At 33.4% G+C, this 57,671-nt stretch carries 51 protein-coding genes, 1 pseudogene and 1 other annotated feature (2 of these 53 only partly in view); of the genes and pseudogenes, 8 read left to right on the top strand and 44 right to left on the bottom strand.

All coding sequences use genetic code 11. The annotated features are described in order from the left end of the window. A protein-coding gene (gene rsmG / locus OZJ21_RS02585) for a 16S rRNA (guanine(527)-N(7))-methyltransferase RsmG (protein ID WP_003705502.1) crosses the window boundary here: on the bottom strand, window positions 1–145 show its start. The gene continues 581 nt to the left of window position 1, outside the view; only the first 145 of its 726 coding nucleotides appear in the window; it begins with the start codon at window positions 143–145; the stop codon falls past the left edge of the window. A 162-nt stretch (window positions 146–307) separates the two neighbouring features. After that, window positions 308–1,216, bottom strand: a complete 909-nt coding sequence (locus OZJ21_RS02590) for an L-lactate dehydrogenase (protein WP_003701076.1) — start codon at window positions 1,214–1,216, stop codon at window positions 308–310. 113 nt (window positions 1,217–1,329) lie between these two features. Here OZJ21_RS02590 and OZJ21_RS02595 point away from each other — a divergent pair, with 113 nt between their 5' ends. Then, window positions 1,330–3,006, top strand: coding sequence for a glycerophosphodiester phosphodiesterase (locus OZJ21_RS02595; protein WP_268857400.1), 1,677 nt, complete (start codon window positions 1,330–1,332; stop codon window positions 3,004–3,006). A gap of 65 nt (window positions 3,007–3,071) precedes the next feature. Here the strand turns inward: OZJ21_RS02595 and OZJ21_RS02600 are convergent, their stop codons facing one another. Then, window positions 3,072–5,717: a cation-transporting P-type ATPase gene (locus OZJ21_RS02600; protein ID WP_201897071.1), complete on the bottom strand. Its 2,646-nt coding sequence runs from the start codon at window positions 5,715–5,717 to the stop codon at window positions 3,072–3,074. A 258-nt stretch (window positions 5,718–5,975) separates the two neighbouring features. Here OZJ21_RS02600 and OZJ21_RS02605 point away from each other — a divergent pair, with 258 nt between their 5' ends. Continuing rightward, window positions 5,976–6,512, top strand: a complete 537-nt coding sequence (locus tag OZJ21_RS02605; protein WP_201897090.1) for a TIGR00730 family Rossman fold protein — start codon at window positions 5,976–5,978, stop codon at window positions 6,510–6,512. Between the two features lie 56 nt (window positions 6,513–6,568). On the opposite strand, the gene OZJ21_RS02610 is transcribed toward OZJ21_RS02605, so the two are convergent. From OZJ21_RS02610 to OZJ21_RS02630, 5 genes are all read right to left on the bottom strand, one after another. Continuing rightward, on the bottom strand, window positions 6,569–7,138 hold the full coding sequence (locus tag OZJ21_RS02610; protein WP_201897072.1) for a DJ-1 family glyoxalase III: 570 nt from the start codon (window positions 7,136–7,138) through the stop codon (window positions 6,569–6,571). 1 nt (window position 7,139) lies between these two features. Further along, window positions 7,140–7,781, bottom strand: a complete 642-nt coding sequence (locus tag OZJ21_RS02615; RefSeq protein WP_069468912.1) for a glucosyltransferase-S — start codon at window positions 7,779–7,781, stop codon at window positions 7,140–7,142. A 133-nt stretch (window positions 7,782–7,914) separates the two neighbouring features. Continuing rightward, window positions 7,915–8,583 carry a class A sortase gene (locus OZJ21_RS02620; protein WP_080563874.1) on the bottom strand — a complete coding sequence of 223 codons (669 nt, stop codon included), beginning with the start codon at window positions 8,581–8,583 and terminating at the stop codon, window positions 7,915–7,917. Window positions 8,584–8,631: 48 nt separating this feature from the next. Further along, window positions 8,632–12,378, bottom strand: coding sequence for a helicase-exonuclease AddAB subunit AddA (gene addA / locus OZJ21_RS02625; RefSeq protein ID WP_268857401.1), 3,747 nt, complete (start codon window positions 12,376–12,378; stop codon window positions 8,632–8,634). 4 nt (window positions 12,379–12,382) lie between these two features. Further along, window positions 12,383–15,964 (bottom strand): PD-(D/E)XK nuclease family protein, encoded by a 3,582-nt coding sequence (locus tag OZJ21_RS02630; protein ID WP_268857402.1) that lies wholly within the window; start codon window positions 15,962–15,964, stop codon window positions 12,383–12,385. Window positions 15,965–16,071: 107 nt separating this feature from the next. Between OZJ21_RS02630 and OZJ21_RS02635 the strand changes: the two genes are divergently transcribed. Continuing rightward, window positions 16,072–16,440, top strand: a complete 369-nt coding sequence (locus tag OZJ21_RS02635) for a hypothetical protein (RefSeq protein WP_268857403.1) — start codon at window positions 16,072–16,074, stop codon at window positions 16,438–16,440. A 71-nt stretch (window positions 16,441–16,511) separates the two neighbouring features. On the opposite strand, the gene OZJ21_RS02640 is transcribed toward OZJ21_RS02635, so the two are convergent. The 23 genes and pseudogenes from OZJ21_RS02640 to OZJ21_RS02750 all read right to left on the bottom strand — a co-directional run bounded on the left by OZJ21_RS02640 (window position 16,512) and on the right by OZJ21_RS02750 (window position 36,626). Continuing rightward, window positions 16,512–17,474: a ribose-phosphate diphosphokinase gene (locus tag OZJ21_RS02640; protein ID WP_003705524.1), complete on the bottom strand. Its 963-nt coding sequence runs from the start codon at window positions 17,472–17,474 to the stop codon at window positions 16,512–16,514. Window positions 17,475–17,573: 99 nt separating this feature from the next. After that, complete coding sequence (locus OZJ21_RS02645; RefSeq protein WP_003704295.1) at window positions 17,574–18,821, bottom strand: glutamate-5-semialdehyde dehydrogenase; 1,248 nt, start codon at window positions 18,819–18,821, stop codon at window positions 17,574–17,576. 11 nt (window positions 18,822–18,832) lie between these two features. Then, the gene (gene proB, locus OZJ21_RS02650) at window positions 18,833–19,636 is read right to left on the bottom strand and encodes a glutamate 5-kinase (protein ID WP_003701050.1); all 804 of its coding nucleotides are present in this window, start codon (window positions 19,634–19,636) and stop codon (window positions 18,833–18,835) included. A 133-nt stretch (window positions 19,637–19,769) separates the two neighbouring features. Continuing rightward, entirely contained in the window at window positions 19,770–20,735 is a 966-nt protein-coding gene (manA, locus tag OZJ21_RS02655) for a mannose-6-phosphate isomerase, class I (RefSeq protein ID WP_134354549.1), read from the bottom strand. Window positions 20,736–20,989: 254 nt separating this feature from the next. Further along, the gene (locus OZJ21_RS02660) at window positions 20,990–21,307 is read right to left on the bottom strand and encodes a heavy metal-binding domain-containing protein (protein WP_003701046.1); all 318 of its coding nucleotides are present in this window, start codon (window positions 21,305–21,307) and stop codon (window positions 20,990–20,992) included. A gap of 2 nt (window positions 21,308–21,309) precedes the next feature. After that, window positions 21,310–22,104 (bottom strand): hypothetical protein, encoded by a 795-nt coding sequence (locus OZJ21_RS02665; protein WP_225355879.1) that lies wholly within the window; start codon window positions 22,102–22,104, stop codon window positions 21,310–21,312. Next, window positions 22,088–22,966, bottom strand: coding sequence for an ATP-binding cassette domain-containing protein (locus OZJ21_RS02670; protein ID WP_095842335.1), 879 nt, complete (start codon window positions 22,964–22,966; stop codon window positions 22,088–22,090). Before OZJ21_RS02670 ends, OZJ21_RS02665 begins: the two co-directional genes overlap by 17 nt. A 2-nt stretch (window positions 22,967–22,968) precedes the next feature. Next, window positions 22,969–23,337: a GntR family transcriptional regulator gene (locus tag OZJ21_RS02675; protein WP_003701043.1), complete on the bottom strand. Its 369-nt coding sequence runs from the start codon at window positions 23,335–23,337 to the stop codon at window positions 22,969–22,971. A gap of 136 nt (window positions 23,338–23,473) precedes the next feature. Further along, on the bottom strand, window positions 23,474–24,622 hold the full coding sequence (locus tag OZJ21_RS02680) for a mannitol-1-phosphate 5-dehydrogenase (RefSeq protein ID WP_047035987.1): 1,149 nt from the start codon (window positions 24,620–24,622) through the stop codon (window positions 23,474–23,476). Then, on the bottom strand, window positions 24,622–25,065 hold the full coding sequence (locus OZJ21_RS02685; protein WP_003701041.1) for a PTS sugar transporter subunit IIA: 444 nt from the start codon (window positions 25,063–25,065) through the stop codon (window positions 24,622–24,624). Before OZJ21_RS02685 ends, OZJ21_RS02680 begins: the two co-directional genes overlap by 1 nt. Window positions 25,066–25,079: 14 nt before the next feature. Next, window positions 25,080–26,870 (bottom strand): PTS mannitol transporter subunit IICBA, encoded by a 1,791-nt coding sequence (locus tag OZJ21_RS02690; RefSeq protein ID WP_268857404.1) that lies wholly within the window; start codon window positions 26,868–26,870, stop codon window positions 25,080–25,082. Window positions 26,871–27,132: 262 nt separating this feature from the next. Beyond that, window positions 27,133–27,858 carry a TerC family protein gene (locus tag OZJ21_RS02695; protein ID WP_014568795.1) on the bottom strand — a complete coding sequence of 242 codons (726 nt, stop codon included), beginning with the start codon at window positions 27,856–27,858 and terminating at the stop codon, window positions 27,133–27,135. A 102-nt stretch (window positions 27,859–27,960) separates the two neighbouring features. After that, window positions 27,961–28,371, bottom strand: coding sequence for a helix-turn-helix domain-containing protein (locus OZJ21_RS02700; RefSeq protein ID WP_191355817.1), 411 nt, complete (start codon window positions 28,369–28,371; stop codon window positions 27,961–27,963). 128 nt (window positions 28,372–28,499) lie between these two features. Beyond that, a complete protein-coding gene (locus OZJ21_RS02705) occupies window positions 28,500–29,318 on the bottom strand; it encodes a transporter substrate-binding domain-containing protein (RefSeq protein ID WP_003705534.1) in 819 nt (272 codons plus the stop codon). Between the two features lie 14 nt (window positions 29,319–29,332). After that, the gene (locus OZJ21_RS02710) at window positions 29,333–30,079 is read right to left on the bottom strand and encodes an amino acid ABC transporter ATP-binding protein (protein WP_081541086.1); all 747 of its coding nucleotides are present in this window, start codon (window positions 30,077–30,079) and stop codon (window positions 29,333–29,335) included. A gap of 22 nt (window positions 30,080–30,101) precedes the next feature. Then, window positions 30,102–30,797, bottom strand: coding sequence for an amino acid ABC transporter permease (locus OZJ21_RS02715; RefSeq protein WP_003701033.1), 696 nt, complete (start codon window positions 30,795–30,797; stop codon window positions 30,102–30,104). Between the two features lie 379 nt (window positions 30,798–31,176). Further along, window positions 31,177–34,437, bottom strand: a complete 3,261-nt coding sequence (locus OZJ21_RS02720) for a hypothetical protein (protein WP_268857405.1) — start codon at window positions 34,435–34,437, stop codon at window positions 31,177–31,179. A 146-nt stretch (window positions 34,438–34,583) separates the two neighbouring features. Continuing rightward, window positions 34,584–35,228 carry an IS3 family transposase gene (locus OZJ21_RS02725; RefSeq protein ID WP_268857406.1) on the bottom strand — a complete coding sequence of 215 codons (645 nt, stop codon included), beginning with the start codon at window positions 35,226–35,228 and terminating at the stop codon, window positions 34,584–34,586. After that, window positions 35,201–35,482 (bottom strand): transposase, encoded by a 282-nt coding sequence (locus OZJ21_RS02730; RefSeq protein WP_268857407.1) that lies wholly within the window; start codon window positions 35,480–35,482, stop codon window positions 35,201–35,203. Before OZJ21_RS02730 ends, OZJ21_RS02725 begins: the two co-directional genes overlap by 28 nt. A 2-nt stretch (window positions 35,483–35,484) precedes the next feature. After that, window positions 35,485–36,003 (bottom strand): transposase, encoded by a 519-nt coding sequence (locus tag OZJ21_RS02735; RefSeq protein WP_268857408.1) that lies wholly within the window; start codon window positions 36,001–36,003, stop codon window positions 35,485–35,487. A gap of 107 nt (window positions 36,004–36,110) precedes the next feature. Further along, window positions 36,111–36,437, bottom strand: a complete 327-nt coding sequence (locus OZJ21_RS02740; protein ID WP_268857409.1) for a hypothetical protein — start codon at window positions 36,435–36,437, stop codon at window positions 36,111–36,113. Continuing rightward, window positions 36,435–36,482, bottom strand: a pseudogene (locus tag OZJ21_RS02745) (hypothetical protein); the annotation flags it as partial. The gene OZJ21_RS02740 and the pseudogene OZJ21_RS02745, both read right to left, overlap by 3 nt. Continuing rightward, window positions 36,483–36,626, bottom strand: a complete 144-nt coding sequence (locus tag OZJ21_RS02750) for a hypothetical protein (RefSeq protein ID WP_268857410.1) — start codon at window positions 36,624–36,626, stop codon at window positions 36,483–36,485. Window positions 36,627–36,802: 176 nt separating this feature from the next. On the opposite strand from OZJ21_RS02750, the gene nox reads away from it, so the two are divergent. Beyond that, entirely contained in the window at window positions 36,803–38,146 is a 1,344-nt protein-coding gene (nox, locus tag OZJ21_RS02755; protein ID WP_003709413.1) for a H2O-forming NADH oxidase, read from the top strand. Window positions 38,147–38,346: 200 nt separating this feature from the next. Here nox and glmS read toward each other — a convergent pair whose 3' ends face one another. From glmS to dhaK, 7 genes are all read right to left on the bottom strand, one after another. After that, window positions 38,347–40,164, bottom strand: coding sequence for a glutamine--fructose-6-phosphate transaminase (isomerizing) (gene glmS / locus OZJ21_RS02760; RefSeq protein ID WP_268857411.1), 1,818 nt, complete (start codon window positions 40,162–40,164; stop codon window positions 38,347–38,349). 144 nt (window positions 40,165–40,308) lie between these two features. Beyond that, entirely contained in the window at window positions 40,309–42,393 is a 2,085-nt protein-coding gene (locus OZJ21_RS02765) for a BglG family transcription antiterminator (protein ID WP_081541088.1), read from the bottom strand. 85 nt (window positions 42,394–42,478) lie between these two features. Continuing rightward, entirely contained in the window at window positions 42,479–44,068 is a 1,590-nt protein-coding gene (locus tag OZJ21_RS02770) for a cation:proton antiporter (RefSeq protein ID WP_164480217.1), read from the bottom strand. 288 nt (window positions 44,069–44,356) lie between these two features. Further along, the gene (locus OZJ21_RS02775; RefSeq protein WP_004564035.1) at window positions 44,357–45,064 is read right to left on the bottom strand and encodes an MIP/aquaporin family protein; all 708 of its coding nucleotides are present in this window, start codon (window positions 45,062–45,064) and stop codon (window positions 44,357–44,359) included. 11 nt (window positions 45,065–45,075) lie between these two features. After that, window positions 45,076–45,444: a dihydroxyacetone kinase phosphoryl donor subunit DhaM gene (dhaM, locus tag OZJ21_RS02780; RefSeq protein ID WP_003704317.1), complete on the bottom strand. Its 369-nt coding sequence runs from the start codon at window positions 45,442–45,444 to the stop codon at window positions 45,076–45,078. After that, window positions 45,444–46,028, bottom strand: coding sequence for a dihydroxyacetone kinase subunit DhaL (gene dhaL / locus OZJ21_RS02785; RefSeq protein WP_191355815.1), 585 nt, complete (start codon window positions 46,026–46,028; stop codon window positions 45,444–45,446). Before dhaL ends, dhaM begins: the two co-directional genes overlap by 1 nt. Before the next feature lie 28 nt (window positions 46,029–46,056). Beyond that, on the bottom strand, window positions 46,057–47,052 hold the full coding sequence (gene dhaK / locus OZJ21_RS02790) for a dihydroxyacetone kinase subunit DhaK (protein WP_099459600.1): 996 nt from the start codon (window positions 47,050–47,052) through the stop codon (window positions 46,057–46,059). A 144-nt stretch (window positions 47,053–47,196) separates the two neighbouring features. Between dhaK and dhaQ the strand changes: the two genes are divergently transcribed. Further along, a complete protein-coding gene (gene dhaQ, locus OZJ21_RS02795; protein WP_268857412.1) occupies window positions 47,197–48,153 on the top strand; it encodes a DhaKLM operon coactivator DhaQ in 957 nt (318 codons plus the stop codon). Here the strand turns inward: dhaQ and dhaS are convergent, their stop codons facing one another. Further along, window positions 48,154–48,678 (bottom strand): dihydroxyacetone kinase transcriptional activator DhaS, encoded by a 525-nt coding sequence (gene dhaS / locus OZJ21_RS02800; RefSeq protein ID WP_003704309.1) that lies wholly within the window; start codon window positions 48,676–48,678, stop codon window positions 48,154–48,156. A 145-nt stretch (window positions 48,679–48,823) separates the two neighbouring features. After that, the gene (gene brnQ, locus OZJ21_RS02805) at window positions 48,824–50,206 is read right to left on the bottom strand and encodes a branched-chain amino acid transport system II carrier protein (protein ID WP_003701015.1); all 1,383 of its coding nucleotides are present in this window, start codon (window positions 50,204–50,206) and stop codon (window positions 48,824–48,826) included. A gap of 127 nt (window positions 50,207–50,333) precedes the next feature. After that, window positions 50,334–50,583, bottom strand: a binding site (T-box leader). Between the two features lie 161 nt (window positions 50,584–50,744). Here brnQ and OZJ21_RS02810 point away from each other — a divergent pair. Next, entirely contained in the window at window positions 50,745–51,011 is a 267-nt protein-coding gene (locus tag OZJ21_RS02810; RefSeq protein ID WP_003701014.1) for a hypothetical protein, read from the top strand. A gap of 54 nt (window positions 51,012–51,065) precedes the next feature. Here OZJ21_RS02810 and OZJ21_RS02815 read toward each other — a convergent pair whose 3' ends face one another. Beyond that, on the bottom strand, window positions 51,066–51,896 hold the full coding sequence (locus OZJ21_RS02815; protein WP_003709392.1) for a DNA/RNA non-specific endonuclease: 831 nt from the start codon (window positions 51,894–51,896) through the stop codon (window positions 51,066–51,068). A 368-nt stretch (window positions 51,897–52,264) separates the two neighbouring features. Here OZJ21_RS02815 and OZJ21_RS02820 point away from each other — a divergent pair, with 368 nt between their 5' ends. Next, window positions 52,265–52,867 carry a nitroreductase family protein gene (locus OZJ21_RS02820; RefSeq protein ID WP_268857413.1) on the top strand — a complete coding sequence of 201 codons (603 nt, stop codon included), beginning with the start codon at window positions 52,265–52,267 and terminating at the stop codon, window positions 52,865–52,867. 53 nt (window positions 52,868–52,920) lie between these two features. Here the strand turns inward: OZJ21_RS02820 and OZJ21_RS02825 are convergent, their stop codons facing one another. Further along, the gene (locus OZJ21_RS02825) at window positions 52,921–54,852 is read right to left on the bottom strand and encodes a heavy metal translocating P-type ATPase (protein ID WP_268857414.1); all 1,932 of its coding nucleotides are present in this window, start codon (window positions 54,850–54,852) and stop codon (window positions 52,921–52,923) included. Window positions 54,853–55,001: 149 nt separating this feature from the next. Here OZJ21_RS02825 and OZJ21_RS02830 point away from each other — a divergent pair, with 149 nt between their 5' ends. Then, window positions 55,002–55,316 carry an ArsR/SmtB family transcription factor gene (locus tag OZJ21_RS02830; protein ID WP_003704272.1) on the top strand — a complete coding sequence of 105 codons (315 nt, stop codon included), beginning with the start codon at window positions 55,002–55,004 and terminating at the stop codon, window positions 55,314–55,316. Window positions 55,317–55,363: 47 nt separating this feature from the next. Here the strand turns inward: OZJ21_RS02830 and OZJ21_RS02835 are convergent, their stop codons facing one another. Both OZJ21_RS02835 and OZJ21_RS02840 read right to left on the bottom strand, forming a co-directional pair. After that, window positions 55,364–57,058 (bottom strand): oleate hydratase, encoded by a 1,695-nt coding sequence (locus tag OZJ21_RS02835; RefSeq protein ID WP_003701008.1) that lies wholly within the window; start codon window positions 57,056–57,058, stop codon window positions 55,364–55,366. Between the two features lie 164 nt (window positions 57,059–57,222). Continuing rightward, a protein-coding gene (locus tag OZJ21_RS02840) for a deoxynucleoside kinase (protein WP_003701006.1) crosses the window boundary here: on the bottom strand, window positions 57,223–57,671 show its 3' portion. The gene runs 289 nt beyond the window's last position; 449 of the gene's 738 nt are visible here — the last part of the coding sequence; its start codon lies beyond the right edge, outside the window; it ends in the stop codon at window positions 57,223–57,225.

A 57,671-nucleotide genomic window follows, 5' to 3' on the forward strand; every position in this document is an offset into this window, starting at 1 on the left:
CATTTTTTTCAGTGATTGCTGTTAAATTTAAATTTTTGTTGGTTTCAACTAAAAATTCATAATACAGCTCAAACTGTTGCATTTGTTCATCTGTTAGATTCAATCCTTGTTCTGCTAAACTTTGACGGAATTCTTCTGGTGTCATTAAATTACTCCTTGTAAAATTTTGTGAAACACAGCATCGCTGACATGTTTCACATATCAAGTTAAGTTTAATTTATTTGTTCTAAAATTACAACCGTTATCGCAAATGCTTGCAAAAAAATAGTAGAAAACTATCTTCACGATAATTCTCTACCATTCTTTCTTATTTTAAGCTATCTAAATGTTCTTTAATATAGTTAGCAGATTGTTCTAATTTTGCTTTTTCTTCATCAGTAAGCACTAAAGGTACTACCTTTTCTACACCCTTAGCACCAACTATTGCCGGATATCCAACGTATGTTCCAACTTCTTCAACATATGTTGATACAGGTCCAAAGAAATGAGCATTTGATAGTACTGCCTGTGCTAATTTAACACCACATGTTGCAATTGCGTAAGATGTGTATCCTTTTCCGTTAGCTACCTTAAAGCCACCTTCTGCTGGTTTCTTACCTAATTCTTCTAATTCTTCTTCTGTAAAGAATTCAGTGATTGGCTTGTTATTAACTCTAACTGTTGACCATGCTACAAATTGAGAATTACCGTGTTCACCTAAGACAAAACCTTCTACATTGCGTCCATCTTGTCCTAAAGCATCGCCAACTACATGTTGCATTCTTGCTGTATCTAAGAATGTACCTGTACCTAACACTTGGTTACGTGGTAATCCTGTTGTTTCTTGAAGGATAGAAGTAACTGCGTCACAAGGATTAGAAATATCAATAATAACACCACTAAAACCAGATTCCTTAATCTTCTTACCTACTTCTACTGCATTCTTAGTGTTAATTTCGAACTCTGCAAAACGATTTCCAGTTCTAACACTTGCATCAATGTCACCAAAGGCTGTGATAATTACATCAACATCCTTTAATTCAGCATAATCTTGTGTCTTTATTTCTACATGATAAGGTAGACGAGGCATTGCATCCTCAAAATCTAGTTTTTCAGCAACTACTTTTTTCTCATTTGTATCAATTAATACAAGCTCATCAGCAATTCCTTGAGAAACTAAAGTATAAGCAACTGTTGCTCCTACATGTCCTAAACCAATTACTGCCATTTTTCTCATAGAAATCTATCCTTCCTAATCATTATTTAATTTTATTATTATCAATATAGTACAACTTTTTCAATCTCATTTCTATATATAAATGCTATAATTTAAGAAAATGTCTAAAGGTTGTGGTAGTTATCTTTCATTCATTTAAAAACTTTAAACATGGCATTTTTACGCTATGTTTATTAATTAATTTAATTGCTTGGATAGGCTTGTTTCTATTCAGAATCTTCTCGACTTTTCTTTTAGAACGAGCTGCTGTTCCATTAATTTCTTTTACCAACATAACTAATATTATTATTAAACATCCATTTGTAGCTACTGGATTAGTAATAGAGTTTATTGTTTTCTTACTATTAACTTTTTGGCTAGCTACTATTGCCATCATTGGCTTTAAAATGTTGCTTACAGAGAGTTTTAATTGGGATACTCTTTTTCAAAAGTCATTAGAAGTTCTTGGTAGATATCGTCTGCTAGGTGGAATTATTACTGGAGTTTATTTACTAGAATTTTTGCCATTTTTACACTTTTTATTTAAAACACCTTGGCTAAGCAATCTAACCTTAACTTCTATGGTGACTGAATTTGTATCTAGAAATCCTTTTTCTTTAGTTGGAGGACAGTTACTTTATATATGTTTGCTGTATTTTTTAATTAGATTTTATCTTGTCCTACCACTCATGGTTTTGGAAAATGAAGGTATTCTTTCCTCTTTAAAAATAAGTTGGCAAACCACAAGTACTAAGAATTTCTGGAAAAAATTCTGGCTAGCTCTTATCAAAGTTTTCCTTATTACTTGGAGTGGATATCTAGTAATATTGTTACTTCAAGTTATAGCCGATTGGATTTTACCAACATATAATTTACTAGCTATTAATTATGCTTTATTTAGTCTTTGGGGCATCGTTAGTTTGGGCATAAGTATAACTCTGGCTTATACAGAAGTTCAGATTACTAATCGGCGAAGAATATTCTTATTAGAATTTTTACTAATAGCTATCACCTTCACTTTGAGCTTTGCAACAGGAAAGGTTTTATTCAATCACCCTATTAATCCTGTGACAATTGCTCATAGAGGTGTTAATCAGAAAAATGGTGTACCTAATACACTTGAATCACTAAAAAAGACGATTAAGTATCATCCTGATTACATCGAAATGGATGTTCATATGACTAAAGATAATAAATTCATTGTCTTGCACGATAACAATTTGAAAAAACTAGCTGGCATTAAAGCTCATCCGGAAGATTTAACTCTAGCTGAACTTAAAAATCTTAATGTCACAGCTAATAATCACCAGACTAAATTAACTGATTTTGACACATATCTCAAATATGCAAATCAGCATCATCAAAAGTTGTTAATTGAATTAAAAACTACTCCTAACAACGCTACTAATTTCGCTAATATTTTTGCTAAGAGATACTACGCTAATATCATTGAAAATCATCATCAACTCCACACTTTAGATTTTCAAACTTTGATGATTTTACAAAATGATATTCCGAAGGGAAATTTAAATTATCTAATGCCATATAACTTAACTATTCCCGAAGAAAATATCCATGCATATGGCATGCGTTATTCAACTTTATCACCAGATTTTGTGGCAATTAATCGTCAGAAACATAAATTAGTCTATGCTTGGACCCCTAATTCCAGATTGGCCATTAATAAAGCTTTGAGTTTAGGTGTCAATGGCATTGTTACTGATAATGTTTCTCAACTACATGTTGCCATTAAAGAAGCTCAACATTGGAGCGACGCTGAAAGATTATTACAAGTTTTGCTATATAGCTAAAAAGCAGTTTGCTTGAGATTTTAGGATTTTTTAGTCCTAATCTACTCAAGAAACTGCTTTTTGTATTATTTAGTTAATCGTTTCTTACCTTCCACTATGAGCAAAATCAAAATAGAAAATAGAATTACTACTACCCATTCTAATAGTGACATCGCCGTCACTTTAAATGCTACTTGCATAAATGGTGTGTATGTTAGGAATAATTGGAATAAGATCATTAATCCAATTATCCACCAAGCATGCTTATTTTCTAAGATAGCTTTACCTAGTGCAAAATCATCTGTTCGAATGCTAAAGAAGTAAAAAATCTTACTTATGACAATCATGTTAACCATCATTGTAGAAGCACTGATCTCACTGACTCCCATACTGATGAACCACTCATAAGCAATTAAGGCAAATCCTGCCATTAAAACTGCAACAAATCCCATTTGTCTAATGTCACTCATATTCATTAATTTTTGTGACAATGAACGTGGTTTTCTATCCATCAAATCACTTTCTGCTTCTTCAAAAACAAAAGCAAATTGAATTGTAATTGCTGAAATCAAGTTGATCCACAGTAATTGTGCAGGTTGTAGCGGTACTTGTTGTCCTGTCAGGATTGAGAAAGCCACTACTAAACCTTCAGCAAAAGATGTTGGCAATAGGAAGAGAATACTTTTCTTGATATTGTCGTAAATCCTACGTCCTTCTTTGATGACAGTTGCCATTGTTGCGAAGTTGTCATCTGCCAAAATCATATCAGCAGCATCTTTAGCCACATCAGTACCTTTTATCCCCATCGCAATTCCAATATCTGCTTTTTTCAAGGCAGGTGCGTCATTTACACCATCACCTGTCATTGCGGTTACTTTCTTCTGTTCTTGTAAAGCCGTAATAATTTCTAGCTTATTTTGAGGAGTAGTTCTAGCAAAAACTTGATTTTCAAGTGCTGCCTTCTGCTTTTCTTCCTTAGTTAAAGCATCCCATTGTTGCCCAGTTATTGCTTTAATCTTACCTTTAGTTAAACCTAATTGCTTTCCAATCGCTCGAGCTGTCTCAGGATGGTCACCAGTTATCATCTTAACTGCAACACCAGCTTGATTCATCTTTTGAAGAGCTACCACTACTTCTTCTCTTGGTGGATCTTGTAAAGCTGCCATTCCTAGCCATGTGATTCCTTGGTACAAATCTTGATGGGTTACTTCTGATAATTTCTTACCTTTCACTTCTTGGTAACCCACAGCAATCACTCGTTTACCTGCTTTAGACCAAGTTGCTGCTCGATCTATCCATAGTTTTGTCTCAAAATTATTATCAGCTATTTGCGCCATTTCCAATAATTTATCTGGTGATCCTTTTACAAATATCATTTGTTGACCAGCATCGTTTTCTACCAATTTCGCAATATAACGATAGTCTGAATCAAATGGTAATAAATCTACTTCATGGTATGGACTCTTGGCATTCTTACCTTTTAATTTATGGTATAAAGTTAAGAAAGCTCCGTCAGTCGCTTCACCATTTATCTGCCACTTACCATCATGTTCAGATAAGATTGTATCATTTGCTTGATAGCCAGCTTCAATAAACTGTTCAATCTTATCAGTCATAGTTACTTCTTTCTTGTCCTGTAGAAGTTTACCTAAAGGCTCATACCCACTACCTGTTACTTGATATTTCTGATTTCCTACCCATACATCGGTAACTGTCATTTCATTTTTAGTTAAAGTACCAGTTTTATCTGTGGCGATAATGTCTACTGAACCTAGAGTTTCAACTGCTGGCATCGATTTAATAATAGTCTTATGTTCACGAGCCATTTTACTTACACCAAAAGCCAGAATCACAGAAGTAGTTGCTGGTAACCCTTCTGGAATAGCACCTACTAACATCGCTACAACTGCTAAAGCTAGTGCTGGCAAGGCATATATCTTCAACATGAACCCTATTACAAAGATGATGATCGATGCGATAATTGAAATATATGATACAACTTTACCAACACCATCAATTTCCTTAATTAATGGGGTTTTAGTTGACTTTATTTGTGAAACTTCACGAGAGATTTTACCAATTTCAGTATCATTAGCTGTTGCTACAACAACACCCAGACCACTACCTGTTGTTACAGCAGTTGAAGCATATGCCATATTAGTACGTTCAGCTAATGGAATATTTTCTTCACTTAAAGTAGTGTCACTTTTAGTTACAGAATTAGTTTCACCAGTTAAAGCTGACTCTTCTATCCTTAAATTATCTGCTTCTACAATTCTCAAGTCTGCTGGAACATTATCTCCAGCTTCTAAAAACACGATATCCCCTTTGACTAAATCAGCTGCTGCAATATCTTTACGTATTCCATCGCGATAAACTGTTGCTTTTTGAGCCATTAAATTCTTAATTTTAGCTAAAGCATTAGCAGCACTAGTTTCTTGGAAATATCCTATCAAGGAATTAATAACCACTACCGCAATAATCACGATTGCATCTGTATAGTGTTTGATAAAAAGTGTCAACAGTGCCGACAACAATAGAATATATATAACTACATTATTGAATTGTCGTAAAAATAATTTCCATTTGGGAGTCTGCTTCACTTCTAAAGTATTAGGTCCATCTGCATTTAATCTCTTTAATGCTTCTTTTGAAGTTAATCCTTGCTTGAAATTATTATTTTTATAAACGTTAGATAATTCTTCTTTCTTTATCTGATATGGTTCTTTCATAAGTTTTCCTTTCCTAATTTATGTCTTAAATCTTGCAAAACAAAAATAGTTAGGAAATTATTCACGCTTATAATACACAAAACCAAAATTTAAATTTTTTACTTTCTTTAACCTTCTTTCTTAAAATATTTTACAGTTATACTATATCATTTTTTTATCAGTAAAAATTACACTTATAAATTTCTTAATAAATAATCAACTTATTTTTAAAATGGTATAATCATCTTATGAAATTAGCAAAGAGAGGTTGATTTGTACATGAAGAGAGTTGCTGTATATTGTGGAGCTAATCCTGGTAAAAATCCTATTTATACTCAAGCCGCAATCAATATTGCTGATTGGTTGGCTCAACACCATTTAGACCTTGTTTATGGTGGTGGCGGAGTTGGGTTAATGAATGTATTGGCCGAAAGAGCTATTAAAAATGGTACTTATACTATTGGCATTATGCCTCAATTTTTAGTAGATAAAGAGATTGCCGCTCCACATCTAGATGAATTTTACATTACTGATGATATGGATGAAAGAAAAGCTAAGATGCTTTCTTTAGCTGATGCTTGTTTAGCCTTACCTGGAGGTCCAGGAACATTAGAAGAAATCAGTGAAGCTTTCTCTTGGGCAAGAGTTGGCCAAAATCCTAACCCTTGTGCTTTTTATAATGTCAATGGCTATTATGACAAATTAGCTGATTTCTTCGATCACATGGTTACAGAAGGTTTCTTAACAACTGAAGATAGAAATAAACTTCTATTCTCTGATTCGCTTGAAGAAATTTATAATTTCATGACTAAATAAAAAAAATCATCATTATTTAACTAAATCAGTTGAATAATGATGATTTTTGATTTTAATTATTTTTGATCTAATAAGAAATTATAAAGCATTGCTTCACGAAGTTCACTTGTATCGACTCCTAAAACTTCTGCTAACTTAAATGAGTATGGCATAGCTGTTGCTGGTCCACGGCTAGTTACTAAACGAGCTGCTTCATCGACCACTACCATATCTTCATGGAATCTACCTTCTGCATCACCATGTTCTTGATGCATACCAGGGAACATAGTATAATCATGACCTTTAAGTAATCCATACTTAGCTAGTGCCATTGGTGCAGCACACATTGCAGCATTCCACTTACCTTGCTCAGTACGCTTAACCATTAAAGCTTGTAACTTTTCACTATCTCTTAATCTAGTTGCTCCACCCATTCCTCCAGGTAAAGTTACTAAATCATAATCTAATAATGAATCATCTAAAACTTTATCGCATTTTAATGCAATTTGATGAGCACCCATCACGTCTAAACTGTCTAATCCTACCATATCACATTGAATTCCGGCACGACGTAAAACATCGACAGGAGTTAGTGCTTCTATCTCTTCACAACCATCTGCAATTAATACCGCTACTTTCTTAGCCATATTATTTACCTTCTTTCTCTTGTGCATATAAAATACTTGCTAGGATACTTCCAACTGCTAGCACAACTGCACCCCAGACTGGAAACCATTCTTTAGCGTTATCTCCTGTTTTAGGAAAGTTATTAGTGGATTCTATCTTAGGCATTGATAATTCAGAATGTTTCTTTACATTCTTATTGCTAACTTTTACACTAGCATACTCACTAGGTTGACTTTCGTTATCAGCTACTACCACTTCAACTGAACTAGCATCTGCTTGTTGATCAGTATCTTTATCTGTATTATTAGCCTTAGAATTATCAACTGTTGCTACTACATAGACTTGCGTATTTGCTTTTGAAGTAGCATTTCCCTGAACTGAACTAGAACTTCCACTAGTTGACGATACGCTAGACAATACGCTACTGGAACTGTTGGAACTAGTAGCAGAACTACTTGTTTCACGTGAAACATTTGAAGAATCTTGACTCTTAACAACTACACTTGATGATGTCTCACTTGTAGAGCTACTGCTAGAACTGCTAACATCATCAGCTTTTGCAATATTTCCACCTAATATTAATAGTAATATCATTGCTACCAACGATATCAAAGATATAATTTGTATTTTACTTTGTTTAAATATTCCCATTTTTCCTTTCATTCAGCTTCTCCTGAATTTCCCCCGATTTTTTTATTCCTATATACTAGAATAGTGCTTTATTTCATCTTTAGCAAGCAAATTAATTGCAAAAACAAACAATCTACCAGAAAATTTCTAGTAGATTGCATTATTATTAATTGTTAAAATACTTCAAATTACTCTTACTTGCTGTCCCAGTACTTACCAATGATCCTTGGATGATAATTCGATTGACTTCTCCTTCTGTACCTGAAGCACAGGTTACCAATGTTACCAAGCTTTCACCAGGAACATCATCAATCCATTTAACCTGAGTTTCGTCTACAACTGCTTTCTTGGTTATCTTATATACATAAACTTTCTTCTCATCAGTTAAGTATATTTTTTTGCCAATTTTAGCCTTACTCAAAGGTCCAAATAAGATATTAGGATCTTCCATATGGTGTCCGGCAATTGCATAGTTATTTTCAGCTCCCATTTTTTCGTCAGCCTTCATTGTACCAGCTCCACGCATTAAATTATTATTATCTAATCCATAGAAAATAGGAAGCTTTAAACCGATACTTGGAATCGCAATTTTTCCAATTGCAGCTGTATCATCTTGAGTAGCCTTACTAACTCCTTTAATATCAACGGCTTTAACACTTTCAAAGTCAAAATTTCCTTTATGTTTTGTCTTAGTATCAACCGGCTTACTAATAGCAGTTTGACTCATGTGGTTAACCACATAGCTTTTAATTTGCTCGTTAAAAATTAAAGCTAACCCTACAACCATCAAGACAACCACTATTACCCATTGCAGGACTTTCCATATTTTAGACATTTCACTCATCCTTTACTACTAGAATAGTAGTTCCATTTTACCACAACTTTAGAGAACAATGCTTTTTCCTAGATCTAAAGAATATATGATTTTTTGTGAAACTTTCTTATTCAACATGCTTTCAACCGCCATTGCATATAAGTTTAATTGTCCACGGTAATTTTCAATCAACTTATCTTCGGAAGTATGGTGGTCAGTCTTATAATCAAAGATAATAACTTCATCATCTAACTCAATTAATCCGTCAATAATACCATGAACTAAAATTGGCTGTTCTACATCATTATCTACATTACTAAATAATCTTCCAGCAGGTATGATCATCGCAAATGGTAATTCTCGTTTTACTTTATCTTTATTCTCTAGAACTGTTCTACCTAAATCACTGGCATAGAAATTCTTAATTTGATCTAGATTAATTTCTTTAGCCACTTCTGGTGTGATCAATTTATCTTCTACCAACTGCGATAATAACTGCATCAATTCTTCAAGTGTTACTTCATCATCAAGTGGTAATTTTTGCAATAGCAAGTGTGTAGCCGTCCCTACTTGTGCAGGTGATACTTTCACTTTTGTCGTCATAAACTTAGGTAATTTCAACTCGCCTTGTACATATCTATTAATTCCTTGTGGTGCTTGATCTTGCCAATCAATCTCCAAACTTTGCATCATATTATTATCCGGATCATCAAAAGCTCGTTTTAAATCCGACACAGCTTGGTAAGCAGTCGTTTTAGTTAATGATTCATTAGGATACTTACTTTGTAGAATTTTATCAATAATTCTATATTGCTTATCATTAATTTCTAAAGGCTCTTGTCCTTCTATCTTCTTAAGCTGTTGTTTTAACCATGATTCACCATTCTCGTCTAAAGTAATATTTTCTTCACGTAGATCTTGATTACTATAGAACTTAACCGCAAATTTTACTGGTAATTCACCTATATATGCCGGTTCCTTTGCATCTACTGTATCATCAACTTCTTTAAAGATCTCACTTCTTGTTAGACACATACCAATCCAGTCCATGAAGTTTCTAACTGATGCTCTAATACCTGCATTCAAAACTAAGGACTCACTTTGCGTAGCTTTCTCCCACTTACTCAAAGCTTCATTTTTATCTTTATATGAACCAACGATAAATAATTGCTGTTCTGCTCGTGTTAAAGCTACGTATAGTAATCTCATTTGTTCAGCTGCTAATTTTTTCAACGCTTGTTCACCAGCAATTACTTTCATCAAAGTGTCTGTCTTTACTCGAGTATCGGGATCAAGATAAGAAATTCCTATCCCATCATCTGCATTCAACAAATATGGTTTATTCAAATCTCCCACATTAAATTTGTGAGTAGCATCCAATAAGAAAACAACTGGAAATTCCAATCCCTTACTACCATGAATAGTCATAACTGTAACTGCATCATCAGAAACTTGCGTTGTAGCTTCTGATAAATCTTTGTTTTTAGTCTGCATCTTGTTAATGAAACGCACAAATTGAAATAAACCTTTAAAGCTCATTTCTTCATATTCTGCAGCTCTTTCGTATAAAGCATGTAAGTTAGCTTGACGTTGCAAACCACCTGGCATCCCTCCAACATAATCAAGGAAACCAGTTTCTTCATATATTTTCCAAATTAAACTTGCTAACTCATTTTGTTGAGCCATATTTCTAAATTCAGTTAATTGCTTCAAGAAAATTGCAATCTTTTCATACAAACCTTGAGCAAATGCTGAAGCTTTCTCAACTTCAAAATTATCGTAGAAACTCTCTACTGCTTGGAAATAATCACCAGTTTTATCATTAATTCTAAGATAAGCTAGTTCGTTTTCTTTTAATCCCATAATCGGCGAACGCAACACTGCCACTAAAGGAATATCTTGGTAAGGATTATCAATTATTTGTAAGAATGATATCATTATTTTTAATTCAGTTGTTTGGAAATAATTTTGTGCATCAGGAACAAAAATTGGTACTCCTAGACGCTTAAATTCTTCTGTCAAAATTAAGTTATTCTTACGAGTTGGAGCTAAAATTGCAATATCTCGATATTCAATTGGCCTAATAGTCCCTTGTTTCTTATCGTAGATTTTTTCTCCATTTTCAACTAATTCTTTAATTCTCTTGGCAGTCATGACAATTTGGCCTTGAGCTTTATTATCAATTGAAAAGTCCTCATTTACAGGTTCGTCATCGCTTTCTTGACTAGAATCTTCACTTTCATATACCAAAACTTCAGCTTTTACAGGTGTTTCTTCGAGATAATATTTCGCCCCATAAACAAGGCGAGCATCCTCGTCATATGCCATTTCTCCCACTTTTTCATCCATCAATTGAGAGAATATCAAGTTAGTAAATGCTGTTACATTTTCCATTGAACGGAAGTTTTCTGCAAGAATGATTCGCTCGTCATTGTTATCATCAGTTGCAAAGCTTTGATACTTCTTCAAAAATAATCCCGGATCTGCCAAACGGAAACCATAGATAGATTGCTTTACATCACCTACCATGAACATATTGCCAGGATTCTTGTGGGCAATCGTTGTTAAAATCGTTTCTTGGAGTTGGTTAGTATCTTGGTACTCATCAACCATGATTTCTTTGAACTTGTTTTTCAATCTTTCCTTAACTCGTCTACCATCAGGAGTATCAGTGTTTAGGATTTGTAGTGTCAAATGTTCCAAGTCACTAAAATCAAGTACATGTCTTCTACGTTTTTCTTTACTGAATTCTGATCCAAATTCCTTTACAACTTCACTTAAAGTTTCAACAATTTGTTTGGATTTTTGGGTTAGCTCTTTGATCTCATCTTCAGGTAAAGCAAAATATTTAACACTTAGATCTTCTATAATCTTTTTACTGCCATCACGTAAAGTCTTGTTAATTCTTTCTTTTTGCTTTTTCTGATCATCATCTAGACCTCTATCAGATTTAGCACGTTTAAACTTGAAATTTTGTAAAGTTGTCTTTAAATTATTCCATTCCTTACATCCAACTACAAAATCTTGTAACTCATCAATTGTTACGCAATCTTGTTCAAATGTTTGATAGAGTTTTTCTAACCCTATCTTATTAGCTTCATCCATTCCTTGTTTTAAATTGTCTTTAGCTAATTGAATTTGATCTAAAATATTAGGCTTTATCTTATTTTGATAGAAATTACTTTCCATCAAAGGTTGATCACCTAACTCATATTCATTTACTAAATTATTTAGCCATTCTTCTGGATTAGGATTGGCATTAGCGAATTGATAAGTTTTCATCACTAATTCACTTAGACCATCATCGTTACGGTCGCTAGAAAAATTGATTACTAAATTTTCAAATTCTGGACTTTTTTTGCTATACCATTTTTCACGCAAATCATCCCATACATTTTCCTGTAGTAAAGCAACTTCAGTATCTTCTGTTAGCATTCTAAACATTGGATCTAAGTTGATTACATAATAATATTGCTTAATTATCTGCAAGCAAAATGCGTGTAATGTTGAGATATTAGCTACATTTAATTTTGATAACTGAGTTAGATATCTACGCTTTTCTTCTTCAGAGTCAGCCGTTGATAATTCCTTACGCAAAGCAATTTGAATTCTTTCTTTCATTTCCTTAGCTGCAGCTTCCGTAAAAGTTACCACTAATAACTCATCAATGCTTACTCCTTGTTTGATCTTATTAATAACACGTTCAACCAAGACTCTTGTTTTACCAGATCCAGCTGAAGCAGCTACTAAAATGTTTTTCCCTGTATCTTCAATTGCTTTCTGTTGAGCAGGTGTAAACTTAAATCCATTCGCCATTAGTTTAAACCTCACTTTCTGCTGAATTTTCTTGTGCTAATTTTTGGAGAATATCAGCGGTATTTTCTTTTGGTAAACGATAATATTGATTTCCTAAAAGTTCATCAAATTGCATAATCGCCTTATATGGTGAATATTGTAATGCTGATCGTCTATCTGGCCATAGAACTGGATTTAATGCCACATCACCAGCAAAGATAAGTTTTGCAGCTTCTTGAATTAGTTCTTCATTTCGTTTTAGGAGTAACATTAAATTATCAAATGTGATTACATTACCGCTATTCTTAACCCCTCCAAAATGACCATCTGCATATTTTCTAACAGGATATACGATAGAATTACCAGCTTTTTCAATTGATGTATCTAAATTACTTAATAATTCTTGATCATCTAAAACTAAGCCATCGTATTTATTTTGTTTCAACAATATTTCGCTATATGGATTTTTCAAAATATCCTTTTGCTTGATAACTGGATTTTGCAAGTGCATATAAACTGCCCCAGCTGGTTTAATCTCTTCTCCGGCATTTAAATCAAGCAATAAATCTGTATTTTGTAACATGGCATTTAAATATGTCAACATCTGTAATGCCAGTCCATAGTAGGCATCTTGATAGTTAAACTTATGACTACTTGATTTATAGTCAACAATCCCTAAATAACGTTGGTTGTCTATAATCATCTGATCAATTCTGTCAATCTTTCCACGGACATTAACCTTATGACCATTACCTAAATCATAAGTTAAAGCCTTCAAACCATTTTCAGTTCCTACATGTCCAAACAATACTTCAGTTTCTAAAGGACGCATTTTTGTTCTTTGGCCTTGGTTATGTAAAGCCCATCCCATCTGACTTACAGTAGCTCCAAGTTGCTTCAAGATAAATTGCATTCTGTTTGAACTTTGTAAAATTTGAAATTGTGGCAATTGTTCCATGCCACCTAGAACTTGTTGAAGATATGAGTCAAACTGAGACTTATTTATATCAGTAATTGAGACTTTATCTTGTTTAAGAGTCTTCAATAGTTTATCTAAGGCCATATGATAGAATTCACCTGTATTAGCTGGTGATAATTCAAATACGTCACGTTCTTTTAATTTCAACCCATACTTTAAGAAAAAGGCATAGTGATTTTTGAAGAATTCCTCAAATTTAGATACAGAGGTATTCAAAGTCTTACCATATAATTTTTCTGCGTATTCTGTCTTTAATCTTTCAGGAATGTTACTATATTCGATCCCTGCCATCAATTTACGCGTAAGTCTACGATAAGTAGCATCTTCTTGTAACTTCTGATAGACATATCTCCACATTACAGGTAAAGGTTGCTTTTGCCCTTTAGCTTGACGAGCTACTCCAATTAAATTGCTCAAAGCCGTCCGTTTAGTTGCCACAAATTTCAAGACTTTTTTATCTTCCAATGTTGGTTCACTATTAGCTTCATACAGTGGTAAATCAAATTGTTTCATGATGCGATTTACGTATGGAGACATTCTTAATCCATCTTCATTGACTCCAGCAACTGGATAAGAGAAGTACAATCTTTCCCTAGGTGTCATAAATGCTAAATAGTTCATAAATGGTTCTGCTGCCATTCGTCCTTCGGCAGTGTCAGATAAATATTTCTCATCATCTAGTGTTCCTTGAACTAATTCTCTATCCATATCTGTCAGTAACATTGTATTTTGAATGCGATTTGGCATTACTAAGTCCGTAGCACCAAAGATAAATGTTACTTTTCTATCATTCATTTGAGTCGCAGTTGTTTCAGAAATAATAACTTGATCGAGCGTTGATGGAACTTGGCGATAAGTGGCCCCTTCAAATCCTGTTTGTAGTAAGTTCAAGAAATCTTCTTCCTTAAATGATAGATCTCCTAAAGTATCTACATATTCATCCATTAATGCACAAAATAGGTTCCACACCTGTTCGGGACGATCTGCCATCACCATGTCACCTTGTTCTAGTGCTTTGTTTCTCCAATTAATCAACTGTTCTGGAACACCATTAATAATCAAAAAGTTCATCAAGATTTGTGCCGCTTCTTTACCATTTTCGGCTTCATCTAATTGTTTGAAGAATGGTGGTAAAATTTCCTTAATATAACGACGAATAACGTTAACTTGCTTAGTTATTTTCTCTTGGACATCAGTTTGAGTACCAAAGTCAGAACTTCCAAAGCGATAATATACCCAATCATCTTTACGTAGCCATTGACTTCCTTCAAAACCAAATTTTAAGATCAAGTTTTCAGTTAAATCTAAATCTTGTCTGAATTGTTTAATTCCTAAATAACCATATTCTGTTTTGGGAATTAACAATTCAGTTTTTAAAAGCCTCATCATATCCACATAACGATAGTGACGTGCTTTCACATTGAATAAAGCTGTCAACAATTCCACAAGTGGATGATCAATCATCTTCTTAGCTAAATCCACAAAGATTGGAACCTTATAGTCATTAAAAATAGGTTCAATGATATTTCGATACTTATTCAAATCCGGCGTCAATAGCAAGAAATCTGCATAACGATAGTCTTTCAAAGCTACCATTTGCTTTATTCTTGTAGCTATTTCCTTTATTTCAGTCATTCTTGTATCAGCTTTTATGACTTGTAAATTATGATTATCACCAATTTTTTCAACACTAATTGGTTTTAAATCTGTGGATTCTTTCCAATATTTAGCCAAAGATTGTAATTCAGGAGTTTCCACACGTAATTCCTGTGGATAAACATCATTCAGAATTTTGACCTGTGCTTTTCTAGCCTGTTGATAAAGTAAATAGTAAGTTCTCTCTGATCGATAAAATAATGACTGCTTATCACTTAAATCTTCAATATCAGTCACTCCTCGATTCAAAATCAAATCAATTCTCACTTCTTTAGCTCGTTGAAGCAAAACTGAAATTATAGCCTGTTCTTGAGCTGTGAATTGTGAAAATCCTTCGATAATAAAATAACTATTGCTTAAATCTTCATTTTGTAGGTACTGAGTCAAACTTGGCAAAATATCAGCAGGTTTTAAATACTTACTGTCCGTCATTTGCATAAAATCACGATAGATAATCTCTATATCATGTAATTTGGCTTCCAACTCTGCACTATCAGCTGTATCTTGTTGGCTTAAATTTTCTTTCATTCTTTCTATATCATCATATGTAATGCAAGATTGTTGTAGTTCTATTAATTGTGATACCAATTGAGCAATAAAACCAGGTTGTGTCTGTTCGCCTTTAAAAATTGTCAATTCATCACTATGTTCCTGCAAACTACGATAAACAATCATATTCAAGCCAGCATTGGTTATTCTATTAACTTGATATGTAGCCGTATCCTTCATAAAATACCAAGCTAAACGTGTAAATGAGAAAGTCTGTACATTACTTGTCGCAAACAAGTCTTGATTAGTTTGTTGGCTTTTTAAATAGTCTAATACTTTTACTTCAGCACTAAATTTATTATGGTTAGGAACTATGTAGTAAATCTTGGCTTGTGGATCTTCTGCTTGCCAGTTAGTTATTTGTTCTAGCAATACTTGACGATGATTTTTAGTAGCATCACCTAAAATAAATCCTAAACTCATAAATTTTCACCTCTCACTTTTTTATTCTCTTCCCTAGTTTATCATTTTTTTGGTCATAGCTTTAAATTGAGTTACAATAATAATAAATTCTAAGAAAGGATTTTATTATGCAACCAAAAAAACGTTATGTCCAACCTCAAACTGTACGCGAGGCTATGGAAACTATTCAAAAACTATTTAATTCTTATCGTCACGCACCTTTAACACAAGACCTGTTAAATTATCACATCAACTTGACCAATCGCTTGCAAACTGATATTTATGTTGCTGCCTTACGAGAAAAAAAGGCTAAGCATTTAGAAGACTTAAAGGCTATGACTGAAGCTATGCAAACTTGGACTAAAATTCGTTCTGAAAATAAACCATTTATTGGCAAAATGAAGAATTTTCGCCTAACTAGCAATAATGGTCCTAAATTTAAGCAACACGTACATAAAATAAAAGGCAATCATAGTTATCGCGGCGTTAAACATTAAAATATCGAATACAAAAACCCCATAGTTACTAGCTGAAACTAGCAACTATGGGGGTTAAATTTTAATCTTAATTAAATTTCATGCTTTTGAAATAATGAATCCACTGATTTATTACTATTAATCAATGAAATAGCCTTAGCAATTGTAGGTGCTACTGATAAAACTTTCAATTGTGAAAATTGCTTTTCTTCTGGCACCTCAATTGTATCTGTTACTACAACTTCCTTATATGGAGAAACCTTCAATTCTTCTACAGCATTTCCAGAGAAGATAGGATGAGTAGCACAAGCATAGATATCTGCTGCACCAGCTGCTTTTAAAGCTTTAGCAGCGTCTACCATCTTACCACCTGTATCAATCATATCATCATAAACAATGCAGTTATGACCCTTAACATCACCAATTACATGTGCTTCTGTTGGTTCTGCAATTCTTTCAGTTCCACGCTTATCTACGATGGCAATTGGAGCCTTTAATAATTGAGCAAGGTTACGTGCACCCTTAACACCATTATGGTCTGGAGCAACAACTACTACATCTTTCTTCAATCCCAAATCGCCAAAGTATTGAGCTTGTACAAAAATTGCAAGTAAGTGGTCAACTGGAATGTTGAAGAATCCTTGTAACTGACCAGCATGCAAGTCCATTGCTACAACTCTGTCAGCACCTGCCATTTGAATGAAGTTAGCTAGTAACTTAGCTGTAATTGGTTCACGAGAACGTGCCTTACGATCAGAACGTGCATAACCATAGTAAGGTATAACCACATTGATTGTACCTGCACTTGCACGACGTAAAGCATCAATCATAATCATAACTTCCATAAAGTTTTCGTTAACTGGATCAGATATAGATTGAATTACAAATACATCTCTACCACGAACACTTTCGTTGATGTTGATTTGAATTTCACCGTCACTAAAGTGTTTTACGGAAGCATCACATAATTTAACACCTAAGTTATCAGCAATTTTTTGTGCCAATTCTGGATTAGAATTTAAGGCAAATAACATTATCTCCTGCTTTTCTTGCATTTCCACATTTCCTCCATGAAGGTTTTATCTAAGTTGTCAACTACTTTAATTATATACAATCAACTTTTAAACGTCAAAAAGCTTTAGAAAAATAAATAATTATTTTCTTATTTGTCCATTACCACGAATGACATATTTAGTTGAAGTTAAGGCTTCTAATCCCATTGGTCCACGTGCATGTAATTTTTGCGTTGAAATCCCAATTTCTGCACCAAATCCAAATTCAAAACCATCTGTGAAACGTGTTGAAGCATTAACATAGACACAAGCAGCGTCTATCTCGTCCAAGAATTTTTGAGAACGAGTATAGTTTTCAGTGATAATTGCCTCTGAATGTTTAGTATTATGTTCATTAATGAAATCAATTGCCTCATCAATTGAAGATACAATCTTGATTGCAATAATGTAATCATTGTATTCTGTATCCCAATCTTCAGCTGTAGCTAAAGTTGCTTTATCTCCTAAGATTTCACAAACTTTTTCATCGCCTCTAAGTTCTACATTATACTTTTGTAATTCATCAGCAATTGCTGGTAAGTATTCTTGAGCAACATCTTGGTGAATTACTAAGTTTTCAATTGCATTGCAGACAGATGGACGTTGTACTTTGGCATTTGTTGTAATTTCTACTGCCATTTTCTTGTCGGCAAATTTGTCTACATAAACATGGCAGATACCAGCACCAGTTTCGATAACTGGAACTTTAGCTGTGTTCAAAACAGTTTGAATTAAGCGTGCAGATCCACGAGGAATTAATACGTCCAAGTAATCTGTTAGTTGCATGAATTCATTTGCTAATTCATGTGATGTTTCTGTAATTACTTGTACTGCATCAGGATTAATTCCTTCTTGTTCCAAAGCTTGACGAATAACTTTAGTTATTTTTATATTCGTTTGTAAAGCTTCCTTACCACCACGTAAGATTACTGCATTTCCTGACTTAAAGCATAATGCTGAGGCATCGACAGTTACGTTAGGACGTGCTTCAAAAATCATCCCTACAACACCTAGAGGAACTCTCTTCTTTTCAATTTGGAGTCCTGCATAGTTAACCCAACCAGCATCAATCTTACCAATTGGATCAGCTAATTGTGCAACTTGTCTTACACCTTCTGCCATCGCTGCAATTCTGTCATTATCAATCTTTAATCTATCAATGAATTTTTCAGGCATATTAGTAGCATTTTCTAAATCTACTTTGTTAGCAGCTATTATTTCGTCAGCTTTTGCTAATAATTCTTGGGCTACTGTTTCTAAAACTTGATTCTTCTTTTGTTCACCCAACAAGGCTAATTGTCGAGATGCTTCTCTAGCAGCCTGTCCCATTTTATTTAAATCTACAGTCATCTATATCGCCTCTATTTCTTATGGAATAATGTTCCTATTTGCTTACCGTTTAAAATTTCAAAAATGATCGAAGGTCTCTTACCGTTAGCTAAGACAGCTTTGCGTCCTTCATTAATCATTCTATCCATTGCTTTAATCTTAGTTGCCATTCCACCAGTTCCAAAACGACTTCCTGTGCCACCTGCAGCACCTGTGATTTTTTCGTTAATTTCTGTCACTTCTGAAATTAAGTTAGCATCAGCATATTTTTTAGGATTTTTATCAAATAATCCATCAATATCAGATAAAACTATTAGTAAATCAGCATCAATTCCAGAAGCAACCACTGCAGATAACCAATCATTATCTCCAAAACTTGTTTGATGATCCATTTCATCAACCGCAACTGTGTCATTTTCATTAACCACTGGTATAACTTTCCATTTTAAAAGTTCATTGAAAGTATTCAACACGTTTTCTCTACTTTCAGGATAAGTTAATACATCATGCGTCAATAAAATTTGACTTGTCTTTTGACTGTACATTGCAAATCTTTGTTGATAAATAGTCATCAATTGACTTTGACCAATCGCTGCCAGGGCTTGTTGTTCAGGAATTTGCTTGGGTCGTTGTACCAAGCCCATATTTGCGAGTCCCACACCTACTGCACCTGATGATACTAGAACCACTTCTTTGTCCTCATTCACCAGTCCACTCAAGGTATAACACAACTCATCTATCGCTTGTAAATTAATTTTTCCGTTGGCACGTATCAGGGAACTTGTACCAACTTTTACAACTATGCGTTTCGCATCTTGCAAATTCCTGTTTTCCATCCCTATTCCTCTTTCCTACATTAAATATACTTAAATTTTACACTAACAATCAAAAAAAATCACTCTCTATAATTTTTATCTATTAAAAAAGTGATTTCCATATTTTTTATCAAATACGAAAATCACTTTATGCTTAAGCTTTTGAGCCTGGTTCTGAAGCAATAATTTCTAAATTACCTTTGATTGTCCATTCTTTAACATCATAAGGTAAGATGAAATGCACGCCTTTTTCAATTTCATAACTCTTATCATTCACAATGATTTGACCTTGGCCTTTTAATACAGAAACCAAAGTATATGGAGCTGCTTTACGAGTGAAAGTTGCTTCTCCACCTTCTAAGCGCCAACGATAAACACTAAAGAAATCTGTTTCTACAAATATTCTTACATCTGCATCCCCAACTTTTTGGTCCTTAATATCTAATTTAGGATCAACATGAGGTACGTTTGTTACATCAATTGATTGTTGTATATGCAATTCACGTTTTTGACCAGTAGTCTTATCTACTCTATCGAAATCATATACACGATAAGTTGTATCGCTACTTTGCTGGGTTTCTAATACCATGATACCTTTTCCAATAGCGTGAATTGTTCCGCTTGGTACGTATAAAAAGTCACCCGGTTTAACTGGTACTCTTCTTAACAATTTATCCCATTGTCCATTTTCTATTAACTCAGCTAATTCTTCACGAGTTTTAGCATGGTGACCGTAAATCATTTCAGCACCTTCATCAGCAACTAAAACATACCAACATTCAGTTTTACCCAATTCACCTTCATGTTCTTCAGCGTAAGCATTATCAGGATGAACTTGTACTGATAAATCTTGTTTAGCATCTAAAATCTTGGTCAATAATGGAAAAACATCTCCCTCAGCATTTCCAAAGACTTCACGATGATTTGCCCATACTTCATCTAATGTTTGTCCTTTAAATTCACCATTTTCAACAGTTGCTGGGCCATGTGGATGAGCTGAAATAGCCCAGCATTCACCAGTATGATCACTTGGAATAGGATAATTGTATTCTGTCTTTAAGCGACTTCCTCCCCAAATTTTTTCTTGGAATACAGGTTTTAAAAACATTGGTTCATTCATAATTTTTCTACTTCCTTAATATAATGTATACACTTTCAATTCTAACAAAAATTATTTATTTGGCAACTTAGATTCATGTTTACTTTTAGTAAGCAATATTTTATATAAAAAACAAGTTAAAGAAAATCTACAAAAAGCTAAAATTCCATTTAAAGATTATGGTCATAAAATTCAAACACTCAATCCTAATGGTATTAAATTATTAATTAGAGAATAAGAAAAGATAGTACCAGAAATTCTGATACTACCTTTTTTTAATCTTCAATAAATTTAACTGCGGTTCCGTAAGCTACGACAGATTGCATATCTTGTAGAATAGATCCGGAATCGAAACGCATCATCACAATCGCATCCGCACCCTTTTCAGTAGCTTCCTGTTTCATACGTTCAATTGCTACCATTCGAGCTTCATGCAACATCTTAGTGTAATCTTTAATTTCTCCACCAACGATATTTTTCAACCCTGCTCCGATATTTCTGACAAAGTTTTTAGATTGAGTAGTTACACCAAATACTTCACCCAAAACTTCATACTTTTTACCTGGAATATTTTCCGTTGTTACAACTAACATATCTATCCCTCCGTTCTAATCTTCATCTTCATTAAAAGATGACGTGTCAAAAACGCTCCTAAAATCGCTAATACAATTACTGTTAAAATTGGTGGTAGGAAATTAAAACTATATTCATTTCCATGATAGCTAATTCCCAACAATAGGCCGAAATATTTTACAACTACCATGAAAACTCTTGTCCAAGCAAATGGTAACATCGCAATCCACGAAACAATTCTAGTAATTACTAAAAATGCAGCCATTACAATTCCAAAGATTATCCAAGCGCGATGCTTTTTAGGAAGTAACCCACAAGCTGCCCCGATTGCACTGATCCATGTTACTGTCATAAAAGTTACTAATACATCAAAAAGATAACTTCCTATTGCTTTTACTACTGGATTAGTTCCCTTTAAATAAGTTATTGCTATCAAATCATTTGTTCCACTACTTGATACCATTGCATCGTATATAGTTCCAATTAATACTAAAATTAAAGTTCCTAACCCTAACACTATCATTTTATTTTTCCATAATGTTTTACGTGAAATTCCATTTTGATTTAAAAATGCGAATATCTCGTAATTAGTCGCACTAATTATAAATAAAGCACCCATTAAATAAACTGCTAACGGAAAATTGCTCCAAAATCCGAGTGCAATACTAGGAATTTCTTCAGAACTTGACATCATTATCAAAAGGATAGTTCCAATTATATGGATTCCAAATAATATCCCTAACCCTTTCACTGTATCTTCTGCATATTTCCTAGATAGATACTTAACTACACTAATATCTTTACTTGTTAACACCATTTTCACCACCTTGATTTGTTAAATATATAAACATCTTTTGCAAGTCAACGCGTTCAATTTGTACAGTATCTGGTAATATCTTATCGTCATTCAAATCACCATATACATAGTAACCTTGTAAATTACCCAAACTTTCTTTTCCAACGATATTTAGACCTTCGACATAATCTTTAGTTTCAACTTTTGGTCCCACAATCAAATGTGATTTAGCCAAAATATCTTCAACATCTTCATCAATTGTAATTTTACTTTCAGATACAATCATGACATGTTCTAAAATATTAGTAATTTCCTCAATCAAATGAGTTGCTACAACGAATGTACGTGGACGTTCACTGTAAGTAGTCATTAATTCTTCATAAAAAATTGTTCGATGATTAGCATCAAGCCCCAGTACAGGTTCATCCAAGAAGATATAGTCTGCTGGCACACATAATGCAATTATTAGCTTAGCAATCGTGTGATAACCTGTTGAAAATTTTCCAAATTTTTGATGAGTATCAATATTAAATCTTTCAGCTAGCTTTTTAGCATATTCATAGTCAAAACTTCCATAAAATTGTTCAGTATATTCGAAAATTTTGTCTAATCTCATACTTTTGCTGTACATATCAACATCATTCATCAAATATAATCTACCTAATGCACTGTCATTTTCTACTAAATTTTCATCGTCCAGTGTTAAATTTCCTTGATCTGCATATAATCGATTAGCGATAATATTTAATAATGTACTCTTTCCAGCACCGTTTCTACCTAAAAGTCCATAAATCTTATTAGGTTTAAATTCTACTGATATATTATCCAATACGTTTTTCTTACGAAATTTCTTTGATAATCCATCAATCTTAATTCCTGTCATTACTAATCCACACCTCTCTTCACTAATTCAATTAAATCATCTTCATTCATGCCTAATTTCTTAGCTTCTTGTATCATTTTTACAATATAATCTTGATAAAAAGACTCTTTCCTTCTTTCTAGTAACTTCATATAAGCACCCTCTGTTACAAACATTCCTAAACCTCTTCGTTTTTCCAATAGTCCATCATTAACCAAAATATTCATTCCTTTTAATACCGTTGCCGGATTAATATGGAATTCTTTTGAAATTTCAGTCGTAGAAGGAACTTGTGTACCATCTAAAAAAGCTTTTGTAAAAATTGCTTCCTCTAACTGATTAGCTACTTGCAAGTATATTGGTTCGGTACTATTGAAATTAAAGTGTAACATTCATTTCCACCTCAATTCTTTTTCATATTCAGTTAATTACTTATGTAACTAACTATATATAAAAATAATTTCTTTGTCAACAAAAAAGCAGTCGATCAATGATTTTTATCATCAATCGACTGCCTTAAATGTTAAATTAATCAGCAGCTTTTACACTTGCAGCAATTTCGGCAACTAAGTCAGCATCATCTTTAAGACCTGTTGTTTCAACAATTACGTCCTTCAAATCTTCATCTTTTAGCATCTTTTGAAGTTTTTGACTTTCATCGTCTTGTGGTTCATCAAAGTGATAAATCTTACCCACAGTTTCCATTAATGTTGTGTAACTTAAGCCACGAGCCTTTAATTCGCGAATTGGACGAATGAAACGTTCATCATAACCTAACTTACGGATAGGTGTACGACCTACACGAGCAATATCATCAGAGATGTATGGATTTTCAAAACGACCAATAATCTTATCATGATATTCTTCTAATTCTTTTTCTTGGAAATCCCACTTAGCTAATAATAGTGAGCGAATTTCTTTCAAAGTATTCTTTAATTGTGTAAGAACTTTTTCATCCTTAATAGCTTCACCAATTGTTTCATATCCTAAAGCTTTACCAGTGTATGCTACTGTGGCATGACCTGTATTAACTGAGAATAATTTACGTTCAATATATGGTTCAAGATCAGGAGCATAGTGGACTGTTTCTAGTTTCAAGCTAGGATTCTTCATTTGACTTTCATCAACAACCCATTCCTTGAACTCTTCTACTGATACCAACAATGGATCATCATGCTTTTGTAGAGGAACGATACGGTCTACCGCTGCATTAGGGAAACCAATATATTCATCAGCAAAAGCTTTTACATCGTCATCTAAGTGGCTGTAAACTTCTTCTTTAAGATGTTGTGAACCACCAATCATGTTTTCACATGCAATTACATCTAATGTTTGCTTGTTATCAGCATCTTTACGAGCCTTGATACCATCAGCAATCAATGGTGCGATGAACTTCAAAATCTTAGGACCAATTGCTGTTGTTACTAAATCAGTAGTCTTAATAGCTTCAACAACTTTTTCTGGATGTTCACCATTATTGATGCCATCAACATTTTCTACATGAATCTTCTTTTGACCAGGTGCAGCCAATTCGATATCATATTCTCCACGTTGATTCAAAGCACTAATGATAGTGTCATTTACATCTACAAAATCAATTCCAAAACCATTTGCGGCTAAAGTTTCACCAATAAATCCACGACCAATATTACCTGCTCCAAAATGTACTGCTCTCATTATTTTCCAACTTCCTTCAATAAATTAATTATTTCTTGTGGTGTTTGTGCATCTGCTAATTTAGCGACATTTGAAACATCACTGCAATATAAAGCGATTTGTGATAATAGATTTAAGTGTTCATTACCTAAACCTGCAATTCCAAAGACAACAGTTACCAATTGTTCACTGTCATTTTCTCCACTGAAGTCTACGCCCATTGGAATTTGCACTACTGAAATTCCTGTCTTTTTAATATATTGTTTACCTTCGTCCGTACCATGAGGGATAGCGATAAAATTACCCATATATGTTGAGACATCATTATTACGTGCAATCATTGAGTCGATATATTCTTTTTCAACACAACCTGCATCTACCAATAATTGTCCCGCCATACGAATTGCTTGATCTCTTGTGGCAACATCTTGATTTAAAGAAATCATATTTGCTTGTAATTCCATTACTCTCTCACCTCTTATTTCAATTTAGCTACAACATCTTGTAACTTCTTGTCTGTTAATAAATCATCTACAACTATAGTTTGAATGTCTGTGTAACGAACTGCCAAATTCTTCTTAGCGGCTGCTGTTACAATTACTAAGTGCTTATCAGAATCTTCAAGTTCATTAATTCTTACAGCCTTAACTGGTGTTTGCTTGTTAGCTTTCTTCATGCTATCACTGAACAAGCTTGTAGCCATTGTTACTGTACCAATGTGTTGATCATGACGAATGAAGTTTACTTCTTCAACTTTAGCAAAATCTACATTACCTAAGTCGCCTGCTTCTGCATTTTTTACTGTATTTTCTGTTACTTGTGGTTTATCTTGAATTTGAGATAGAGCCTTCAAGTTTGCAACAATTTCATCATATTTTGGACTACTCAAGAAGTTATCTACAGATACATGCATTGCACTTGGTGTTCTTTGTAATGCACGTTCAGCTAATTCTTCTTGTGTAACAACTAATAATCCTTGTTCATCTTTTAGACGGTTTACAGCGGTATTTGTAACAGAAATGTCTTTGATACCAGCCTTCTTAACTTTGTCACGTAATAAGGAAGCACCCATTGCAGATGAACCCATTCCGGCATCACATGCAAAGATAATCTTCTTAACATCTGCGTAACTATCAACAGAATCTTGTGCTGCTTGACTTGATGGCATTTCTTTACCTTTAGATTCAGCTTTCATAGCTTCCATTTCAGCTTGTTTTTCTGCTAAATCGTCGCCAGTTGATTTATCATGTTTCAAGATAACAGAAGCAACCAAGAATGATACTACTGCAGCTACGAACACACCTGATAATACAGCTAGATATGATCCCTTAGGAGTCATTAGAAGAATAGCGATAATTGAACCAGGAGATGCAGCAGCTTTTAAACCAGCTCCTAAAAGTTGGAAAGTAAATGTACCTGATACACCACCAGCAATTGCTGCTAAAATCAATGCTGGTTTCATTAAAATGTATGGGAAGTAAATTTCATGAATACCACCAAAGAAATGAATAATTGCAGCACCTGGTGCAGAACCTTTAGCAGATCCTTTTCCAAAGAACATGAATGCTAACAAAATACCAAGACCTGGACCTGGGTTAGATTCAAGTAAGAACAATACTGATTTACCAGCAGTTGATGCTTGTTGAATACCTAATGGAACCAAGATACCATTACCAATAGCGTTGTTTAAGAACAATACCTTAGCTGGTTCAATAAAGATATTAGCTAATGGCAACATGTGAATAGAGATGATGAAGTCAACACCTTTACTCATGAAGTTGCTACCTGCAACAACTAATGGGTTAACTACATAAGTTCCTAAAATAGCTAACAACATTCCCAAGATACCACTAGAGAAGTTGTTATAAATCATTTCAAAACCTGATCTGATCTTATCTTGGAATAATTGGTCAAATTTCTTAATGCACCAACCACCAAGAGGTCCCATGATCATAGCCCCTAAGAACATTGGAACCTTAGCACCAACAACTACCCCCATTGTTGCGATGGCACCAACAACGGCACCACGTTCTTCGTACACCATACGTCCACCAACATAACCGATTAATAATGGCAATAAATAAGTTAACATTGGAGTGATCAATTTAGCGATATGTGCATTAGGGAACCAACCTTGTTCCATAAAAATCGCTGTGATTAAACCCCAAGCAATAATAGCAGCAATGTTTGGCATAACCATACTAGATAGCGATGTACCTAACTTTTGAACCTTCGCTTTAAGTGAAGTTTTCTTCTTTGCTTCTTGCATTTTTTTCTCCTCTTTTCTTCCTGATTTATCTTACAAGTTTATGATAACGTTTACTGAATGCGGATACAATTCATTCTAAATGTGACTTTGGCACAGTTGTCAGTGTCAAAATTAATTATTTTCTTCACAATACGTGTAAAAGCTTGGTTTAATCGACTTTCTCTCTACTACTTATTTGTGACACATTCTCATTTTTTGACCACAATAATCCTTGACCAATAAAAAAATGCAATGAATTTTTCAACTCATTGCATTTTACGTATTAATTTTTAATTCTATGAACAATAAAGGTTGCGACAATCGAACCTAGTACAATTACCCCAAATAATAGATTAGGGATTTCAATATCAATCATAGGAATTGTTAGGAATAGCTTAATTGCAATTAATGCAATCAAACCATATGCTGTCGTTTCTAATTCTGGTACAATTTCCATTAACCTCATGATAATTTCAGCAATTCCTCGCATTGCTAGAATACCTATTAACCCACCGATTAAAACAATCACAGGATTAGGTGAAATCGCCAATGAAGCTAAAACTGAGTCAACCGAGAATACAATATCCATCATTTCAATAGATACAACTACAGACCAAAACAGTGGTAGTATACGTTTTTTAGCTTTCTTACCGTCCTTCTTTGGTTTAGGATTCTTCTTACGATAGAAATGACTAACAGCAAGATACATTAAATATGCTGCCCCTGCCACTTTTATCTCCCAGAAATGAATTAGATAGGCTCCCAAACCAATCAAGATGAAGCGGAATATATAAGCTCCCCAAAGTCCATAAAAAAGAGATTTTTCTTGTTGTTTTTTATCTGGTAATACCTGTGTCTGTGCAGCCAAAACAATCGCATTATCAACAGACAATAAACATTCAATCAATACTAGTGATAGGATGATCATCCAATCTTCACCAGAAGTGACTACTGTTCGCCAGTTATTAGCATCAAAAAATGGACCATATAATTGTTGTAATATATCCAATTAGTAATCTGATCTCCCTTCAATTATCTTTATCCAAGTATATTTTATCAAAATTTTCTATCTTAAAGTGACTTTAAGCATTACCTTTACAAGAAATTTACATTAATCTAATGGTAAAGCAAGGTCATCTGTATCATCATCATTTAAGTCACTTACTTCTGCATATTTTCCACGAATATGAGCTTTAATTAAACCATAAACCTCAGTTCTATCAGCAGAAGTTAGAGTGCGTCCTTCAAATTTCATTCGTGCATTAGAGGCAAAGAGTTCATTTAAATCTATTTTTCCTCTCATATCTCCGATTAAAAAGTTAGGTGTTACTCCAAAGAAACGACATAACTTTATAATTTCAAGATATGAAGGTGTATTTACGCCTCGTTCCCAACTTCCAATCTGAGGCCCTGTATTCTTTTTTTCTTGCTTGCCTTTTTCCATTTCATTCATTTCTTTAGCTAAACCAGCTAAGGAAAGACCTCTACCAGTCCTTAAGGCACGTAATTTTTCTGGAAACATAATTCTCAGCCCCTTTCACTTTATAAGTATATTATAATTCATAATTACAAAAATTTGTAAGCTGATTTATTTTTCGGCATAAAAAAACGAGGTCTTACTAAAACCCCGTTACTTAATTTAGCTTGACTTTACTTAGTAATGTCGCCACCAACATACTTCTTAGAAAGTTTTGTTAATGTACCGTCATTACGTAATTGCTTCAAAGCTTTGTTTACATCTTTCTTCAAGTCTGTATTCTTCTTAGCCATCAAAGCACTGATCTTAGCTGGCTTTTCATCTTTGGAAACATCTTTAGCTTGAAGTCCCTTGACATTCTTACCATCTTTCTTGTAAGCATACCATGCAGACATTGAGTTAATTGTTCCCTTTACACGACCTTGACGAACCATGTCTAAGGAAGTTGAAAATTCACTAGAAGGAACAACTTTAGCACCAAATTTCTTAGCTACTACAGAGTTGTCAGTTCCTGTACCACTAGCAATTTTTACACCTTTAATATCTTTCAATGTGTTCAAGCCACTACCTTTTTTAGAAATCAAAGCAAAGTGAGAGTAGATGTATGGAGTAGAGAAACCAAATTTAGCTTGTCTTTCCTTAGTAACTGTAATATTGTTCAAAACAATATCATATTTGCCAGTATTTACACCTTCAATTAATCCATCCCATTTAGTTGGTACGAACTTTGCTTTTAAGCCCATTTGTTTAGCAATATCCTTACCAAGTTCAACTTCAAAGCCTGTTAATTTTCCATCTTTACGGTATGAGTATGGAGCAAAAGTTCCTTCTAACCCAATTGTTAAAGTTCCTTTTTGCTTCAATTCACTACTTGTAGCAGCTGAAATTTTATCTGCACTAGCTTGTGCTGGACGAGCAATGTTAAATGCTAATCCCAAACTAGCTACCCCAACAAATGCTGCAACTGATTTAATTAATTTTCCATATTTCATTATTATTCCCTCCATTAATCTAAGTTACTTAACGTCATCGCGGATAAAAAGTTCTTTATTCTTTGATTATCTGAATTGAAAAAGTTATCTTTAGGACCTTGGAACAATATTTGTCCATCTTCAACAAATAAGATCTTATCCGCAACTTTCTGTGCGAAAGCCAAATTATGTGTAACTATTATCAACGATTGTTTTTCTTTAGCTAACTGTAACAATACTTTTAAAACTTCTAATTCTAACTCCGGATCCAACGCACTAGTTGGTTCATCTAGTAGGATATATCTAGGATTCATCGCTAATGATCTAGCAATCGCCACACGTTGAGCTTGTCCACCTGAAAGTTGTTGCGGATAGGCATCTGCTTTATCTGCCAATCCAACTTTTTTGAGTAATTCATAAGCTCTTTTAGTTGCTGATTCCTTATCTTCTTTTAACACATGAACTGGTCCTTCAATAATGTTCTTCAAAACTGTCAAATGTGGAAAAAGGTTGTAATTTTGAAAAACCATTTCTGTTTCACGACGAACTTCTAAAATCTCTTTTTTAGAGATTCCTTTCTTAAAGTCCAGCTTTAAATCATCAAAATAATATTTCCCACTCTCAGGCATCTCAAGTAAATTCAATGAGCGTAACATTGTTGACTTCCCTGAACCAGATGGACCTACTAAAACTGTAGTCTGATTATTTTCAAATGTTGTCGTAATATCTTTTAAAGCTAAATTACCACCAAAAGTTTTATTCACATTTTCTAAACGTAACATTCAATCACCTCACTTACTTTACTTATTGAGTTGCCACATAACGTGACGTTACTTTTTCAAGCCATCCTTGTAAGAAGGATAATACCGTGCATAGAATTGCATATAAGACTGCTACTGTGCAGTACATTACTAATGGCTCATAATTTTCAGCTGCAATTTGTTGACTAACTTCAAACATTTCCACAATCGTAATGGAAGCTGCTAAAGATGTATCTTTCACTAAACCAATGAAACTATTAGCTAACGGTGGTAATGAAACTCTAGCTGCTTGAGGGATGATTATTCTCATCAATGCTTGTTTATGAGTCATTCCAATTGAGGCAGCAGCTTCCCATTGTCCTTTAGGGATTGAAGTAATTGCCGCACGAATTGTTTCGGAAGCATATGCCCCGGTATTAAGTGAAAAAACTATAATTCCTGATGTAAATGGATCTAACTTTATTCCTTCTGGTGCTAGTCCCTTGATTTTTAGATACGGTAATCCAAAGTATACAATAAATAATTGGACCAATAATGGTGTACTTCTAAATAGCCAAACATAAAATCTAAAAATTGCTTTGATAACCAAGAAAGGTCCTTTAGTTTGCGAAATTCTAATTAAAGCTGTAACCAAAGCTAAAATCAATCCTAGAATAAATGAAATAATCGCTAACGGAATTGTGTACTTTATTCCAGCTGATATTAACTCAGGTAAAGAACTAATAACTGTATGCCACATATACTTTCACCTTCTCTTCTTATGTAATGTTCTCAAAATAAAAATGCTATTAGTCTTGTCTCCGACTAATAGCATTCACCGATTTAAATATCTAATTACTTACATACGATTAAATATTCCATCATTAGCGTGAAGATGTTAGTCTTTGACCAGAATTATACATACCAAAAAGCATGTTACACATCATGCAACATGGTTGAGCCATCAACATTGCTTGGTATGAAACTTTAGCCATTTTCTAACACTCCTTCATTTCAAGATACTATAAGAATACAATTTCACTTCTTTTTTGTCAATAAATTTCACACGAGAAATTAAAAACACCTTACAATCGTTAATTTTTTTCTAACGATTATAAGGTGTCTTGTAAAAGTATAAATTATTCCTTCGCACCAGTTATAGTATTAAAGTAATACTTCTTTCCATTTATCAACTGATGTCCATATAACATCCAACCATCTTTATTATAGTAAACCGTCTTATTTTGATAGCTAATATACTGGAAGCCTCGTTGCATGACTCCTTTGCTATTAAATAAATACCAATGTCCACCAATGTTCTTTTGTCCTGTTGCCATCTTACCTGTTACTTTATCAAAATAGTACACTTTTCCGTCTATATTTTGCCAGCCATACAACATCCAACCATCTTTGTTATAGTAAACTGTCTTATTTTGATAACCAATATTTTGGAAGCCTCGTTGCATAACTCCTTTACTATCAAATAAATACCAATGTCCGCCTATATTCTTTTGTCCTACTGTCATTTTGCCGGTTACTTTATCAAAGTAATATACTTTTCCATCTATATTTTGCCAGCCATATAGCATCCAACCGTCTTCATTGTAGTAAACTGTCTTATTTTGATAACCAATATTTTGGAAGCCTTGTTGCATAACTCCTTTGCTATCAAATAAGTACCAGTGACCATCTATATTCTTTTGTTCCGTTGACATTTTACCTGTTATTTTATCAAAATAATGTACTTTACCATCTATATTTTGCCAACCATATAACATCGTTCCATCATCAGAATACCAAACTACTTTATCTTGTGTAGGAATATATTTTTCTCCTATAGTCATTGCTCCGGTCACTTTATCAAAGTTGTACCACTTGCCATTGATATTTTGTTGACCATATAACATGTTACCTAAATGATCATAATAAACAACTTTATTTTGTGTTTCTATTTTTTGGAATCCATGCTGTAAATTACCATTTCTGTACAATCTCCAATGGCCATTTTCAAACTTTTGATGTCCTTCATTTATTCTTTTTACATAAGCTAATTGTAGTTCTGCTTTTCCAAGATTACTTTGTACTTCTTTCAGTTCTTTTTGAGCAGTATTATAGTTTTTTTGTGCTTCTTTTTGTTTAGTTATTTCCTTATTAAATTCTGCAGAATATTCGTTAAAAACAATTTTTGCAGCTTCCAATTCTTTTTTGTCATCGTTCAGCTTCTTATTAAGAGAAGTAATTTGATTACTATAGTTTGATTTTTTATTTTCTAGAATTGTTACTAATTTTCTGCTACTATCTATTTTCTTTTGTAGACGACTTATTAGATCATCCGTCTTTTTTAGTTTCGTATTTATTGCTGCTAATTCATTATTAGCAGTGTCTAACTTTTCCTTATCCAAACTACCCATTTGTGGGGTAATACTATTAACTTTATTAATCAGTTCTGAAGCTTCTGATAAATTTTTATTCATAGCTAACAACAAACCATAGCAATCACGCACTACATTTTTTAGTCTTCCCTGTAGTTCATTATTTTTATCTACAAGATAATAATCGCCTGAAATTCCCCACCCACTTGAATTGCCATTGTTCATTCCATATATCTTAAGTTTTAACTCTTCTAATTGTTTCTCAATTTTAACCAATGACGTTTCAGTCGTATTAAATTTATCTTGATATTTTTCTTTTAAGTTTTTTGTATTATTTATCTTAGTTTCTAAATCATTATAATTATCAACTAATTTTTGTAATGTTTCTTTCTGTTGTTCAACTGCAACTGTATAGCTACTATTTGAATAATTACTATTTTTCAATAGGTGCGTAGTTATCAAATCTTTAGGTATACTTATAAATTCAACACTATTTCCTATTGCTGGAAAAATAATGCTTTCTGGTGTATATGCATTGTAATTAACATCTTCTGATGTAGATACAACAGGATAAATATCGAGAATAAATTCTAAGGAATAAGCATAACTTTCTACAATATTAAGAACTGAATTATAAATGGCTTTTTTCAAATCATTTAAAGTATTTCCTTCAATGTATGACCCATTATAGATTACAGACGGATAGTATTTAATATTTTTATTTTTTAAAGTATTACCTAAAATTATAGTTTCGTCAGTTTCTTTCACGTAGTTTTCTATATACTCTCTTGTTAATTCGACTGCTTCTTCTGTAATTTCTAATTTTTCTTTTCCAACTTGCTTCCTAGCTTGATTAATTAAATCTATAGTATATATTGTAAGATCTCTATACTCATCTTCAGATAATTTATGACTACTATCTATAATTCTATGTTCATCTACATATGAATCTTTAAAGTGATTCAACTCATCTATTTTATTGTTAACTAGAGTTCTTTCATATTCATTCCATCTTGCTTGCTCATAGTTCTCAGGTAATATTATTTTATTTTCAACTATATTCTTTCGCTCTATTTCCAACTTCTTAAGTATATCTTTTTCATTATCGATATTAGCTTTTGTATTGGTTAAATCATATTCATAGTCATACAATTTGTTTACTGTAGTTTGTACTTCATCTAGCTTGTCATTTAGGCTTGTTAAATCATTATATAGCCCCATACTTTCATCAAAATAGTCATCTACTTTTTTATAATTTTCGCTAACAGCATCTATTAACTCTTTTGCATTTGTATATTCCTCATTCATTATACCTATCTCGTCTGTAGGATTATTTGTTGAGGAATCAGGTCTGAATATTGATGGTTCACCGTATTCGTTATAGTCTCCAAATGTATTTTTTATTTTGTCTGATACTTCTTGTAACGCTTTTTGGTCTTCACTAATTTTAACATTCAATTCTTTTAATTTTGGTTGTAATGTTTCTTTAGTTGATACAACATCATTGTAATGTTTTAAATTATTTTCATATTGTTCTTTAGCATCTTGATAGTACTTAGTTGTATCGCCTTTTATTGCTAATTGATCCTTTTTTTCATCATTAATACGCTCTAATAAAGCTTCATTTAAATCAATATCAGTATTTTTAGCATCTATATCCTGATTAACTTCCTGAATACTATCATTAGTATCATTAATCTCTTTTTGAGTTTTCTCCATATCTTGTTGTTTTGTAACTACATTTTCTTTAGCAACATTCATATTTACTTGTGCTAAATCAGTTGCTTGATTAGATGCATTTAAATTATTCTCTGAAATTTTTACATTCTGTTGTGCATCTTTTACATTTTGTTTAGCATTATCTACTCTACTTTGAACATTTTCAATAGATTGAATTTGTGTAGTACTTTCAGTTGGTACTGAAACTGTACTATCTGCAGATATTTGTTCATGCTTTGTAAGTCCTACTGTTGCAATAGTCGCAGAAATTGTTAAAGCTGATACTAAGTGTTGCTTTGACTTTTTCATCTAAATAATCTCCCCTTATAACTCAAATACATTTATATAAATTATTGTTATGTAGTAATTATATCAAACGTTATCAATACTGCATATAAAAAAAGAGTTGGAAAATTTGAAGTGCAACAAAAAAGTTAGACAAAAATAAAATATTTTTAAGCAGCTAAGACATGGGTTCGGTAATCAACCGGACTCATGTTTTTTGTTTTATTGGAAATTCGGTCATTATTGTACCAATTGACATACTTGTTAAAGAACTGTGTGAACTGAGAAATATTCTTACACTTCTTTATTTCAGGCTGTGATTCAACTTTAAAAAGATGGAAAAAACTTTCCATTGGAGCGTTATCTAGGCAGTTTCCCTTGCGGGACATACTTTGAATTAAACCTAATGAATCAATCTTTTCACGATAATAGTCTAATTGGTAGTGCCATCCTTGGTCAGAATGGATAATTGGATTAAAGTTATTGGGGAGGTTATCCTCAAGCTGACTTAATGTATCCATAATCAACAGTTTATTTGAGCTTTGGCTAACAGAAGCGGCTAAAACTTCTTTGGTAGCTTGATCTAAAATAACTGACATGTAAGCCCAGGTCGAATCACCTAAACGTACTTGTGAAACATCCGTATGAAGGACAGTAAAAGAAGATATAGCATCAAATGTTTGGTTTAACAAGTTATCAGCTACCTTACCAACTGTACCTTTATAAGAAGAATAGTGATTATTTTTACGGCGATTATACATAGCTGGTTGTACACCTAATTCGTTCATTAAGCGACGTAAAGTAGCTTCAGCCATATGTGATATCCAGCTTTCTCAAGAAGTGGCATTATACGGCGATAGCCGTATGTATAAGAACCTCTCCATTTACCTTTTTCCGCTATTTCCTTGATTACCACCTTAACATCAGCATACTTATCATTTTTATTGATGATACGTTTGCGTTCGTCGTAATAAGTTGGTCGCTTCAAGTCAATCGTTTTTAGAAGCTCACCAATCCCATATCGTTCCTTTTTTGGCAAGTTTTGTTGGTCTACCCTGATCTGATCCACAATTATTGTTTTCTCCTTGGCTTTGAGGGTCCGAACAGGGTCAACGATTTTTTTAAGATATCACGCTCCATTTTGACTTGACGTAATTCACTCTTTAGTGCCGCAATTTCATCACTTTCCTTTTTTAAAATTTTACGTGCATCCTTCTTTGTCATTTTTGACATCTTACTTGGCCTACCTTTCTTCTTGGATTTCAAGGCTTCAGATCCACCTTCCATAAACAACTTCAACCAGATAGATATCTGTGAACACAAAAGATTATGGGAAGCCGCCACTTTGGACATTGAAACATCATTATTTAGGTAGTAGTTTATCACACGAAGTTTAAAATCAACAGTAAATTTACGTTTGAAATGTCGTAATTTCAACCCTTTGGGTCCTTTTAAATTGTATACAGTCCACCATTTTTTTAAGGTATCCTTTGGTAAAGAATACTTATTTTCTAGACATCGTTGTGAACAGCCAGTATCTAGGTATTCTTGAATAAGATCTAATTTGAATTTTTGAGTATATTTAGTCATACGAAAAAAGCACCTCACAATAGCTAGACTTTGTCTAACAATTGTAAGGCACTTCACAATCGTTAATTTTTTTCTAACGATTATAAGGTGTCTTGTAAAAGTATAGATTATTCTTTCGTACCAGTTATAGTATTAAAATAATACTTCTTTCCATTTATCAACTGATATCCATATAACATCCAACCATCTTTGTTGTAGTAATCTGTTTTACTTTGATTAGCAATGTATTGGAAACCTCGTTGCATAGCTCCCTTACTATCAAATAAATACCAATGTTCGCCTATATTCTTTTGTCCTACTGTCATTTTGCCGGTTACTTTATCAAAGTAATATACTTTTCCATCTATATTTTGCCAGCCATATAGCATCCAACCGTCTTCATTGTAGTAAACAGTTTTATTTTGATAACCAATATTTTGGAAACCTTGTTGCATAACTCCTTTGCTATCAAATAAGTACCAGTGACCATCTATATTCTTTTATCCCGTTGTCATTTTACCTGTTATTTTGTCAAAATAATGTACTTTACCATCTATATTTTGCCAACCATATAACATCGTTCCATCATCAGAATACCAAACTACTTTATCTTGTATAGGAATATATTTTTCTCCTATAGTCATTGTTCCGGTCACTTTATCAAAGTTGTACCACTTACCATTGATATTTTGTTAGAGAAAAATAAGAGAAATGTAACAAAAGAATTTTTAATTTTAAAAAATCTATTGCACAATATTGTGAATAATGTTACAATTTAATTGTTAAAACGTTTACAAACTATTTTAGGAGGTCTTTTATGATGACAAAGACTGTAATTATTGGTACAAATCACGCTGGAATCGCTGCTGCTAATACATTATTGGATAATTATCCAGATCAAGAAGTAGTGATGATTGATAGAAATTCTAATTTAAGTTACTTAGGATGCGGAACAGCACTTTGGGTAGGACGACAAGTGAACGATTATCATGGGTTGTTCTATACCAAAGTAGAAGATTTCACAAATAAAGGTGCTAAAATTACCCTTGAAGCAGAAGTTAAAGATATAGATTTTGATAAAAAAGTAGTTCACTATATTAAGAAAGATGGCACAGAATTAACTGAAGATTACGATAAACTAATTCTAGCAACAGGTTCTCTACCAATATCTCCTAATGTAGCTGGTAAAGATTTAAACGGAATTCATTTCTTGAAATTATTCCAAGATGGTCAAGATGTAGATAAAGAAATTTCTGCAGAAGAAGTAAAGAATGTAGCAGTTATCGGAGCTGGTTATATCGGAGTTGAAATTGCTGAAGCTGCTAAACGTCGGGGTAAGAATGTATTACTATTTGACGCAGCTGATCGTTCCTTATCTACTCATTATGATAAAGCATTCACCGATTTAATGGATAAAAACTTAGCTGATCACGGTATTGAAAATCATTTTGGTGAGTTAGTAACAGAATATAAAGGTAATGACCAGAATCATGTAACTCAAGTTGTAACTGCTGAAGGTGAATATGATGTTGATTTAGTGATTAATGCAATCGGATTTAGACCTAATAATTCATTAGGTAAAGATCATTTGAAACTATTCAAAAATGGAGCTTACTTAGTAGATCGTTATGGACAAACAAGCGATAAAAATGTATATGCAGTTGGAGACTGTGCCACAATTTACTCAAATGCTCTAGATAAAATGACTTATATTGCTCTAGCTTCTAATGCTGTTCGTTCAGGTATTGTAGCTGCACACAATCTTGCTGGGACTAAGCTTGAATCAGTAGGGGTACAAGGCTCAAATGGAATTAACATTTGGGATTTGAAGATGGTTTCAACAGGACTATCAGTAGAGGCAGCGAAAAAATTCGGTTTAGATGTAGAGTATACAGACTTTGAAGACTTACAAAAACCAGCTTTCATGCCTAAAGATGTAAATGCAGAAGTTAAGATCAGAATTGTTTATGAAAAAGAAAGTCGGAGAATTGTCGGAGCTCAACTAGCTTCAACGGAAGATGTTTCAATGGCAATTCACATGTTCTCACTGGCAATTCAAGAACATGTAACTATTGATAAGTTAAGTTTATTAGATATTTTCTTCTTGCCACACTTTAACCAACCATATAATTATATAACAATGGCTGCGTTATCAGCAAAATAAATCTTAGTCAAGACTATTCAGTGAAAGAAATTTTTATTGGATAGTCTTTTTATTACTATTTTCTAAAATTCATCTGAAAATGTATTTTCCCCCAGCCTTTGGTTTGAGTTCAGGTTAGTTTACCATGCAATAGCATAAGACCTATGCTGCATATAAAAAAGAGCTGGACAATTCCAACTCTTTTTTAATATTAATATTTTTTATTCAACTGTAACACTCTTAGCTAAGTTACGTGGCTTATCAACATCGTATCCACGTTGGATTGATGCATAGTAAGCTAATAATTGTGCTGGGATAATAGCCAATAATGGTGATAACAATGGTGTTACTTCTGGTAATACCACTTGATCGCCTTCTTGAGCCACATCGCGACTAGCAATAAATAGCACGTTAGCACCACGAGCTAATACTTCTTGAGCATTACTACGTGTATGAGTAGCTGTCTTAGGATCTGTAATTACAGCTACAACTGGTGTACCTTCTTCAATCAAAGCAATTGTACCGTGCTTCAATTCACCAGAAGCAAAGCCTTCTGTTTGAATGTAAGAAACTTCTTTCAATTTCAAAGCTGCTTCTTGAGCTACATCATAGTCAATTCCACGACCAATGTAGAAAGCATTACGTGTTGTTGCTAACATATCCTTAGCAATCTTTTCAACAGTACCTTTTTCGTCAACTAATTCTTGCATACCATTAGCTACTTTAGTCAATTCAGTAGCAACATCGAATTCCTTAACCTTATCAATGTTTTTAGCTTCGCCATAAGCTTTAACCAAGATAGCTTCTAGAGCAATTTGTGCTGTATAAGCTTTAGTTGAAGCAACAGCAATTTCTGGACCTGCATATAGTAACAATGTATATGTTGCTTCACGATCCAAAGTAGAGTTTTGTACGTTTGTAATTGTTAAACTTGGATAACCTTGTGCATTTACTTGAGTAAGCACTTGACGACTATCAGCTGTTTCACCACTTTGAGTCAAGAAGATGAAGAATGGTTTTTCTGACAACAATGGTGGATTGTAAGCAAATTCTGAAGCAACATGAACTTCAGTTGGAATATTAGCTAATTTTTCAAATAATTCCTTACCTACTAAACCAGCATGGTAACTTGTACCAGCAGCTACGATATACAAACGATCTGCTTTTTCTAAAGCATCCAATAGTTCTTTATCGATGTTGATAGAACCATCTTCTGCTACATAATGTTGAACTAAGTTACGCATTACACCAGGTTGTTCATCAATTTCCTTAAGCATGTAGTATGGGTATGCACCCTTTTGAGCTGCGGCTGGATCTGTATCTACATGGAATGGTTCACGATTGATAACATTTCCATCTGGGTCCTTGATAGTAATTGAATCAGGCTTTACAATTACGATTTCACCATCAACTAATTCGATGAAGTCATGGGTTTGACTCAACATTGCAATTGCGTCTGAACATACAACATTGAAACCATTACCAACACCAATCAACAATGGACTCTTATTCTTAGCAACAAATAATGTATCTGGTTCTTCTTTATCCATCAATAAGAAAGAGTATGATGAACTTTCATCAACTAATCCTAGAACTTTTTTAAATGCTGCTTCTGTGTCTAGTCCTTCATCAGAGAATTTACCGATCAATTGTACAATGACTTCTGTATCTGTACTACTTACCAAAGTTACATCTTGTAAGTATTCATCACGTAATTGAGCAAAGTTTCCAATCACACCATTGTGTACTAAGAAGAAACGGCCATTTGCTGATACATGAGGATGAGCATTAACCTTGCTAGGAATCCCATGTGTAGCCCAACGTGTATGACCGATACCTGTTGAACCCTTAACTTCTGGACCAACTTCTGCACGTAAATCGGAAATACGACCTTTTTCTTTTACTAAAAAGTCCTTACCATTTTGATCATTTACGTAAATTCCAGCTGAATCATAGCCACGATATTCTAATTGTTGTAATCCATCTAATAAAATGTTTGTTGCATCATTATTACCAGTAACACCGACAATACCACACATATGTTATTTACCTCTCAAATTCAAATCTTTATTTTCTAAAATTGGTATAGACCTTGATTTCTTATTTCAAATTATTGAAAATGCTTATAAATCAAGGTAACAGCTACAATATACATTAATATTTATTGCTTGTCAACAATCATTTCATCTAATTGGTATAGCTGATTTTATTTCTTGTAAGAACCTTACAGCAATCGCATTTTGTAACTCTTCCTTTGTACCAGTTGCGAATAATTTCAAAGTATCATCACTCATCACAATCATGCTACTTACCATTCCCATTACATCTTGCTCAATATCTGATAATCTTTCAGGTCCCAACATTAATAACATTCTTGAAACTTCAATTTCAGTTTGATCCATAGCTTTCATCTTTAGAGATTGGTCTAAATCAATTACGGTAAAATAACAACGTTTAACTTCCGGGCTGCTAGTATGTAACAAGGCCATGTTACTATTAGGAATTCCAATCGGAGCTAAATCTATTCTACGTTTTAAATTTTCAGCTACTTGTCTTTTATCTTTTACTATTCCTTGTCCAATTCTATTTGTAATTTCTTTAATTACTTGAGATAAGTTTTCAGTAGATTTATTTTTTAATGTAATTACTTCAATTCCATTTACTAATTCCGTACAGAATAATGCCCCTATCGCAATACCATTCAACTTTTTAGTTGGTTGTAACTTAGAATTATTCAAATAAACATTATTATTTTCTGTTTCTTTGCCGATATAATTTTCCTGATATTTTTTCAAATAATCTTTAATATTACTAATCTCATCATCTAATAATAGAGGGCTAACTATTTGATATTTTCTTGGAAAACCTGGTAATTTTAAAGTAGATAAAATTAAATCATAGCCACTTAAATCAAGGTCTTGAAGTTGTGCAATTTTAGAAATTTTTACTTTCTTAACTTCTGGAATTTCTTGCTTTAATCTTTGTCCCAAGATCGATGATGTACCGATCCCATTTTCACAAATTACTAGCGCTTTCAAATCTCCTCGATAATGACGACTAGTATATTCATTAGCGAAATACAGTAGCAATAATTGTAGTTCAGATTGTGCTAACTTTTCATCTGGAAAACTAACTTTCCACGCTTGTTTAATAGCATTAAATAAATCTTGATACCTTTCGCTTAATCTAGTTAAAGTTTCAATTCTCGTATTAGGTAACCTTTCAACCTGATGACTTACTAAACCAGCAATATGCGTTGTCAGACGTTTCAAAAATGCCGGATTACGTTGAAAATCCCATTTCATTTTTTCAGAAACTGTTTGAACGAAAGACTTTATTTGTAGTGATAAAGCCAGTTCTTGATCATTATCATAAAATGTCGGAGAACTCTCATTATCACAACTTTGGAATTGATTAGCTAAATAGATAATTTCTTTTCTATCTAGTTTTAACGGTTCTATTTGTGAATACTCAGCCATAAATTGATAAACCAATGATTGATATTTCAACGAACCATCAATAGCTTTAATTTCACCCAAATTATCAGATGAGGCAGCTCTTTCTAAACAAATGGTTGTTAATAATATCAGCTGCATTGATTGGTGATCTGACTTGATATTTATTTTCTTCAATACGCTTTTGTTTAGAGCTTGAGTTACTAATTGAATCCTTTTTTTCGGTAATAATCTCAAAAAATAATTGTTTCCCCCGACATCCTGATCGTCACCAATATACTTAAAGAAACGATAATCATTGATCTCACTCAATAAGATACCACATAGTACCTGACGTCTTTGAAATTCGGTACCTTTAACTGAAATGCCTACACCTTTTTTCTTAATTAAAGTTATCCCATATTTTCCAAGTGCCAAGGCTACTTCCGTTAAATCTCGTTGTACAGTACCTTCACTTACTTTTAGAGACATTGCCAGACTAACAATTTTTTGTGGCTCATCTTCTAGTAAAAGCATTGCCGCCAAAATACTTTGCCTTTCAGATACTGACATTTCTTGTTGACTAGGACTATCACCAATGTCTTCACGCAATTGTTCAATATCTCTTTCTTGTCCTTGAAGTACATATTTCCCATCAATGTTAGAAATTGTCAGTCCTCTTCGCTCTAAATCCAATTTTAGCTCGTTAAATTCACGATAAATGGTTCTTCGACTAACATTGACGCTTTCTTCAAGCTGTTTAATCGTTGTCCCATTTGATATTCGTAATAATATCGATAAAATTTCTTTTTGCCTTTTTGTAAGAATTATCATAGGAATTAACGTCCTTTCACGCTACTTTGACAAATTTAGACATTATCTAATATTTAGTCTAACTCACAATTTTATTAAAGTAACCCTATTCTTCAATAAATTCCGAATTGAGAACTATCGACTCAGCTAAAAGAATTTCACTATATAAGTGATACACATATTTTTCATACCGTGCTTCTTTTTGAGAAATCATATCTAAATATTGTCGTTCTTGATAGAATGCATTAATAAATGCACGTCTTTCCATTTCTTTTTCCGCTTCTGTATATTGTGGATGACGTACTGCATTACGCCATTCTTTGACAAAATCCCTTGTTCTTGTATTTTGATTTTGAGACTTCAAATCAAAAATTACAGATTGTTTTACATTTTTCGCTAAGTACATTTTCTGTACGGTAGCGATTGCTTGTTGAATCATTTCTTCTCTTAATTCATCTAATTCCTTTTCACCATCTTCATCAGACACATCTTTATCTAAAATGAACCTAAAAATAACAGTAGGAACTATCATACTTAAAATAATCAGTACACTTTCAGACATCACTATTAAACTAAAATCTTGGCTATTAACACTAGTCTTAGCTACTGTAAATGCTAGGGATAACGTTACAGCTCCATGCACACCACCTAAAGAAAAAATCCAACCTGCATGATTATCCATTTTAAATTTAATTCTGCCATATATATACCGTACAATTACATTGGATAAGTACAAAATTGCACCTAAAGTTATCCAGATCCACGAATTATAAGTGATACTCTCATCTTTTATGATATTAACCAACATCATTCCTAAAATTACAAAAACAATGCTGTTAAAAAGTTCCGTAATGATTGAAACTAAATTTGTACCCATATACACCATTTGAGCATTCGCTAATCGACTACGTTGAGTTTCAGCATTATGCACCAATCCTGCACAAACTACTGCAATAATCCCAGAAACATGAAATTCTTCCGCCAGATAATAGATAATAAATGGTGTCATTAAATAAATAATCACCTGTGCATTTACAGAATTATACGAACTTCTAAGGAGTGCTTGCCTGAATAAAACAATAATCCATGCGATTATAAAACCAATTACAATCCCACCACCAGCAGATAGAATAAAATCTGTCAATGTTTCACGATAGTTTATTCTTCCATTGATATACCATAAAACAGCCATGTTTAATAAAATAATTCCTGAAGCATCATTAAATAATGATTCCATTTTTAAAAAGAATCCTTCGCGACGTGGAATTTTTAGTCCTTCAGTTACTGATTGAGTGGCTGTTGCATCAGTTGGTGTACTGATTGCAGCTAAGATAAAAGCCAATGGCAAACCAATCTTACCAATTGCATAGCTACTAAATCCGGCTACGATTGCACAAAGTAAGACCATGATAACTGTAACTTGGAAAATCTGTTTTACCCTTTTACCAACTACATTAAGGAAAGTAGCTTGCCCTTCAAAGAATAATAGCGGTGCTACGATTAAAAGCATAAAAACTTCCGGATTAAATGAACGGATGTCATAAGTCGTTACAGGAAGTAATCCTAAAACCGCTCCCATAATTAGACTAACGTAATTCATTGATACTTTAGCAAACATCTCAGCAATTATAATGCTGATAACAGCAAAAAATACCAATTCAAATAATAAAATTATTATCTCCAAACTATCTATCATCCCTTCCTTGTGTTATCTATAAATTAATTCTAGCATAAAATATAAAAAATTTGTATGAATTAAGCAAATAAAAAAGAGCGGTAAATTAAAACCGCCCTCAATTCTACAATGTTGCACGACTTTTAGAGTTGGCTGACTCTATCTGTGTTCAACATAATTATCTTTATTCTGACACTATTATAACATAAAACGTTTTTCTGTAAGTCCAGGATAAAATTAAAATAGTTGAAGATTATGCCTGTTTGAAAGCTAATCTTCAACTATTCTCTATTTCAAGCAATTGAAATTTTATACTAATAAATATTGTAAGCCAGCAGCTAAGATACCTCCAACAATTGGACCTAACATTGGTACCCATGCATAGCCCCAATTTGCATTACTCTTATTAGGTACTGGTAATACTGTATAAGCAAATCTTGGAGCCCAGTCACGAGCTGGATTCAAAGCGAAACCTGTTGTTCCACCCAAAGCTTGACCAACTACCATAATTAATAAACCAACGATTAATGGCTTCAATCCTTTTGTAAAGTCGCCAAGATTTAATAATGTAAAGATAAATACAAAAGTTGCGATTGTTTCACTCAAGAAATTATATAAACCATTGTCAATAGCTGGACCAGTTGCGAAAATTCCAACTACATTACCATCATCAGTATTCTTGGCATTTTTAAATTGTGCTCCATATTGGATAATTACTAAAACTGCACCAACAAAAGCTCCTAAAAATTGTCCTAATAAATAAGGTAAAACTTGGCTCCAAGGGAAGAAACCAAAAAGAGCAAATCCGATTGTTACCGCTGGATTCAAATGTCCTTGAGCTCCAAAACTACCAGCTACATAAACACCGAACGTTACGGCCATACCCCATGCTAGAGTTACGAACAACCAGCCAGCATTACGTGCATATGACGTCTTAAGATTTATGCCAGCGCCGGTACCTACACCTAGAACGATTAAAATCATCGTACCAAGAAATTCACCAATAAATCCGTTCATAGTACTCACCTCTATTTAATTTTTAGTGGTTCTAATTGCTTTTCTACTTCCTGTAAATCTACTCCAGCTTCAAGAAGTGTTGCTGCTGTATATGCTCCTTCGATTAAAGCAACATCATAGAGATGAACTTTTTTATCTGTCATTTCGATTGCCATCTCTAAGTTCATTTTTGCACTTCCTAAATCATAGAAAGCCAAAATTTCATCAGCATCATTTTCTTCAAAAGCATTCATGATTTTTTCCATACTTGTCCCAACATCATTATCTTCAGTTCCACCAGCTGTTGTAATAGGAACATCCTTAGCTACCTGAGTCAACAATCTTGGCAATCCATTAGCAACTTCATAAACGTGAGAAACAATTGTAATTCCTAAACTCATTACATAACCCCCGCTTCTAAAAGGGCTGTAAATAGGTAGCCACTTGATACAGCACCTGGGTCTAAATGTCCAACTGAACGTTCACCTAAGTAAGAAGCACGACCTTTCTTGGCAACCATATCCTTTGTAGATTCAACTGCTGCGTCAATATCTGCTTGAGTTAGACTATTATCTTTCAATTTTGGTACTAATGCTGTCCAAACATCCACCATTGTCTTATCTCCAGCTTCAGCTCCACCACGTTTCTTAATTCCGGCTAAAGCTAATTCCATTAATTCTGCTAAATCATCTGTTTTAGCACTAGCTTTAGCCATTTCTAAAAATGCAGTTCCGTATAAAGGACCAGAAGCTCCACCAACCTTACTAATCAAGGACATCGCTGTAATTTTAAATACTCCAACAATATCTTCTGGTTGCTTACTTGCTAAAGTTTCTTTGACTGCAGCCATACCACGAGCCATGTTATTACCATGATCTCCATCTCCAATTGGTATATCTAAATCACTAAGATATGCCTTGTTAGTTTCAATTAAATCACCAAATATTTCTAACCATTTTTCTAAGTTTTCTTTAGTTACTGACATTTCAATCTTCCTTCCCTACTTAAGCTTTTTACCATGCAATTGTTTCTACTGGATAATTCAAATAATCTAACCACTTATCTTCAGCTAATTCAAATATTGTTAAGGAAATACCAGCCATTTCAATTGATGTCATATAATTTCCAGCTTTCGTAAATACTGGTTTAACACCTTTTGCTTCCAATGCATCTAGCACATCGTTGCCAAATATATATTGTTCCATTAATGGAGTTGCACCCATACCATTAATTAAAACAGCATATTTTTTATCCTTATTCAAATGAAGTTCTTCATCAAGTTTTTTAATTAATTCTGCTACTAATTCTTTAGATGGCTTAATCTTTTCTCTTCTATAGCCAGGTTCACTATGAATTCCTACCCCATATTCAATTTCATCTTCGGCTAGTTCAAATCCTGGTTTACCAACTTCTGGAACTGTTGCAGCTGATAAAGCTACACCAATAGTCTTTAAATTAGGTAATACTTTCTTAGCTAGTTCTTCTATTTCATCTAAACTTGCACCTTGATCTGCTGCCGCACCTAAGATTTTATGCATTAATACGGTTCCGGCTACACCACGGCGACCTTGTGTATACAAACTATTTTCTACGGCAATATCATCATTGACAATGATTGATTTAACTTCAATATCATCCATTTCTGCCATATCTTTTGCCATATCAAAGTTCATTACATCACCAGAATAATTTTTAATAACTAAAAATACACCTTTGCCACTATCAACAGCCTTGATTGCTTCGTATATTTGATCAGGTGTTGGAGAGGTAAATACTTGTCCTGCAACTGCTGCACTTAACATACCTTTACCTACGAATCCTGCATGTGATGGTTCATGTCCACTACCACCACCACTGACAATACCTACTTTACCTTGCATAGATTCTTTGTCACTACGCACCATTACTTCAGTACCATCAATCTTTTCAATATATTGTGGATATAAACGAACCATTCCGTTAACCATTTCTGGAACAACATCTGCTGGATTATTGATAATTTTCTTCATGACTATACCTCCATGTCGAACTATGATTATTTACAACTTGATTGTATAATATAACCGTTTTCAATTATAGTGGACAATATCTTAAATCTGTCCGTTACTTCATCCTATAAGGTATTATTATACTAATAGTATGGAAGTGATAATATGAGATTAACAAACACACATGATATTTCTTTAGAAAATACAATCCAAGGCATCAAGCTTGCTTACCCCGCTCTCAAGCAAGTCTCAGGGATATTTGGATTTATAGATAGAAATTTTAATGATGAACATATTCCTTTAGTTTCAGGTGGTGGTGCTGGTCATGATCCTGCTCACTGGGGATTTGTTGGACCTGGAATGCTAAGCGCTTCAATTACTGGAGAATTATTTGAACCACCTACTCCAGAAGAAATAATTACAGTTACTAAAAAAACAACTAAACTTAAAAAAGCTTTTTATATTGTTAAAAACTTTCCCAAAGATGTTGCTGCTTTCACTCAAGCTAAAGTAACTTTAGAAGATGAAGATTGGCAAATTGGAATGGTTATTGTTAGAGATGATATTTCGGTAGATTCATCTTTTGAAAAAAGACGGCGTGGCGTAGCTGGAACTGTCCTAATTCATAAAATTCTCGGCTACTATGCCCAAAAAGGAGCTAATATTGATACTCTTGAAATGGTTGGCCAACATTTAACAGAGAAACTAAAAACTATTGGTGTGGCTTTTTCTGGAGATAATTTTAACCTAAAAGATAATGAGATATATTACGGAATTGGCATCCATGGTGAACCCGGCTATCGCAAAGAAGAATTTAAGTCTTCTGAATTACTTGCTAGAGAGTTGATAGCCAAATTGCGCTTAAATTTCCAATGGTATAAAGATGATACATTTGTTGTTCTAATCAATTCTCTAGGTGGGACTACACCTATTGAAAATTTGATTTTTAATAATGATGTTTGTTCTTTATTGTCTTTAGATAATATCAATATTGCATTCGATAAGGTCGGGACTTTTCTTTCATCTTATGGAATTAACGGGATTTCTCTATCATTATTAAAAGTTGAAGATGCTGATTGGCTTCATGCCTTACAAGCTCCCGTTAATGTTCCAGCTTGGTAATTAACTCTCAAAAGAATATTCAATTGCATTAATTGCTTGTTTTACAATTAACTCATAATCTACTGGATTGGGTGTCGTAACATTATGAATTATAGTTGTAGATATACCTAAGCATAGGATCCACATATTATCCTGTGCTTTTTTATTTGAGATAAGTTCCTGCCTTTCTAGTACATGAGCTAATAATACTACCAAATGTGTCGCAAAAATATCTGCCACATTAACTTCGGTTTGTACCGTCAAGCATTCATAGTAGTAGCGTTTATGAGCATCTATTTCGTAAATGAACAACTTTAAAATTTCTTTCCAATGAAGGTAGTCAATATTATTATCAATTGTTTCTTCCAAGGTGTCATTTAATTGCCACTCTAGCAGATCATATTTATCTTGAAAGCTATCATAAAAAGTTTGGCGCCTGATATCTAATATTCTCATTAGAGAACTTACTGAAACATGATTAAAACCTTTTTTCATTATCTGTTCACGAAAAGTATTAGCAATTTTCTTTTGTAATATATAGCTCATATTTGCCACCTCATCTAAACAAATCCAAATAAAATCAAATATCTTTTATATAAAATAATAACAAAATTCCCAATATAATTCTAGACAACGTAAAAAGTGCGTATAACATACACTACACGCACTTCGATATTTTAACATTTATAATCTATTCTTTTTCAGTTACTCCTACAGATACTCTAGCTTTCTTATAGAAGTAAACTCCTAATCCTAATACTAATCCAACTAATGCTGGAACTACCCATGATAATCCGATGCTAGCTAATGGTAAGTAATGCAATCTAAATGCTGCAACTGCTTTACCAAATGCGCTTTGACTAACAACTGCTGGGAATGCAACTACCATATCAAAGAATGCTGGAACTACAGTAAATAGAACTACCATGAAATATACTGCACCATCACGCTTGAATAAAGGTGAAAATACAGATAATAAGATCAATACCATTGATAATGGATATAAGAACATTAACATTGGAGTTGACCAAGCGATGATTTGTTCTAATCCAAAGTTAGCTGTTAAGAATGATGCTAAGCATGATAATGCCAACCATGTGTGATAACTAACCTTTGGAAAATGTGCATGGAAATCTTGAGCAAAAGCTGCAACCAAACCTACCGCTGTTGTTAAACATGTAACTGTGATCAATGTAGCTAATACAGCTTGACCAAATGAACCTGCATAAGCATTAACGATTTGAGAAAATGCTACACCACCATCAGCGGATAATTTAAATCTACCTAATGACATTGCGCCTACAACAATTAGAAGTAAGTAGATTACTGCAACTGCACTCATTGAGAAGAAACCAGCTTTAGCAGTAACGGCAGCAACACTCTTTTCACGTTTTTTACCCATTGCACGAACGGCTGTAACAACAGTAACACCAAAAGCTAAACCTGCCAAAGCATCCATTGTGTTATAACCTTCTAAAAATCCATTAGTAAATGCACCATGTAGATATTGTGCAGTAGGTGCTGCTTGAGAAACACTACCCATTGGTTTTAAGAATGATACCAAGAATACTAAGAATAATAATACCAAAAATACTGGATTTAAAACCTTACCTAAATTAGATGCGATGTTATTTTCTTTATATGATAATAAAAATGCTGCTAAAAAGAATAATGCAGAGAAACCAAATAATGCTACTTGTTGATATTGTTGTGGAACTAATGGTGCCAAACCAACCGTAAATGAAACAGTAGCTGTTCTTGGAGTACCAAATAATGGTCCGATTGTAGCATGAATTAATACCATAAATACTAAAGCAAAAGTTGGGCCTAGTGGTAAACCTACATCATAAACACCTTTAGAACGTGTGATTGCGATAGCTAGAACTGATAGCAATGGTAACAAAACACCTGTTACTAAAAATCCTAGTGTAGCAGGAAGCCAATTATGACCTGCCAATTGTCCTAAATGTAGTGGGAAAATTAAGTTCCCAGCTCCGAAAAATAATGCAAATAGCAACGAACTAACGACAAAATAATCTTTTTTAGTTAATTTTCTTTCTACTAATTTCTCCATAAAATCATACCCTCATCAAATTCTCATTTATTAGAAAAAATATAGCAACTAATTAAGCACCTTCCGGATTGGTTACTCTCAGTTTGCACGCAATAAAAAAATAGACGCCCCTAAATCGACTACTCGATTCAAGGACGCCTATCGCGTGGTACCACCCTGCATTTATAACTACATCGCTGCAGCTACCTTTCACGTACGGCCTACGTCTAGGCGATACGCTAACACTGTAATGGGTGTTCCCAATGCACCTTACTCTCACTAGGATTTCGGTACAACACTCGAAAGTGATTTTCATCTGCTTACTGTCTTACTTCCTCTCACCAAACGAAGCTCGCTTAAAGGGCAAACAAATTACTCTTCTTTCTCATTGCGTTCTTTTATATTTAATCTCTATGCTTTGTATTCTAATCATACTGTAATTATTTGTCAACACATTTTTCGGTTTTTTTAACTCCAATATAACAACTCTCATTTAATTTTCTTACTAAAAGCGTGTTATACTATGGTTGGAGCTTATATTCAGGGAGGTTGATTTATCATGAAAAATTCTTATTATCCAACTACTACTCCAAAAATCGTTGTCTTTGTAGTTACAATTTTGTTGTTTATTTGGACAATTATCGATTCCAACCTAATTCATTTAGGTGGACTGGCGTTTGCTTCATTGGTTATGTTAATGTTCCATTTTCATTTTTATGAATCAACTTCAGACAAAAATATTTTCAATAAAATAGACTTTATTTTACAATTATTTTTGGTCTTTATTTCTATTATTAAGTTTTTTGTTATTTCAGGTGTTAATTAATTTAAATTTTTCAAAAAATAAAAATGGTAAATCAAAAATCGATTTACCATTTTTTTATTTCCTAGTAGCTTGTCCTGTAGCATAATTAATATTTATGTTAGTTTGTACATTAGGCACAAATACATTAAATTCTAGCGAACCATCTGATGATTTAGCTTCCAAATGTGCTCCTGCTGGCACTAGATTATTACCATCATAGACATCTGTCACACGATAACGAACCTGCTTGTTTCTATCTAAAGCTTTTCTTACCAATCCTTCGTAGTAATTTTGTCCGGTAGAATCCTTAGAAGCTGATTCATTAGCCCATGCAGTTTGAGTAGCTATATTCTTTTCATTAGACTCAGAAGCATCAAACCCTCTAACATTTCCCACAAGGGCATATGCTAATAAATGTCCTCTATCATAAGCATGCTTGAATCTACCTGGCAGGTTTTGTACCTGTCTAAATCCTTGTGGCTTCCAACTTGTACGCCCATTTCCTGTAGCTTGACGATTTTTATATTGACGACTAGTTCTATTTAGCCAAGCATTCGCAACAGTTGGTCGATTCAATGAATCAACCTCATTAACAGCATATGGTGCACTAGAAACTTTTGTATTTAAGTTAGTCTTATTATTATTTACAATGAAAGCTCCTGCCCCATTAAAGCTTAAATTACCACCTAATTGTTGGCGTACATTATCTGTTAATACTACACTTGCTTGTTCCTCAGTAGGAGTGTAATCCTTTTTGTTATATGTACTACTACTTGCAACCTCATTATTAAATGGTGTACTAATATGATTTGTATTAACCCCTACTGCTGCTAAAGCAACCCCTACAGCAACGGTAGCTAACCATCTCATAAATTTATTTGATTTATTTTTCTTTTTTCTTGCCATTTTAACCCTCCGAACACATATTCTAAATAAATTTTACAATACTTTTTAGATTATTTAAAGCATAAAAAAACTCCACAGCTAGGGAAACTGCGGAGAAAAAGGAAATATATTTAAGGGTTATTCCCAGTTCATCAGCTGGGAACTATGCTTTCAAAAAACATACTCTAAACTGAGTACTCACTTATACTACTTTTTATTTTCGAAGAATTTGTGAACTTTTATTGAATAAAATTTTAAGATTTATAAAAAATAAATCAATCATTTTAATTACAAAAAATTAGTATTTTCTATTTACTTACTTTTTGTAATCTGTTATATTATATGTGTACTTATTGAACACAACATAATTGAAAAAGAGGTAATTAATAATGGAATCAAAATTTAACGAATTACAAAAAAAACGTCGCTCAATTTACGCTATTGGTGAAAATGTTACTGCTGATAAAAATGACATCTTTAACTTAGTAAAAACAACTATTCAACAATCTCCTACAGCTTTCCACAGCCAAACAGTAAGAGCTGTTGTATTATTTGGTGAAAAATCAAATAAAGTATGGGATATCGTTGAAGCTAACTTACGTAAAGTTGTTGACGATGACGAAGCATTCAAGAATACTCAGGCAAAAATCGCTAGCTTCCGTGCAGGTTTTGGTACAATCCTTTACTTTACAAACACACCTAAAGTTCATGAATTAGAAGAAGCATTCCCATTATATGCTGATAACTTCGCAACATGGGCAGAACAAGGTATTGGTGGTGCTCAACAAGCTGTATGGACTGCTTTAGCAGAACAAGGTATTGGTGCTAGCTTACAACACTATAACCCACTAATTGATGCTGATATCAAGAAAGAATTTGATCTTCCAGCAGAATGGACATTACGTGCACAAATGCCATTCGGTTCTATCGAAGCTCCAGCTGGTGATAAAGAATTCTTAGACGAAGCTGAACAATTCAAATTAATCGACTAATTGTTAGTCGCTATATATAGCAAAAGCGTTGGGGTTTTTCCTCAACGCTTTTTTTATGCTTCGTTAACTTCTACTTTATACTTTTTAGTCTTAGAGTGTGGATACTTATTTATTTTTTCATTTTCTTCCTTTATCTTCAATAAACGCAAAGCATTTAAAATAGCTATGAAGGTTACCCCTACATCAGCAAATACAGCCTCCCACATTGTCGCTATTCCTAGTGCACCTATCAAAAGGAAAATTGCTTTTACTACTAAAGCAAAGATAATATTTTCCCATACGATTACCTTTGTCTTTCTAGCAATTTTTATTGCTTTGGTAACAGCAGTTGGATTATCTTTCATCAAAACAACATCTGCTACTTCAACTGCCGCATCTGAACCTAATGCCCCCATTGCAACGCCTACATCGGCACTAGCTAAAACTGGAGTATCATTTAAGCCATCACCTACAAAGATCACTTTACCTTTATCACCTATCTCAGATTTGATTTTCTCAACTTCTGTTACTTTATCTTGTGGTAATAATTCGGTCTTTACATTAGGGATAGCTAATTTTTCAGCTACACTTTCCCCAACAATCTTTTTATCCCCTGTAAGCAGGGTAACATTGTCTATTCCTACATTCTTAAGACCTTGAATAGCTACTTTAGCATCAGTCTTTATCATATCTGAGACTTCTATTGCACCAAAATATTCATTATTTAGAGCTACATAGACGACAGTTCCTGTAGTATCTTCTATTGTTGATACTCCGTCAATATGAAGCTTATTCATCAGCTTCATATTACCTACACTAATAGTATCACCTTGATATTCAGCTCTAACACCTAGGCCTACTAGTTCTTCAACATTGCTTACTCGCGCAATATTTCCCGGGTAATTTTTAACAATCGAACGGGCAATTGGGTGTGGAGAAGATGATTCAGCGATTGCAGCTAATTTTACGATTTCTTTCTTGCTTACTCCATTTGCAGGTATAATTTGAGTTACAAAAAATTCACCTCTAGTTAAAGTGCCTGTCTTATCGAAAATAACAGCTTTAGCTTGACTAAGCGCCTCTAGGTAATTGCTTCCTTTAACTAAGATACCAGCCCTAGAGCTTGCACCAATTCCACCAAAATAACTTAATGGTATTGAGATAACTAAAGCACACGGGCAGGAAATAACTAGAAAAATCAAAGCTCGATATAGCCATACTTGGAATTCTTGTCCTAAAAATAATGGTGGGATGCTAGCTAACATGATCGCAGATATTACTATTACTGGAGTATATATCTGAGAAAATTTAGTAATAAAATTCTCTGTCTTTGTCTTTTTTTCACTAGCATTTTGTACTAATTCTAAAATCTTTACTACGGTAGAATCTTTATACTCTTTACTTACTCTTATCCTAAGGGCACTATTTTCAACAATCATTCCACTTAAAACCTGACTATCCTTAGTAACTAACAAGGGTTTGGTTTCACCAGTTAGAGCTGCAGTATTTAAATATGCCTCTCCAGATTCAACAACTCCATCAACCGCTATTTTCTCTCCTGGATTAACAATGATTATGTCACCCTTGTTTAATAACTCTGGCTTAACTTGCTGTAATTTACCATTCAATTCTAAATTAGCATATTCAGGTCGAATATCTAGTAAGTTAGTTATTGATTTTTTAGAATTTTCTATCGCTAAATCTTCAAATATTTCACCTACACGATAAAATAACATAACTGCAATAGCTTCAGAAAATTGTCCAATCGCTAAAGCCCCAACTGTAGCTACCGACATCAAAAAATTCTCGTCAAACCACTTACCATGAAGTATATTTTCTATCGCTTCTTTTAAAATTGGATAAGCTGAAATAATATAAATTACTATGTACAGAACTATCGTTATATTTTTCGGTATAAAATGAGCGAGAATCAAAAGCATTAAGCAAAGTGCAATTACTCCACTTTCTTTTTTCTCATCTGGTGACATTCTTTTTATTAAGCTCATAATAAACACCTACTTTCTAAAATATGAATATATGCTCATATATTTACATCTAAAGTATAACACGTTTTCATTTCCCTATCAATCCAGCTTATAACTTTTTTGCGTGTCTTTTTTTGCTAGTAATGGTAGAATTAGTTTTGGTGAACTATATGAAAGAACATTTTGCAAAATTACCTTCAGAAGAAGAAACTCAACGCAGTGTCCAAATATTTAAAGCATTTGGAGACTATACTCGCTACAAAATTTTGTATCTATTATATGAACGTGAACTTTCAGTCTCAGAAATCACTTCTGAAATTGGAGTTTCACAATCTGCTATCTCTCATCAACTTAAACTGTTACGTCAAACAGGTCTTGTATCTGGTCGACGTGATGGTCAAAGAATTTTATATAGTTTAGCAGATAAACATATTATTATGATTTTTAAACAAGTCAAAGAACATATCAGTGAAGATGATATTTAAAAAGAGTGCTGAGAAAATTTCAATTCTCTAGCACTCTTTCTTTATCTCTATTCAAACATTCTCTTCGTTGCTCTAAGCAATACTCTTGGATCTTTATCAAAGCGTGGATTCTTAACTAGTTTAGCCTCTGATACTCCTGCAAAATGGAATGCAGCAACTTCACCTGAACGAACTGCACTTTGTTCAGTAAATACCATTTGATATGGTTGTTCTACAAACTCTCCAGTAAATGCTAAGTTTGTAGAATGCTTTGGAATTACTTCTGGACGATCACTCTTAGCACGATTGTTAAATAATGCTGAAGCATATGGCATGTATACTGGGATACAATTGATAACACTGTCCATAATTTCATCTTCTAAGTCCATGATATTGTGTGGACCAGGATCTACTTTAGATAATTGTCCTATCAATTCTTGCAACATTTCTTTACCTGTCATCTTGATATATTGTTTATCAACAAATTCTCCTCGACGACGTGGATATAAGAAGTATCCCCAAATTACAGATTCATTAGCTTTTTGTGTTGTAAAGTGTGGTTGATGATGTACAACAATCGACATATTAACATCTTTATGTCCTAATGGTGTAATAGGTTCAGTTGAAATGAATGAATTTAAAGCATTTCCTGGAACTTGTGTTGTAATTCTAGTGATTTCATTTAATAAAATATGATTCTTAGTTGTTAAAGTAAAACTTACCCATTCTGATGCATCTCTATCATTGAAGAATTTATCAGGATTTCCCAGGTTATAAAATCTTTCGCATGCTTTCTTCCATAATGATGAAGCTGCCCCATAATCCATATTTTCAGGAGCTGGCGTGTTGAAATCACCTAAAGTTGCAGAATCTGTGATAGATCCGTTAGTAAAGAAGACAACTGTTTCATCATCTACAGTTACGTGTTCTACTGTGCCTTGTTCGATGTTTTCCATTTCTAAACCAGTTACAGTAATTTCATCTTGCATTGGTGTATCTTTAAATTCAAAATCTGTAACTCGTCTGTTCATAACAAAATTACATCCTTGTCCTTCAAGATACTTAATTAGTGGTAACATAATACTTTCATATTGGTTGTAACGTGTACGATTTACCCCTACTAAATGTTCAATTTGAGTAAATTCATAAATCATCTGATGCATATAACGTCTTAATTCTTGAGCTGATGATTGTGTTCTAAATGCAAAAGTTGTTTCCCACATGTACCAGAAATTAGTTTGGAAAATATGTGGTGAATCTTCAAAATATTCTGCAATTGTTACATTATCTAGCTTTTCTTCTTGATTATCAGGCATCATAACTAAACGTGAAAGTAATATTCTGTCTAGATTATTTAAGCCAAGCTTGTGACCATCAACGATTCCCTTGCCTCCTTGAAGCAAACGAGCTTTATCATAGGTACGATGTTTACTATCAAAATCACGTGTATCTTCAGCAGCCGTCATGCCTGGTTCTGTAACTGAAGGAATTCTGTCCAATAAATCCATCAAATCAACGTATGTACGATAGTTTAACATACGTCCACCACGAGCAATAAATCCCTTTGTATTTTCCATTGGATGATTTTTATTCCAATATTCTTCAGCAGCTTCAGAAGCAGTAGATCCGTCATTAGCACCATGTGTATCTAAAGCATAGAAAGTAATATCTTTACCATCCCAATTTCCTTCTTGGATCAAATAAACTGCACCAGCCATATTTGCTAAACCGGCACCTATCATTATAGCTTTCTTCTTCCTCATAAAGATCACCTCACAAAACTATTTAAAAACGTTTTCAATATATATTATAAACTTTTTTGTCGTCACTAAAAGAGAGATTCGACATTTTAATAAAAATGTATCAATATTTAATGGATTTTAATAATATAAAAAAAATCGGACCTAAAGCCCGATTCCTAGTTTTCTTAATTCAAAAATGCTTGATGTTTCTTTCTTAAATGTTCAAATTGTTCTTCACTAATATTACCTAGCTCTAACAATTTATTTTCTACAGTTTCTAGAACTTGAACACGATCTTCCTTACTTTCCATAAAGTCGTATTTATCACCGTCAATGATCAAAAGTGGTGAAGCATCATATTCCTTCATCCAGATATCGTAATGCTTCAATAGTCTTTGATAGTAATCTACCAAGGAAGGATCTTTTTCAATTAATTCATAATCACGACCACGTTTTTCAATTCTCTTAATCATTGTTTCATATGAAACTTTGATTGTGATCATCAAGTCAGGTGATTTTTTATGTGAAGCAAGTGGTAATTCTTCCATCATGTTGTGCAATAAACTCTTATAGATATCATATTCTACTTGAGTTGCGTTTCCCATTTCAGTGTTCATACGCATAAAGATTTCAT

Source organism: Ligilactobacillus sp. UO.C109 (genome assembly GCF_026847815.1).
Taxonomy (GTDB): Bacteria; Bacillota; Bacilli; order Lactobacillales; family Lactobacillaceae; genus Ligilactobacillus; species Ligilactobacillus salivarius.

Excerpts from the sequence above, each read along its gene's own strand:
- OZJ21_RS02720 (WP_268857405.1), bottom strand. The coding sequence starts at position 34,437 with ATGAAAAAGTCAAAGCAACACTTAGTATCAGCTTTAACAATTTCTGCG.
- OZJ21_RS02675 (WP_003701043.1), bottom strand. The coding sequence starts at position 23,337 with ATGTTACACTTTAATTTCAATAGTACCGAACCAATATACTTGCAAGTA.
- OZJ21_RS02705 (WP_003705534.1), bottom strand. The coding sequence starts at position 29,318 with ATGAAATATGGAAAATTAATTAAATCAGTTGCAGCATTTGTTGGGGTA.
- OZJ21_RS02830 (WP_003704272.1), top strand. The coding sequence starts at position 55,002 with ATGAAAGAACATTTTGCAAAATTACCTTCAGAAGAAGAAACTCAACGC.
- OZJ21_RS02710 (WP_081541086.1), bottom strand. The coding sequence starts at position 30,079 with ATGTTACGTTTAGAAAATGTGAATAAAACTTTTGGTGGTAATTTAGCT.
- OZJ21_RS02620 (WP_080563874.1), bottom strand. The coding sequence starts at position 8,583 with ATGTCTAAAATATGGAAAGTCCTGCAATGGGTAATAGTGGTTGTCTTG.
- addA (WP_268857401.1), bottom strand. The coding sequence starts at position 12,378 with ATGGCGAATGGATTTAAGTTTACACCTGCTCAACAGAAAGCAATTGAA.
- dhaL (WP_191355815.1), bottom strand. The coding sequence starts at position 46,028 with ATGTCAGTAACTAAAGAAAACTTAGAAAAATGGTTAGAAATATTTGGT.
- OZJ21_RS02605 (WP_201897090.1), top strand. The coding sequence starts at position 5,976 with ATGAAGAGAGTTGCTGTATATTGTGGAGCTAATCCTGGTAAAAATCCT.
- OZJ21_RS02825 (WP_268857414.1), bottom strand. The coding sequence starts at position 54,852 with ATGAGCTTAATAAAAAGAATGTCACCAGATGAGAAAAAAGAAAGTGGA.
- OZJ21_RS02670 (WP_095842335.1), bottom strand. The coding sequence starts at position 22,966 with ATGACAGGAATTAAGATTGATGGATTATCAAAGAAATTTCGTAAGAAA.
- OZJ21_RS02810 (WP_003701014.1), top strand. The coding sequence starts at position 50,745 with ATGAAAAATTCTTATTATCCAACTACTACTCCAAAAATCGTTGTCTTT.
- brnQ (WP_003701015.1), bottom strand. The coding sequence starts at position 50,206 with ATGGAGAAATTAGTAGAAAGAAAATTAACTAAAAAAGATTATTTTGTC.
- proB (WP_003701050.1), bottom strand. The coding sequence starts at position 19,636 with ATGGAAAACAGGAATTTGCAAGATGCGAAACGCATAGTTGTAAAAGTT.
- OZJ21_RS02835 (WP_003701008.1), bottom strand. The coding sequence starts at position 57,058 with ATGAGGAAGAAGAAAGCTATAATGATAGGTGCCGGTTTAGCAAATATG.
- OZJ21_RS02685 (WP_003701041.1), bottom strand. The coding sequence starts at position 25,065 with ATGGAATTACAAGCAAATATGATTTCTTTAAATCAAGATGTTGCCACA.
- OZJ21_RS02775 (WP_004564035.1), bottom strand. The coding sequence starts at position 45,064 with ATGAACGGATTTATTGGTGAATTTCTTGGTACGATGATTTTAATCGTT.
- OZJ21_RS02615 (WP_069468912.1), bottom strand. The coding sequence starts at position 7,781 with ATGAAAGGAAAAATGGGAATATTTAAACAAAGTAAAATACAAATTATA.
- OZJ21_RS02770 (WP_164480217.1), bottom strand. The coding sequence starts at position 44,068 with ATGATAGATAGTTTGGAGATAATAATTTTATTATTTGAATTGGTATTT.
- manA (WP_134354549.1), bottom strand. The coding sequence starts at position 20,735 with ATGAATGAACCAATGTTTTTAAAACCTGTATTCCAAGAAAAAATTTGG.
- dhaS (WP_003704309.1), bottom strand. The coding sequence starts at position 48,678 with ATGAGCTATATATTACAAAAGAAAATTGCTAATACTTTTCGTGAACAG.
- OZJ21_RS02700 (WP_191355817.1), bottom strand. The coding sequence starts at position 28,371 with ATGTTTCCAGAAAAATTACGTGCCTTAAGGACTGGTAGAGGTCTTTCC.
- dhaQ (WP_268857412.1), top strand. The coding sequence starts at position 47,197 with ATGAGATTAACAAACACACATGATATTTCTTTAGAAAATACAATCCAA.
- OZJ21_RS02660 (WP_003701046.1), bottom strand. The coding sequence starts at position 21,307 with ATGTTAGTTGTAACAACGGAAAATATTCCAGGTAAAAAGTATGAAGTT.
- OZJ21_RS02680 (WP_047035987.1), bottom strand. The coding sequence starts at position 24,622 with ATGAGAGCAGTACATTTTGGAGCAGGTAATATTGGTCGTGGATTTATT.
- glmS (WP_268857411.1), bottom strand. The coding sequence starts at position 40,164 with ATGTGTGGTATTGTCGGTGTTACTGGTAATAATGATGCAACAAACATT.
- nox (WP_003709413.1), top strand. The coding sequence starts at position 36,803 with ATGACAAAGACTGTAATTATTGGTACAAATCACGCTGGAATCGCTGCT.
- OZJ21_RS02735 (WP_268857408.1), bottom strand. The coding sequence starts at position 36,003 with ATGACTAAATATACTCAAAAATTCAAATTAGATCTTATTCAAGAATAC.
- OZJ21_RS02750 (WP_268857410.1), bottom strand. The coding sequence starts at position 36,626 with ATGACTATAGGAGAAAAATATATTCCTATACAAGATAAAGTAGTTTGG.
- OZJ21_RS02690 (WP_268857404.1), bottom strand. The coding sequence starts at position 26,870 with ATGCAAGAAGCAAAGAAGAAAACTTCACTTAAAGCGAAGGTTCAAAAG.
- dhaK (WP_099459600.1), bottom strand. The coding sequence starts at position 47,052 with ATGAAGAAAATTATCAATAATCCAGCAGATGTTGTTCCAGAAATGGTT.
- OZJ21_RS02645 (WP_003704295.1), bottom strand. The coding sequence starts at position 18,821 with ATGACTGTAGATTTAAATAAAATGGGACAGGCTGCTAGAGAAGCATCT.
- OZJ21_RS02765 (WP_081541088.1), bottom strand. The coding sequence starts at position 42,393 with ATGATAATTCTTACAAAAAGGCAAAAAGAAATTTTATCGATATTATTA.
- OZJ21_RS02630 (WP_268857402.1), bottom strand. The coding sequence starts at position 15,964 with ATGAGTTTAGGATTTATTTTAGGTGATGCTACTAAAAATCATCGTCAA.
- OZJ21_RS02635 (WP_268857403.1), top strand. The coding sequence starts at position 16,072 with ATGCAACCAAAAAAACGTTATGTCCAACCTCAAACTGTACGCGAGGCT.
- OZJ21_RS02740 (WP_268857409.1), bottom strand. The coding sequence starts at position 36,437 with ATGCAACAAGGTTTCCAAAATATTGGTTATCAAAATAAAACTGTTTAC.
- OZJ21_RS02820 (WP_268857413.1), top strand. The coding sequence starts at position 52,265 with ATGGAATCAAAATTTAACGAATTACAAAAAAAACGTCGCTCAATTTAC.
- dhaM (WP_003704317.1), bottom strand. The coding sequence starts at position 45,444 with ATGAGTTTAGGAATTACAATTGTTTCTCACGTTTATGAAGTTGCTAAT.
- OZJ21_RS02725 (WP_268857406.1), bottom strand. The coding sequence starts at position 35,228 with ATGGCTGAAGCTACTTTACGTCGCTTAATGAACGAATTAGGTGTACAA.
- OZJ21_RS02715 (WP_003701033.1), bottom strand. The coding sequence starts at position 30,797 with ATGTGGCATACAGTTATTAGTTCTTTACCTGAGTTAATATCAGCTGGA.
- OZJ21_RS02600 (WP_201897071.1), bottom strand. The coding sequence starts at position 5,717 with ATGAAAGAACCATATCAGATAAAGAAAGAAGAATTATCTAACGTTTAT.
- OZJ21_RS02610 (WP_201897072.1), bottom strand. The coding sequence starts at position 7,138 with ATGGCTAAGAAAGTAGCGGTATTAATTGCAGATGGTTGTGAAGAGATA.
- OZJ21_RS02590 (WP_003701076.1), bottom strand. The coding sequence starts at position 1,216 with ATGAGAAAAATGGCAGTAATTGGTTTAGGACATGTAGGAGCAACAGTT.
- OZJ21_RS02640 (WP_003705524.1), bottom strand. The coding sequence starts at position 17,474 with ATGCAAGAAAAGCAGGAGATAATGTTATTTGCCTTAAATTCTAATCCA.
- OZJ21_RS02665 (WP_225355879.1), bottom strand. The coding sequence starts at position 22,104 with ATGGTGTTAACAAGTAAAGATATTAGTGTAGTTAAGTATCTATCTAGG.
- OZJ21_RS02815 (WP_003709392.1), bottom strand. The coding sequence starts at position 51,896 with ATGGCAAGAAAAAAGAAAAATAAATCAAATAAATTTATGAGATGGTTA.